This is a genomic window from Flammeovirga pacifica, from assembly GCF_000807855.2.
In the GTDB taxonomy this organism is placed as follows: Bacteria; Bacteroidota; Bacteroidia; order Cytophagales; family Flammeovirgaceae; genus Flammeovirga; species Flammeovirga pacifica.
On sequence record NZ_JRYR02000001.1, the window covers coordinates 2,454,723 to 2,511,990 of the forward strand.

General features: G+C 34.4%; 38 protein-coding genes (1 of these 38 running past the window's edge). 4 read left to right on the forward strand and 34 right to left on the reverse strand.

The window, feature by feature from the left end:
- The 8 genes in view from NH26_RS09690 to NH26_RS09725 are tightly spaced (at most 40 nt apart) and all read right to left on the reverse strand, a layout consistent with a single transcriptional unit that may run on beyond the window.
- Positions 1-372 carry the 5' end (the start) of a tagaturonate reductase gene (locus NH26_RS09690; protein WP_044221282.1) on the reverse strand. It extends 1,071 nt beyond the left edge of the window, so only the first 372 of its 1,443 coding nucleotides appear in the window; the start codon lies at positions 370-372; its stop codon lies off the left edge, out of view.
- A gap of 40 nt (positions 373-412) precedes the next feature.
- Positions 413-2,062, reverse strand: a complete 1,650-nt coding sequence (locus tag NH26_RS09695) for a UxaA family hydrolase (RefSeq protein ID WP_317040977.1) — start codon at positions 2,060-2,062, stop codon at positions 413-415.
- Positions 2,063-2,076: 14 nt separating this feature from the next.
- Positions 2,077-2,763, reverse strand: a complete 687-nt coding sequence (locus tag NH26_RS09700; RefSeq protein WP_044221279.1) for a bifunctional 4-hydroxy-2-oxoglutarate aldolase/2-dehydro-3-deoxy-phosphogluconate aldolase — start codon at positions 2,761-2,763, stop codon at positions 2,077-2,079.
- A 3-nt stretch (positions 2,764-2,766) separates the two neighbouring features.
- Positions 2,767-3,195: an L-rhamnose mutarotase gene (locus tag NH26_RS09705; protein ID WP_044221276.1), complete on the reverse strand. Its 429-nt coding sequence runs from the start codon at positions 3,193-3,195 to the stop codon at positions 2,767-2,769.
- 6 nt (positions 3,196-3,201) lie between these two features.
- Positions 3,202-4,557, reverse strand: coding sequence for an L-fucose:H+ symporter permease (gene fucP / locus NH26_RS09710; protein WP_084812123.1), 1,356 nt, complete (start codon positions 4,555-4,557; stop codon positions 3,202-3,204).
- Positions 4,558-4,572: 15 nt separating this feature from the next.
- Complete coding sequence (locus tag NH26_RS09715; RefSeq protein ID WP_044221273.1) at positions 4,573-5,604, reverse strand: zinc-binding alcohol dehydrogenase family protein; 1,032 nt, start codon at positions 5,602-5,604, stop codon at positions 4,573-4,575.
- A gap of 7 nt (positions 5,605-5,611) precedes the next feature.
- Positions 5,612-6,562 (reverse strand): aldo/keto reductase, encoded by a 951-nt coding sequence (locus tag NH26_RS09720; protein WP_052431909.1) that lies wholly within the window; start codon positions 6,560-6,562, stop codon positions 5,612-5,614.
- Between the two features lie 2 nt (positions 6,563-6,564).
- The gene (locus NH26_RS09725) at positions 6,565-7,410 is read right to left on the reverse strand and encodes an amidohydrolase family protein (RefSeq protein WP_044221271.1); all 846 of its coding nucleotides are present in this window, start codon (positions 7,408-7,410) and stop codon (positions 6,565-6,567) included.
- Positions 7,411-7,667: 257 nt separating this feature from the next.
- Between NH26_RS09725 and NH26_RS09730 the strand changes: the two genes are divergently transcribed.
- Positions 7,668-8,690 carry a LacI family DNA-binding transcriptional regulator gene (locus NH26_RS09730; RefSeq protein WP_071397226.1) on the forward strand — a complete coding sequence of 341 codons (1,023 nt, stop codon included), beginning with the start codon at positions 7,668-7,670 and terminating at the stop codon, positions 8,688-8,690.
- 181 nt (positions 8,691-8,871) lie between these two features.
- Here NH26_RS09730 and NH26_RS09735 read toward each other — a convergent pair whose 3' ends face one another.
- The 10 genes from NH26_RS09735 to NH26_RS09780 all read right to left on the reverse strand — a co-directional run bounded on the left by NH26_RS09735 (position 8,872) and on the right by NH26_RS09780 (position 34,147).
- Complete coding sequence (locus tag NH26_RS09735; protein ID WP_052431908.1) at positions 8,872-11,376, reverse strand: glycoside hydrolase family 2 TIM barrel-domain containing protein; 2,505 nt, start codon at positions 11,374-11,376, stop codon at positions 8,872-8,874.
- 34 nt (positions 11,377-11,410) lie between these two features.
- Positions 11,411-13,087, reverse strand: a complete 1,677-nt coding sequence (locus tag NH26_RS09740) for a sulfatase-like hydrolase/transferase (protein ID WP_044221759.1) — start codon at positions 13,085-13,087, stop codon at positions 11,411-11,413.
- Positions 13,088-13,091: 4 nt separating this feature from the next.
- Complete coding sequence (locus NH26_RS09745; RefSeq protein WP_044221265.1) at positions 13,092-14,867, reverse strand: arylsulfatase; 1,776 nt, start codon at positions 14,865-14,867, stop codon at positions 13,092-13,094.
- Between the two features lie 12 nt (positions 14,868-14,879).
- Positions 14,880-17,072, reverse strand: coding sequence for a glycoside hydrolase family 3 C-terminal domain-containing protein (locus tag NH26_RS09750; RefSeq protein ID WP_044221260.1), 2,193 nt, complete (start codon positions 17,070-17,072; stop codon positions 14,880-14,882).
- Between the two features lie 205 nt (positions 17,073-17,277).
- Positions 17,278-20,184 (reverse strand): glycoside hydrolase family 2 protein, encoded by a 2,907-nt coding sequence (locus NH26_RS09755; protein ID WP_044221258.1) that lies wholly within the window; start codon positions 20,182-20,184, stop codon positions 17,278-17,280.
- A gap of 18 nt (positions 20,185-20,202) precedes the next feature.
- Positions 20,203-23,100: a T9SS type A sorting domain-containing protein gene (locus NH26_RS09760; RefSeq protein WP_052431907.1), complete on the reverse strand. Its 2,898-nt coding sequence runs from the start codon at positions 23,098-23,100 to the stop codon at positions 20,203-20,205.
- Between the two features lie 231 nt (positions 23,101-23,331).
- Positions 23,332-24,849 carry a carbohydrate binding domain-containing protein gene (locus NH26_RS09765; RefSeq protein WP_044221255.1) on the reverse strand — a complete coding sequence of 506 codons (1,518 nt, stop codon included), beginning with the start codon at positions 24,847-24,849 and terminating at the stop codon, positions 23,332-23,334.
- A 29-nt stretch (positions 24,850-24,878) separates the two neighbouring features.
- Entirely contained in the window at positions 24,879-26,525 is a 1,647-nt protein-coding gene (locus NH26_RS09770; protein ID WP_044221252.1) for a RagB/SusD family nutrient uptake outer membrane protein, read from the reverse strand.
- Positions 26,526-26,541: 16 nt separating this feature from the next.
- Positions 26,542-29,643, reverse strand: a complete 3,102-nt coding sequence (locus NH26_RS09775; RefSeq protein ID WP_044221249.1) for a SusC/RagA family TonB-linked outer membrane protein — start codon at positions 29,641-29,643, stop codon at positions 26,542-26,544.
- Between the two features lie 331 nt (positions 29,644-29,974).
- Positions 29,975-34,147: a hybrid sensor histidine kinase/response regulator transcription factor gene (locus NH26_RS09780; protein WP_158021916.1), complete on the reverse strand. Its 4,173-nt coding sequence runs from the start codon at positions 34,145-34,147 to the stop codon at positions 29,975-29,977.
- Between the two features lie 480 nt (positions 34,148-34,627).
- Between NH26_RS09780 and NH26_RS09785 the strand changes: the two genes are divergently transcribed.
- Positions 34,628-36,166, forward strand: a complete 1,539-nt coding sequence (locus NH26_RS09785; RefSeq protein ID WP_044221243.1) for an alpha-L-fucosidase — start codon at positions 34,628-34,630, stop codon at positions 36,164-36,166.
- 71 nt (positions 36,167-36,237) lie between these two features.
- Positions 36,238-38,112: a GH39 family glycosyl hydrolase gene (locus NH26_RS09790; protein ID WP_044221240.1), complete on the forward strand. Its 1,875-nt coding sequence runs from the start codon at positions 36,238-36,240 to the stop codon at positions 38,110-38,112.
- A 76-nt stretch (positions 38,113-38,188) separates the two neighbouring features.
- On the opposite strand, the gene NH26_RS09795 is transcribed toward NH26_RS09790, so the two are convergent.
- From NH26_RS09795 to NH26_RS09870, 16 genes are all read right to left on the reverse strand, one after another.
- Entirely contained in the window at positions 38,189-39,286 is a 1,098-nt protein-coding gene (locus NH26_RS09795) for a BamA/TamA family outer membrane protein (RefSeq protein WP_044221236.1), read from the reverse strand.
- Positions 39,287-39,856 carry a hypothetical protein gene (locus NH26_RS09800; RefSeq protein WP_044221233.1) on the reverse strand — a complete coding sequence of 190 codons (570 nt, stop codon included), beginning with the start codon at positions 39,854-39,856 and terminating at the stop codon, positions 39,287-39,289.
- Positions 39,856-41,322 carry an alginate export family protein gene (locus tag NH26_RS09805; protein ID WP_084812124.1) on the reverse strand — a complete coding sequence of 489 codons (1,467 nt, stop codon included), beginning with the start codon at positions 41,320-41,322 and terminating at the stop codon, positions 39,856-39,858. The genes NH26_RS09800 and NH26_RS09805 overlap by 1 nt, the downstream gene beginning before the upstream one ends.
- Before the next feature lie 6 nt (positions 41,323-41,328).
- Positions 41,329-42,099, reverse strand: a complete 771-nt coding sequence (locus NH26_RS09810; protein WP_044221227.1) for an NAD kinase — start codon at positions 42,097-42,099, stop codon at positions 41,329-41,331.
- Between the two features lie 52 nt (positions 42,100-42,151).
- Complete coding sequence (locus NH26_RS09815) at positions 42,152-42,361, reverse strand: hypothetical protein (RefSeq protein ID WP_044221224.1); 210 nt, start codon at positions 42,359-42,361, stop codon at positions 42,152-42,154.
- A 129-nt stretch (positions 42,362-42,490) separates the two neighbouring features.
- Complete coding sequence (locus NH26_RS09820; protein WP_084812126.1) at positions 42,491-44,098, reverse strand: MFS transporter; 1,608 nt, start codon at positions 44,096-44,098, stop codon at positions 42,491-42,493.
- Between the two features lie 13 nt (positions 44,099-44,111).
- Positions 44,112-46,223, reverse strand: coding sequence for a CehA/McbA family metallohydrolase (locus NH26_RS09825; protein WP_044221219.1), 2,112 nt, complete (start codon positions 46,221-46,223; stop codon positions 44,112-44,114).
- 98 nt (positions 46,224-46,321) lie between these two features.
- Positions 46,322-47,707, reverse strand: coding sequence for a diaminopimelate decarboxylase family protein (locus tag NH26_RS09830; RefSeq protein WP_044221215.1), 1,386 nt, complete (start codon positions 47,705-47,707; stop codon positions 46,322-46,324).
- A gap of 29 nt (positions 47,708-47,736) precedes the next feature.
- Positions 47,737-48,480 carry a hypothetical protein gene (locus NH26_RS09835; RefSeq protein ID WP_044221212.1) on the reverse strand — a complete coding sequence of 248 codons (744 nt, stop codon included), beginning with the start codon at positions 48,478-48,480 and terminating at the stop codon, positions 47,737-47,739.
- An 8-nt stretch (positions 48,481-48,488) separates the two neighbouring features.
- The gene (locus tag NH26_RS09840; RefSeq protein ID WP_044221208.1) at positions 48,489-49,133 is read right to left on the reverse strand and encodes a hypothetical protein; all 645 of its coding nucleotides are present in this window, start codon (positions 49,131-49,133) and stop codon (positions 48,489-48,491) included.
- Position 49,134: 1 nt separating this feature from the next.
- Positions 49,135-49,743 (reverse strand): cytidine/deoxycytidylate deaminase family protein, encoded by a 609-nt coding sequence (locus tag NH26_RS09845; RefSeq protein WP_158021917.1) that lies wholly within the window; start codon positions 49,741-49,743, stop codon positions 49,135-49,137.
- Positions 49,744-49,804: 61 nt separating this feature from the next.
- Complete coding sequence (locus tag NH26_RS09850) at positions 49,805-50,605, reverse strand: SDR family NAD(P)-dependent oxidoreductase (protein WP_044221206.1); 801 nt, start codon at positions 50,603-50,605, stop codon at positions 49,805-49,807.
- 98 nt (positions 50,606-50,703) lie between these two features.
- Positions 50,704-51,849: an Ldh family oxidoreductase gene (locus NH26_RS09855; RefSeq protein WP_044221203.1), complete on the reverse strand. Its 1,146-nt coding sequence runs from the start codon at positions 51,847-51,849 to the stop codon at positions 50,704-50,706.
- A 75-nt stretch (positions 51,850-51,924) separates the two neighbouring features.
- Positions 51,925-52,695 carry an SDR family NAD(P)-dependent oxidoreductase gene (locus tag NH26_RS09860; protein WP_044221200.1) on the reverse strand — a complete coding sequence of 257 codons (771 nt, stop codon included), beginning with the start codon at positions 52,693-52,695 and terminating at the stop codon, positions 51,925-51,927.
- A 31-nt stretch (positions 52,696-52,726) separates the two neighbouring features.
- The gene (locus NH26_RS09865; protein ID WP_044221198.1) at positions 52,727-53,890 is read right to left on the reverse strand and encodes an arginase family protein; all 1,164 of its coding nucleotides are present in this window, start codon (positions 53,888-53,890) and stop codon (positions 52,727-52,729) included.
- 426 nt (positions 53,891-54,316) lie between these two features.
- A complete protein-coding gene (locus tag NH26_RS09870) occupies positions 54,317-55,894 on the reverse strand; it encodes a sigma 54-interacting transcriptional regulator (protein ID WP_158021918.1) in 1,578 nt (525 codons plus the stop codon).
- Positions 55,895-56,516: 622 nt separating this feature from the next.
- Between NH26_RS09870 and NH26_RS09875 the strand changes: the two genes are divergently transcribed.
- Positions 56,517-57,062, forward strand: a complete 546-nt coding sequence (locus NH26_RS09875) for an HNH endonuclease family protein (RefSeq protein WP_044221194.1) — start codon at positions 56,517-56,519, stop codon at positions 57,060-57,062.
- Positions 57,063-57,268: the final 206 nt, after the last annotated feature.

Consider the following 57,268-nt stretch of genomic DNA (forward strand, 5'->3'; position numbering starts at 1 on the left):
AATACCTGCCTCAGTGGTATTTGAAAAAACAAATTGTAATGTATCTACCTCTGATAATTTTAAATATTCGTTATAGTCTGTATAAGGGTTAATCACTTGTTGAATACAATCGACCAACATCTTTTTATTGATAAGCTCCCCTTTTTCAATACCATTTAATAATAAGTGGTATAAACCATCTTGAGCATCTAGGATTTCTCCCAATCCTTGAGGAATAGGTTGTACGACTGCAACACCTGCATTAAAATCAGACTTTTCATTCATCTCATGAATCATCCAATCTACAAATGCTCTTAAAAAATTACCTTCACCAAATTGTATCACTTTTAAGGGGCGTTGTTCTACACTTGCTGTTGTTCTATTTAGTTTCATGTATCTGATGTTTTTATTGAAGTTCTATTGATTTACATTTTTAGAGAGAAATACCCCTTTTCCAAGGAATGAAATCATCCTGTCGCATTCGCATAGAATTTGTTTCATCTTGTCCACTTGCTATTAATAATAGATATTCAAGCATTGTATTCGCACGAGAAGCAATACTATCTTCACCTGTAATTACTGACCCTGTATTAAAATCAATAATATCATTCATCCTTTCTGCAAGTATCGAATTAGAAGCCACCTTTATTACTGGAGTTATTGGATTTCCTGTAGGTGTTCCTAAGCCTGTACTAAATGTAATTAATGTTGCTCCTGAGCCTGCTAATGCTGTAGTAGACTCTACATCATTTCCTGGAGTACACAACAGATTAAGACCCGGTTTTGTGACTTGCTCTGTATAATCTAGTACGGCAACAATTGGAGATGATCCTCCTTTCTTTGCCGCTCCTGCAGATTTCATGGCATCTGTGATTAAACCATCTTTTATATTACCTGGAGATGGATTTGCATCAAACCCAGATCCTACGGCTTCTGCTCTTTGTTTATAAATTGACATAAGGTCAACAAAACGTTGGGCATCTTTCTCATCGATACAACGGTCAGTTAGGCTTTGCTCTACTCCATTAAGCTCAGGAAATTCTGCAAGAATTGGAGAGGCACCTAATGCTACTAACATATCTGATACATAACCGATAACAGGGTTGGCTGATATTCCTGAAAAACCATCAGATCCACCACATTCTAAACCTAATCTTAAGGCCGAAATAGGTGCTGGCTTTCTTTCTACTTTATTAGCTTCTACCAAACCCGACATGGTGTACTTTACTATGTTAGAAATAAACTCAGATTCCGCTACACTTTTTTGCTGCTCCACATAGTAAACAGGCTTATCAAAATTGGGATTCAGTTTATCAATGGCATCTTTTAAAATATCAACCTGAGCATTTTGACAACCTAAGCTCAAAAAGGTGGCTCCAGCTACATTTGGATTATTTAAATAACCGGCTAATAGTTGACATAATGTATCCGAATCTTGACGAATACCTCCACATCCTCCATCGTGAAGAAGGAATTTTATGCCATCAACATTATTAAAAACTCTATTTTTCTTTTGCTCTGCTAAAGGAATAACAATATCATCATTCAATATTGATTGGTTATCAGCACCATTTTCTATTTTTTTTAACAGATTATCTATATCCAGATCATAATCTCGGCCTTTTGAATAACCGAGCTTTTCTTCTAAAATTTCCTTTGCTGCTACAACATTTCTATTTTCACAAAAAACAAGAGGAACAACCAACCACATATTCTGCGTACCCACCTGACCATCTGTTCTATGATAGCCCATAAAAGTTCTATCTTTGAAATTAGAAACATCAGGCTTGTTCCATGAAGTTCTTCGGTCTCTTACGACAACATCACTAGCAGCATGCTTTACATTTTGTATTGTTAATGCCTCTCCTTTTTTAATGAATGTTGTGGCTTTACCAACAAGTACACCATACATAATCACTTCGTCTCCTATTTGGAAATCCTTAAGTGCAAATTTATGTTTACTCTTTACCGGACTAGTTGTTGTTATATGGTGTTGTTCATATTCTATATTTTCAGCAACCTCTAGGTCTTTCAGTGCTACCATCACATTATCAGATGGATGCACCATTAAAACTTTATTCATCATCTCTCTTTTATTTAAACTGTAATACAAGTTTCTTGGTATTCCTCGATAAAGTCCATTAATGACCTTACGCGATTGTAGGTAGCATCTAAATCAAATGTATTATCAGTATCTTTAATCATTAATTTATCTCCTATTCCTACACAGCTGACACCTACATCAAGCCAACTTTTTATGTCCTCTACTGAAGGGGAAATTCCTCCAGTTGGCATCACATCAGTCCAAGGCATTGGTGCTTTTACTCCTTTGATAAAATTCTTAGCATCGAAAGAGTTTGCTGGAAAAATTTTCACAACTTCAGCACCACATTCATGTGCATTTGAAATTTCTGAAACAGTAGAACATCCTGGAAACCAAGCTATTTTCCTACGGTTACAAATCTTTCCAATCGATGCATTAAAGAGTGGTGAAACAATAAAATCTGCTCCATGCTGAATAAAAATCCCTGCTGTTACTTCGTCGACAATAGAGCCTATACCAATAGCTAATTCTGGAAATTCTTTTCTTACAGTTTTTACTAACTGAGTAAAAATTTGATCTGCTTGTTCACCTCGATTAGTAAATTCAAAAACACGAACTCCAGCTTTATAAAGAGTAGATAAAACTAATAAAGTTTCCTCAAGATCATTGTTATAAAAAACAGGAACGATAACAGTAGCTTTCATTTTTGATACTACCTCAATTCTTGAAAATTTTGCCATTATTTATTCTGTTTCTATACTATGTTGAGGATTAGATAATTTTGATAATTCTTTCACTTGCCCATCAAGTGGTTCATGATCTTCTTTTTGATCTAATTCATAAATACGTTCCATCAATTCCCATTTAGAGTCAGCATCTGCATTCTCATCTGCGACTTGAAAACGAGAGACAAATTTCTCCCATTCAGACTGTCTAGGCTTTGTGGCTAATATTTTCATCTGAACCTCATGGTCGAAATCAGCCACAGTATCCATGATCATAAAAAGTTGTGTTTTATGCAGGTATATCTCCATATCCAAAATACCTACATCTTTCATACCCTGAGTTATTTCTTTCCAAGCAAACCCTTTAGCATGCACTTTTTTATAGTCTTCTATCAATGTTTTATTATCTGATAGAGAAAGTGTTTTACAGTATCTTTTGTAGTGCATGGTATTTTATTTTGAGTTTATATAACGTCTGTATCCGAAAAGTGAGATCATACAGAAACATAACAATGGTAATACAAATGATATATTCACTGATGGGTAGCCTAAAATCGTTTCAAGATCTACAATTGCTCCTTGGATAGGTGGCATTAATGCACCACCAACAATGGCCATTACTAAGCCTGCAGCACCAAATTCTGCATCTTGATCTAGCCCTTCAAGTGCGATTCCGTAGATAGTTGGAAACATTAATGACATAAATAATGATGTTCCAATTAATGCATAAAGACCTATATCTCCACCTATAAAAATGGTAACACACATTAGTGCTACTCCTCCAAAAGCAAACACAGATAATAATAGAGTAGCTGATACATAACGCATCATAAATGTTGCAATAAAACGCCCTACTAAGAACAGTACCATTGCTATAATATTGAAAAATTGTGCCTCAGCTTTTGAATAACCTAAGTTCTCAGCATACTGAATAATGAATGTCCAACACATGATTTGTGCTCCTACATAAAAAATCTGAGCAATCACTCCTTCACTATACGTAGTATTATCCAAAAGTCTATTGATGGTATCTTTTAAGCTAAACTGCTCATCTTTATTTCTTTTTGAAGGAATCTTAGTCACTGCGATCACGATACCAATGATTAAAACAACTAAACCTAATAATACATAAGGATCTCTTATGACCATCAAATCGTGAGTTCTAATTAAAGCCTGATCAGCTTCTGGAAGTGATGCAAAAATTGACTTTCCTGAAGTATTTAACTTAGCAGATTCTAATTTTGACAAGATAAATTGCTGTGCCACAAACATACCTGTTAAAGAACCAATTGGATTGAAAGCTTGTGCTAAGTTTAATCTTCTTGTTGATGTTGCTTTAGAACCTAGGGAAAGGATTAATGGGTTAGCTGTAGTTTCTAAAAAAGCTAATCCAAAAGTTAAGATGTAGTATGATGCTAAGAAAAAACCAAACATCTGAAATTGAGCAGCAGGAATGAATAATAAAGTTCCTGTTGCATAAAGCCCCATACCAATAAGGATTACAGACTTATATGAATATTTTTTTACGAGAATAGCAGCAGGTAAGGCCATTGTAAAATACCCTCCATAGAAAGCAAACTGTACAAAAGATGCTTCAAAATTTGAAATATCCATCACCGTTTTAAAGGCGGATACCATGGGGTTAGTTATATCATTTGCAAAACCCCACAATGCAAAAAGACTAGTAATTAATATAAATGGAATAAGGTACTTTTTTTCAACCACCTTTTCATTTTTTGAATCAGGAGCAGTGTTTTGATTCTGCTCCTCTTCATTCAACTCTAATTTATCTAATGTTATATTACTCATTACTTATTTATCTGTTTATGATAATGTCAACATTGCTTTTATCACGCCTGTTTCAGGTTTTAGCCAGCTATCAAAATGATTGGCGATATCTGTAAATAATACCTTATGAGTGATCCATGGAGTAGTATCTATCTGATTATTTTCGATCATATCAATTATCTGATCGAAATCGGCAGGTAATGAATTTCTACTTGCCATAATCGTTAATTCTTTCTTGTGGAAATAAGGGTCATGGAAAGAAAAATCTCCAGGAAATAAACCAACAAAAACAATTCTACCAGCAGATGCCGTGTACTGCAGAGTATTTGCCATAGAATGCTTATTTCCAGTAGCATCTATCACTACTGTTGGCAGGTTTCCATTAAATTGAGCTCTTATTCTTTTTTCTGTTTCAGAGACTTCTTGATGCACCTCTACAGTTCCATCCACCTTTATATTTTTATTACAAAAATTTAAACGCTCTTGATTGATGTCCATCATCACTGTTTTAGCACCAGCTGCCATAGCAAATTGGCAAGCACCCATACCAATTGGTCCAGCACCAATAACCACTACAGTATCTTCTGATGTTACCTTAGCTCTATTCACTGCATGACAGCCAATACTTAATGTTTCAACAAGAGCCAACTGATCATAACTTAACTTCTTAGATCTGTGTAAGTATTGAGAAGGAATTTTAAAGTATTCTCTCATTCCTCCGTCTTCGTGTACCCCAAAAACAGAAATGTTTTCTCCACAATTTGTAAAACCTCTTTCTACTGCGTGGTCTTCCGTTTTGTTGAAATATGGTTCGACTGAGCATTTATCACCCACAGCTACATTATCAACATCCCCTGCCACTTCTATTACTTCCACACCCAATTCATGTCCAAGTATTCTTGGGTAAGTGAAGAAAGGTTGTTTTCCTATATAAGCATGAAGATCTGTTCCACAAATACCTACTCTGTGAACTCTGACTAAAGCCTCTCCTGATTGAAGATTTTCTAATGGCTTTTCTGTTTCGTTCACCTCAAATTCGCCTGGTTTATTAAGAGTAATTGTTTTCATAGTCTGTTTATTTAAAAATGCATTCTGTGATCTTATTATGAACTGTTTCTGTTAATCCTCCTTGTTTCCAATAATCAACTGTAGTTTTTATCTGCTCCGTTTTTCTAGCTCCAATTACAATTCGATCAGCCTCAATTGTACTCATCAGATAACGTAAAGACATACCTGCTAAATCTATATTATTTTCATCGGCAATTGCCTTGACTTTGATAGCCGTATCAACATCTCTATTTGAGATCCATTCGTTATTTGGGCGTTCATCACAAAGTCTGTCAAATCTACTTCCTAATAAACCCATGTGTAATGCTGATGCAGCATAATAGCGAATATCATTTTTTTGGAAATAAGGAATATCAGTATCAAATGCACTCATATTACATGCATCCATTTTCATAAAGCCAGATACTACTTCAAATAAACCTGATTCAAAAAATGGATAAAATTCAGGAACTGGATTACCTCCTACACCTATTTTCTTTGCATAGCCCTTACTTTTTATTAATGATAGTGTCTCAATAATATCATCTTTTTTGTCATAAGGTAACATATGTGGCTCATGCAAAAACAATATATCTACAGCATCTACGCCTAATCTTTCTAAGCTTGTTTCAATGCTTCTTAGCATTGCATCTCTAGAGTAATCTAAATGAAATTCATCTGCTTTTTCGGCAAACAAACGTCCAATTTTAGTACTAATAAATGGTTTTTCTCCTTTCCACTGTTTAAGTGCTTTCCCCACAAACTCTTCTGCCCTGTTGTATGAAGGAGCCGTATCTAGAGATAGAATATTATTTTCTAAGGCATATAAAATGAGATCCACTGATTCCGTTTCATCAACAGGTCCCCAAACACCACCTAAGCCAGAAGTACCTAGTACCATTCTAGTGCCATGAGAAAAAGAATGATGATCTTTATATACATCTGCTAAATAGGTGGGTTTTAATAAAGTGTTTATCATGATTATTTTATTTGTACTTTTTTGGATACTAAACCATAAAATTTAGTGGCATTTTCTCCCAATACTTTTTTCTTATCTTCCTCATTAAAATAGCTTTCCACCACCTGCATCACCGTGCTATATTCACCTGCAAGTTTACATACTGGCCAATCAGAACCGATCATTACTCGGTCTATTCCAAATGCATCAACAACTATTTTAATGTACTTATGTAATTGCTCTACTGACCAATCATTCCAATCAGCTTCCGTTACCATTCCTGAAAGTTTACAATACACATTCTGGAAAGAGGCTATTTTTTTAATGTTCTCTGCCCATTCTGTAGTATCATCATTTTTAATATCTGGTTTGGCGATATGATCAATAACAAAAGGTTGATCCGGAAATTTATCGACCAATTCAATAGCAAAAGGAAGGTGTTTAGGAAAGATCAATATGTCATAAGTCAAATTGAACTCTTTTAAGAATGAGATACCATTCAAAAACTCTTCTCTCAACATAAATTGATCATCAGCTTCATCTTGTAAAACATGTCTGACTCCTTTAAATCCAGAAAATTGAGAAAAATAATTCAAACGCTCTCTTACATTACTATGGCATAAGTTTACCCACCCAACTACACCAAGTATAAAAGGGTTTATAGCAGCTTCGGATAACAAAAATTGTGTTTCTTTTTCCGTTTGACTTGCCTGTACAGCAACACATCCTTCGTAACCGGATTGTGCCATTTCACTCCATAAATCATTTGGTAAAAAATCTTGTTTCAATACTGACATTGAATCATTAATCCAAGAATGTTCTATGGTTGAATATTTCCATAAATGATGGTGAGAGTCTATTTTTTTCATGAATATTTCAGAGTAATGTTGAACACTTGATTGTGATGATTTAAAAAAATATATGATTGTTTTCAAGAGGTATTACAAATGTATAATCAACACATACAAGATGAAAGTTTAACGTTTGTCCTATATTAATTTCGATGATTATATATTTGATTTATGCCTATTTTTAAATAAATTACTACATCAAATAACAACCTATAAAATGATCTGTTTTTAGTTTGAAAACTTCACATCATTGATCAGATTAAAGAATGAACGTTTTGAAAAAAGATCGAGTTACTATAAAGGATATTGCTAAAGAATTAGGGGTTACACCAACAACTGTTTCTAGAGCTCTTAATGGCGGAGAAAGAATCTCTGAAAAAACTAAAAATAAGGTGATTTCATTGGCAAAGAAGTGGAATTACCGTCCCAATATTATTGCTAGAAATTTACAAAATCAAACATCAAAAACTGTCGGTGTAATTATTCCTGAATTTAATCACAACTTTTTTTCAATGATGTTACATGGAGTTGAAGAAAAAATAAGAGAACTGGGTTTTCAATTAATGATAGGTAGTTCTGGAAGAAATTATGATCAAGAAAAAAGCACTTGTTTTAAAATGTCTGATGCTAAAGTTGATGGTTTATTAATTGCACTTTCCAAAGACATGAAAGATTATTCTTATTTACAGCAAATAAGAGATGAAGGAACACCAATTGTTTTGTTAGATCGAATTTGTGAAGATATTGATACATCCGTTGTGATCACCGATGATTTCCAAGGTGCCTCTCAAGCCGTTGATTATTTACTGTCTTTAGGGCATCAGAAAATATTACATGTAAAAGGAGAAAATGGGATTTCTACCACCTTTAATCGATATATGGGATATGTTGAAGCATTGAAAAGAAAAAAAATTCCTATTGATCAAAACTTGATTCTTACATCTGAAGATGAAATAGAATTAAAAAAGCAGCTCATTTCAATTTTCAATCAAAAAGATCATCCAACCGCTATTTTTGCTTTCAGTGATTATTTAGCATTTATCATTATGGAAACACTAAAGAGTATAGGCTTAGAAATACCAAAAGATGTTTCAATTATTGGCTATGCCGATGAACCTATATCCACTTATACAAGTCCAAAACTTTCTACCGTAAAACAACCGTCTTTCGAAATGGGAAAAAAAGCAGTTGAGTTATTATTTGATTATCAAAAAGAAGAAAAATACCAGCATGTTATATTGAAAACTAAATTAATTATTAGAGAAAGTACACTAGAACCAAAAGCCTTGTTTGATTAATTTATTGGTCTTTTTATTGAGTCATCACACATGATAAATTAAGGGGTGAAATTTAGTACTATTACTTAATCTAAACTTGGAAAGGCATCTTCATTTTTATTAATTTTTTCTTGAAATTTAAGATACCCCCCCATGACAATAATGCCACAGGGAGGGTTTTCAAATTTATATATTTATCTTTTTATAGACTTGGTTGAAATGCTACAATAGCTTCAGCAGAACCTAATCCTTCTGCAGTTGCTTTGATTCGAATAGGATTAGAACCATTTTTAGTGCCTTGAATAATAGCTAATGCAATACCATTAAAGACTTCCATATGATCTCCTTTAAGAGTAGTAAGAGAAGTAGCATCACCGTTTCCTACCCCAGCAAGTACGCCGTCACCTTCAATGTCAAACTGAATATCATTTGACGCAGTGTAACAGAAATTACCGTCTTTGTCTACCACCTTTACAGTAACATAAGAAAGGTCTTTACCGTCTGAAGCAATAATGTTTCTATCTGCTTCCAATACTATATGGTGAGGTTTTCCTGCTGTCGAAATTTCTTTTCTTGCCACTTCCTTATTATTGGTATAGGCTATCACTTCGATTTTACCAGGAGTATATGGTACATCCCAACTTAATCTATATTTAGACATTAATGGTTTATCAGATTTCCAATCTCTATGGGTCATTTTGATGGGTGTTAGGTCTTTACCTTTCACTTTCTTACCATAAGATTTTCCATTCACAATAAGCTCAACTTCTTCCGCATTTGTAAAAGCATGAACTGGGATAATTTCACCTTCTTTTCCTTCCCAATTCCAATGAGGAAGTACATGAACCATTGGTTTATCCGTCCATTGACTTTGGTACAAATAGTATCTGTCTTTTGGAAAACCACATAAATCAGCTGCTCCAAAATAAGATGAATGTGAAGGCCAGTCATCATTCCAATATCCTTTTGTCCAATTGTCTTTTCCTCCAAATGGTGTTGGTTCTCCTAAATAATCAAAGCCAGTCCACATGAATTCTCCAAGAATTTTCGGATTTTTTTCTAACATGTCAAACTCTAAATCAGGAGGATATGCCCAAGGAGGCCCAACAAGGTCATAACTTGTTACTTGTTTAGATCCTTCTGCAACTTTAGGCTCAATTGGCATATCATAGTATCCTCTTGAACTTGTACACGATGAAGTTTCAGAACCATAAACTACCCAATCTGGATATTCTTCTAGTATTTTTTCATAGCGAATCGGGAAGTAATTGAATCCAACTACATCAATTTCATGTGCTAATTTATTTATGATTGCTAACGGGTGATAATTAAACCCAGCAGTAACAGGACGAGTAATATCTTCAGATTTAGTAATTTTCGCTAATCGTCTAGCCTCTTTCCAACCATCTTTTTTTGTTTGCTCTAGGATTTCATTACCAATACTCCACATGATTACAGAAGGGTGATTACGATCTCTTCGAATCAACGCTCTTAAATCCTTTTCACTCCATTTGCCCCAATCTTTGTTATATCCGTTTTCAACTTTACCAATTTTCCAATTGTCAAAAGCTTCATCAATTACTACTAATCCCATTTCATCACATAGTTCTAATAAAACCTTAGATGGAGGATTATGACTTGTTCGAATAGCATTTACTCCCATATCCTTCATGATTTGGAGTTGTCTTTCTTTTGCTCTTCGGTTCACTGCAGTGCCTAAAGGTCCTTGATCATGATGTAAACAAACTCCCTTTAATTGGATTCGTTTTCCGTTTAATAGAAAACCTTCTTTTGCTAAAAACTTAATATCTCTTACACCAAAAGAAGACACATATTTATCTAGCAGCGTATCCCCTTGTTTTACAAAGGTTACTGCAAAGTAAAGGTGTGGTTTTTCCATCGACCATAACTCAGGGTTTTCAATTTTTAAAACTTGAGAAATCGTTTTTTCTTCGTTCTTATTTAAATTATAAGATGAATTAACATTGCCCACCTTTTCTCCCTTAGCATTTTGGATGATGGTTTCTACAGTTACTAATTCTTTTTTATCTAAAGTGTTGACTAAATCTATATCGACTACAACATCTGCTTTTTCAGAAGTAATAACAGGAGTTTTAATAAATGTTCCATCAAGAGCTATATGTATAGGATTTTTAAATTCAATCCATACATCTCTATAAATTCCTGCTCCAGGATACCATCTAGCACTTAAGTCTTCAGGGGCACATTTTACTGCTATGATATTTTCTTCACCATATTTCAAATTTGAAGTCATATCAACTTCAAATCCAATATAGCCATAAGGTCGTTCACCAATCTTCTTACCATTAAGAAAAACTTCAGCATTATTCATCACACCTTCAAAATGAACAAAAGCTTTCTTTCCATCCATTTTTGAGGGCACTTCAAATGCTTTTCTATACCATGCTTCTCCATGTACAGGGAGTCCTCCACACCTAGAATTATAAGCAATATCAAAAGGCCCTTCTATGGCCCAATCATGTGGTAAGTTTAATGTTCTCCATGAGGTGTCATCAAAATTATTGTTCATAGCCACAGTAGATTCCCCTTTAGAAAATTTCCACTGTTCATTAAAACTAATTTCTTCTAAACTTTCATATTCCTCTTGTTGAGGGAGTTGTTGAGAACAGGAAATAAGTCCACATACAAGACCTATTCCTAACTTTCTTAATTTATGTTTTATCATTGTCTATTATTTTTTATCAGTACTACCATTGCCTTTAATCGTGGATAAGTACTGGGTGATTTTTTTGGTATTCAAAAGATGATTCTTTCGTAAACCTTTCAACTAGAGGCTGTCCTGTTCCTCTGGCTTTAGTTATCTCTTTCTGCCAAACTGATCTTAATTCTTCGAGCTTATTTTTATATTGATCATCTTCAGCTAGGTTTTTCATTTCAGAAGGATCAACCAAAAGATGGTATAATTCCTCATAAACAGGTTGATCGCCTTTTAATGAACCCTCCGCAAAACTTCTGTAAATAGGAATCTCTTTATCATTCATACCGTATAGCACACTGTTCACATTAATCCCCATAGCTTTGGCATATTCAATTCTTTTTTTAGCAGAGAAATTTTCATTTTTATAATAACGAATATACTTCCACTCTTTATTTTGTACAGCTTCACACCTTGGGTTACCAAACTGTGTAGACCATAAGTTTTCAGTATATAAGAAATCTCTTACACTTTTATCATTGCTTGTTAGTAAACTACTAATGTCTTTTCCCTGATAGGTAGAAGGAATTTCAACATTAGCGTTTGCAAGAATAGTAGGTGCTATATCGATACTTTGTACCAAAGCATCATTCATGTGTTGTACTTTATTCTTTTTTATTCTTGGATCATAAACGATTGTAGATACCTTGGTGCAGTATTCATACAAAAGTGCTTTTCCGCCAAGACCATATTGTCCCATGAGTAAACCATGATCAGAAGAAAATATGATGATCGTATTTTTATCAAGATGAAGCTCTGATAACTTTTTTCGTAAATGTCCCACCATTCTATCAATACCAACCATGGATTGATACTGTCTGATTAAACGTTCTCGTGTTCCTTCAGGAGTATCGACATAATCATAAATATATTGTCGGTCTTCAGCATGCAATAGTTCATTAGATAGTTTAGGTGTTTTTATATCCTTTTTAGCTATATAATGATCCGGCAAAGGAATTTCTTGATTCCTGAATAAACTTTTATAAATATCATCATCACCCTCTTTTTGTTTCATGCTCGATGTACCAGCACCATGAGGAAGATTAAAGCAAATATTTAAAAGAAACGGTTTATCATCAGGTCTACCTTCCATAACTTTAATCGCTTCTTTTAGACGAAACTCATTGTTGTCTAATGCATCAAAGGTAGCTTCTTCGATAATTTCAATTTGTGTATCATTTTTTGCACCTTTAAAAATTTCATGTTTATCTTTTGGATAAAAACCAAGGTGACGGTGTCCTGCATAAAAATAATCAAAGGCATTTTCCATTACCTCAGATTTATATCCATTTTTTCCTAAAGGTGTATGATTTTTCCCGATATAAGCAGTAAAGTATCCTGCTTTTTTCATCAATACAGGGTAGGAGTTTTCCCAAGCTTTTTCTGATAATGCAGTGCCAGAATTAAAATTTACACCATGTTTTCTTTCAAACTGAGACATGAGCATAGATACTCTACTAGGCATACAAATCGGACTTGTAATATGTGCATTTGTAAACAAAGTACCTTGGTCTGCTAGTTTATCTATATTTGGTGTAGTTACTACTTGATTTCCTGTACAACTGAGATAATCATAAGGTTGATCATCCGTTAGAATAAAAATAATGTTAGGTCTTTTATCCTGAGCATTTAATCCCAAGACAAAGAATAATAAACCAATTAATATGATGTTTTTCTTCATTTCATTAAATCTTTTCAATATAAACATAGTATGCACCCACTTCATTTTGATCTTTATCTATTAAAGTAGTACTTAAAGTAGTTTCTCCTTTTGTTACATCAACTTCAAAAGAAATATCCTTTGCAGATGGATTGGAGATGTTTTCGTTCCATTCCTTGCCACCAATATTAAGTTTTGCTTGAACAATATTAAATTGTTTTCCTTTGCTTAAAACATAACTTTTGAATTCACTGCGGTATACTTCTGCTGATGCATTGATTGGTAAATCTGATTCAATAGGATACCTTCTTAGAGAGATTTTATATTTCCCATTTTCCATGAAATTCACTCTCCATTCACCATTACCCTGCACGCCTTTTCTTATCAGTTTTTGATTCCAAGGGATCATTCTTTCTTCTTTCACATGCCAATCATGTGCGGTAAGTGTAGAAGGGTTTTCAAACTCTGTCCCTAATTTTATATAAGGATACTGCTTAAACGTTTTGTATTGTTTTTTCCAATTAGACTCATAACCTTTTCTAAGTTCTTTTGCTATCTCGGGGTATTTATCAATGACATTATTCGATTGAAAAGGATCTGACTTAACGTTGTATAATTCCACATTATTGATGAGTCTCCAGTGCCCTTTCATAGTATAAGAGTTTCTCCATTTTTTAGGGAGTTCCAATCGCTGAGAGTCACCAATTAATATTCTATCAACATCTTTTGTTTCACCATTCAAAACAGAAGAAAGGTCCATTCCGTCAAACTTTACTTTCTTTGGTAATTTTAAATCGCAGAATTTGACAAGTGTAGGTAACAAATCAACGTGAGCAGTTAATGTCTCTATCTCTTTATGTTGAGATAGTTTTCCATCTTTCCAATAGAAATAACAAGGCACTCTATGCCCACCTTCATAGGCACTTCCTTTAGTTCCTTTCATACCTGCATTATAGCCACTTACTAATTTTCCATCATTAAATTTTGCACCAAATGCAGTACCATTATCCGTCATAAAGATTAATAATGTGTTATCAGAAATCTCCCATTCAATAAGCTTCTCCCTCAATACACCAAGGTTCTCATCAATATTTGAGATCATGCCATAAAACTCAGCTCTACCATGAGGTACTCCTTTTTTCAAATAGGGATCGCTGTATTTTTCTGGAACATTTAATGGACCATGTGGTGCATTCGTAGAGATGTAACAGAAGAAAGGTTGTTGTTTATTTTTTTCAATAAAACTAAGGGCATTTTGAAACCATACATCAGTACAATATCCCTCTACTTTTTCTTCTTCACCATTTCTTAGATATACATCATCCTGATAGTCATTATTCCAATAATCTGGCGTTTGACCAACACCACCGCCACCATGAGTCAGTACTTCATCAAACCCTCTGTATTGTGGTGAAAATGGATAATTATCGCCTAAGTGCCATTTACCGTACATGGCTGTTTTGTAATTGTTATGAGCAAACACGTCGGCCATAGTGACTTCATTTTCATAAAGAATAGACCTGCCCATTACGGTATGCCAAACACCAACACTGTTAGCATATTTACCCGTCATGATAGATGACCTAGTGGGTGCACAAGTTGGACTAACATGAAAATTAGTTAAGTACGCACTTTCATTATACAAGTGATCTATGTTAGGTGTCTCAATTTCTGTATTTCCATGAGCAGCAATATCCCCATAACCCTGATCATCTGTAACAATTAAGATGACATTGGGTTGTGCAAAAAGTGGAAGAGTACTCCCCAAAATTAGAAGAAGGAAGATTGATAAGTATCTCATATTGGTTATTATTTATAAGATTTTGATAGATGTAGAAGATAAGTTTGCACCTAATTGATTACTTCTATTCATTGGAGAAGCATTTCCAATTGTAATTTTTAAATTTCCTTTTGGATCAATAGCCTTTCCTTCATCATTAAAAATTTGACGGTCCTCCTGAGAGATAGTAAAGGTCACTTCCTTAGTTTCGCCTGGAGCAAGTTTTACTCTTTCAAAGCCCTTTAATGAATGATTTGGAGCAGTGAATTTCACTTGATATTCTGACAAGTATAATTGCACCACATCTTCAGCGGTATGCTCACCCGTATTTGTGATTTTAACCGAAACTTCGAAATCATCTTTTGATTTAATTTTTTCCTTTGAAACAACCACCTCACCATATTTGAATGAAGTATATGATAAACCGAATCCGAAAGGATACATAGGATCTACATCCATATATCTATATGTTCTTCCTTCCATAGAATAATCATCATAGTCAGGTAATTGATCTACAGATTTAGGGAAAGTTATTGGTAATTTTCCAGAAGGAGAAACATTGCCAAAAACAAGGTCGCCAATAGCTTCACCACCTTCTTGCCCTGGGTACCATGCAAATAGAATTGCATCAGCTATTTCTTCAATTTCTGTTAGGTTGATAGGGCTACCGCCAGTGATAATCACGATAAGCGGATTGGTTGATTTAGAACGAATTTTCTTAAGGTAAGCAATTTGATTTTCAGGAAGCCTCATATTGTTTCTATCACCTTTTGATGAGGAAGCAATTGCTTCACCTTCTTCTCCTTCAATCAGGCCTGAGATTCCAACAACGGCAATGCACGCATCAGCAGCAGCGGCTTCTCCTGTAGACCAATCTATTGGATTATTATTCGGTCTATCAAGTAATATTCCTTGTTTATAATTGATACTCGTACCTAAACTTACTTTACTCACAATTCCCTCTAGAATGTTAGTCATGTGACCACTCACACCAAAGTAATTACCTAGTAATACCTCACTGTTATTGGCATTAGGACCGACAACATATAATCTTTTAATATCCTTTTTTAAAGGAAGAGCTTTATTGTCATTTTTGAGTAAAACCACAGATTTTAAAGCTGCTTCGTAGGCTAACCTTCTATGAGTATCACACTCTACAGTATCTGGTTTTACGTTATTAAAAGGATTAATTTCAGCAGGATCAAATAAGCCTAACTTGAAACGAGTTTCGAGTAAGTTTCTCATTCTATCATCTACCTCATTTTCTGTAATTAAACCTTGTTGCACTGCGGCAACAATATTTCCTTTATAGACTTTACCACAATTTAAGTCAGTTCCCGCTTTTATTGCAGCAGCAGTAGCTTCTACTCCAGAAGGGTACACTTTATGATGAGCATAGAAATCTTCAATAGCTCCACAGTCAGAAACGACATGACCATCAAATCCCCATTCTTTTCTTAAAATATCTTTGAGTAATATATCACTCCCACAGGCTGGATCTCCGAATACTCTATTATAAGCCCCCATAACAGCTTCAACATTCCCTTCTTTTACCAACGTTTTGAAGGCAGGAAGATAAGTTTCTCTGAAATCACGTAGATTAGGGTTTGCATCAAACACATGTCTATCTTCTTCTGGTCCAGAGTGTACAGCAAAGTGCTTAGCACAAGCAGCAGCTTGTAAGTATTTGTCATCATCACCTTGTAAACCACGAACAAAATGTAATCCCATTTGACCTGATAGGTAAGGATCTTCACCATATGTTTCCTGTCCTCTTCCCCAACGAGGGTCTCTAAAAATATTTACATTGGGTGACCAGAATGTTAAACCTGCGTATCTACTTCTATTGTCCATCTCTATAGCCTCCAAAAACTTAGCTCTAGCTTCAGCTCCAATAGCTGTAGAGATATCTTGGATTAACTCTTTATCAAAACTTGCAGCCATACCAATGGCTTGAGGAAAGACCGTTGCACGACCATTTCTCGCTACACCATGAAGACTTTCATTCCACCAACAATATTGAGGAACTTCAAGTCTTGGTATTGCAACACTAATGTCTACTAATTGTGAAGCCTTTTCTTCTAAAGTCATGGCTTTTAATAATGCATCAATACGATCATCAGTGTCTCTGTATGGATCAAGCCAAATAAAATCTTCTTGAGCATGCACTTTTTGAGACAAAGTGAACAAACACAAGCAACTTAAAGCAAGTAATAGAGTTTTCATTTCGATACCTAAAAAATTTGTTGTTGTTTAACTACTACATCAAAAGTATAATATAAATAATAATCTAATGGGTGTAATTTTCACACAAATAAAGGGGGTAGATTTTATAGCCTATTTTAGGGTTTGATAAACAGTAGTTTAAATAAAAAATCCCTTATAAACTAAAAGTCTATAAGGGAAAAATGAAATATAAAATGATTTATTATTACAATGTCTGTTTTGAAATGTTGTCTTTATTTTGTTTTGTAATTTCAAATCCATTTAAAACCACAGGTACATCTTGTGCATGGTTTTTAATAATGACCTTGACTTCCGATTTACCATCAGAAGTGATTAAGTAATCTGCCATTGCCGGGTATAAATTTCCCAACTTTGTACCACTTGTTGGCTCTATAGCAGGTACAGCAATTCTATTTCCTAATGCATCTTGAACACCTATTTGATAAGTATTTAATTTCTTCTCAAGAATGGCATCGCCTTTTACCTTTGCTAAAACCTTAATAGAATGGTGGTATGTTTTTAATGTATAGGTTCCTTTTGGAAGGTCTTTAAAAGTGATATGAATTTCATCATCACCTTCTACCTTTAGAGCATCCATAGCCAAATAAGGTTTGTTACCTAGTAAACCAAATGCAGTGGTCCAAGTTTTATCACCTTTTTTAGAATTGACAGCAACAGTGGCATTGTCATAATCTTTTAAAATGAAAGATGAATTACTTGTACCGTCCCAACGGTACCAATCAAATTGAAGTAATTGATCATCTCCTCCCATATCCACTTTCACGATTGGGTAATCATAAACTTCAGTGATATTTTGTTGACGTAGATCTCTATTGTAAGGAACAGTGCTACCTTCAATTGTGGCCGTTTTAAGACCTTTTGCTTTGGCTGTGATTTTAAAATTACCAGCATTCAATGTTGAAGTCAGAACAGCCGATGCAGTACCCCAGTATGCTTTATTCGGATTGGCTCCAATATCATCTCCCGCAACAATAATTCCTTCTCCTTCAATTTTAAATGATACTAATGATTGATCATTAATTACATGATTTCCATTTTTATCCAACACATATGCACGTACCATTCTCATATCAGAACCGCTAGCTTCTATAGCTTTATTTTGTTCTTCAACAACTAATTTCAATTGGTATGCTTTACCATATTTCTTCAAAGTATATTGTGCAACTTCAGCTCCTCTAATGAATCCTTTGGCAGTTAAATCACCTTTTTCAGTAGGCAACGTAAATGTATAAGAGGGAGAATTACAATAGCTTCTGTTTGGATCTGAATCTGGCTTTTGTGTTGCCACTAACTTTCCATTATTGTATAACTCTACCTGATCACAATTACTAAATACAATGATTTTATCAGTAGAAGCTCTTTCATCAGCAATGTAAACCATTGGGCTTTCTGAAAACTCTGATTTATACCAATAGTTCACAGGGTTCGGTACTCTGTAAATTGAAAATGGTCTTCTTACTTGCATACCCCAATCTCTTTGGAAAGAGAAGTAATCATGAGCTGTCCATAAAGCAACACCAAAACGATTTGCAGAAGCTCGCGATTTAGACACTTCAAACTGATTTGTCAAGGCATCTTTAGACGACCCGTGTTCACATAAAAACGAGAAGTCATTTTCTGTAACAGGTGTATTTTGATAATCCATTGGAGTATAAATATCACAGATACCAGAGTGTACAGGACCTGTCCAAGGTGCTCCATTAGAACCTGTCATCCTAGTAGGATCTTCTTCCTTACAAGCATAATGTAATCTTTCTACTGGACCTCTATGATTTAACCCACCACTCCACATTAATATTGATGGATGATTTCTATGGTTTCTGATCATAATTCTAGTAGCTTCCTCAAGATTATCAAACCATTCACCTTCTACAAAATGAATCCATGAGGGTGCTTCTTCAATTAAAAGAATACCAAGTTCATCACACGCTTCAATAAAAGCATTATCATGTGGATAGTGTGCAAGTCTAACTACGTTGTAACCTGTTTCTTTAAATTGTTCAGCATCTTTTCTATGTAAACTATTGGCCACCGCATCACCAACAAATGGATATTGCTGATGTTTATTTACACCAATTAGTTCAATATTTTTTCCATTTAAAAGAAATCCTTCACCATCAATAAAATCAAACTTTCTAACACCTAATGGATTTTCTACCATATCCATTACTTCTCCATTCTGATAAACGATGGTCTGCACTTTATATAGGTAAGGATCATCAATTGACCAAAGGTGAAGATTTTCTGTTATACCTGTTGTTTGATTAAAAGTATAGTCAGAGTTTTGAGGTATATTTTTCTCCGCTTCAACCTTTGCAATTACATACCCATCTTTATCAATGATTCTTTGTACAACCTTTGATTGTACAGGCATTTTTTGGTTGTTGCGTACAGTAGAGCGAATACTAACAGTAGCATTGTTTTTTGAAATAGTAGGTGTTGTAATATACACACCTGCATATTTATCTTCCCAATCGAATGTGATATGTAGCGGATTTTTTACTACTAAATAGACATCACGATATAAGCCACTATATAAAATATAATCTCTTCTATCTCCATCAGGTGGAATATTGGGGTTTAATCTGTTATCAACACTAAGTACCACAGTATTTTCTTGTCCGTCTTTATGAACATAATCTGTAACGTCAAAATGGAAAGGAGTAAAACCACTCACCATATCTTCACCTACATACTTACCATTTACCCAAAGTCTTGTATGCTGATGTGCACCTTCAAATTCTAGAAAAACCTTCTGATTAGCACTGGCCTCCACTTTAAGTTGTTTTCTATACCAGCCAATGTATCTATGAAAAGTTAACTGCGATGAAGTGTCTGATGAATTATCTAAATCATTAGAAGATAATTGCATACTGTGAGGGACATTGACAACATCCCATTTACTATCGTCAAAATCAGTAGATGTAACAGATTTCTCAGGTAATTCACCTCTGTAGAATGTCCATTGATTGTTGATATCTAGTTTAACTCTAGATTTTTGTAATTGTGTGGTAGTTTGGGCTACCACACTATTTGTTAAAAAGATGCTAACAGTTATAAGTAAACTTTTTATTATCTTATTGATATTCATGTTTGCTAGAAAAATGAGTTATTGAATCATTATTTTCTTAGTATAGCTGCCATTTTCATTATAGATTCTTACTAGGTAAATACCTCTAGAATACTGATTATTTAATGATAGGCTTACTTGTAATGACGGTTGTTGAAATTCGAATGAATCAAATACTTGTCCTTGTGTATTAAGAATATCTATTCTATAAATTTTATTTTCACCTCTAATACCTAATTTTTGATTATTCAGTACTGGATTAGGGAAAACAGTGATTAAGTCTTCATCAAGCAAGTCATCGCTTACCGAAAGAACGGGATCAAATTCGAACTCATTGAAAACAGTTTCGGCAAAACTATTTAAGCTATTGCTATTCACTTTTACCACCTTTGCTACAAGCTCTACATTTTCATAATTTAATGGCTCAGCGTAAACATCCAAAGGCACATTAATACTAGAAGAACCTGCTGCTACATTTACTCTGGTTTGTCCTAATAAGAATGAATCACCCCAAAGTTCCAACACAATATCTCTATCATTAGCTGCTGTATATTCTATTTCGAAATTGTTTGTTTCACCTGTTTTTATTTCTGAGTTGTTGGATGTAAACTTGATATCATCCGTTAAAAGCTCAGCATTAGAAAAGTCTAAAAAGTCGATCTTAACATCGCCATTACCTAATACATGAATAGGGTAAATGCCTTTGGCTAATTCTACTTTTACTTCTTTCAATGCATTGTCAGAATTATTTACTTCTATAGTTTCGCAAATTTTTTCATTATCAACAATAAGATCAATTTGTGATTCTGTAGAGATAGTAGACGTATTTACCGTTACAGTATATATCGCAGATTCAGGAACTTCAACACTGTAAGAAGTCCACTCATTTTGCTTTAAGTTGATTTCAAAGGCATCACCATTTTTATCAATATTGACACCTTCATTAATTCTATACGCACCAATAGAGTTAATATTATCTGTCGAATAATATGCTACACCTTGTCCACCCAAGTCAAAATCTTCTGCTTCAATTTTTTGAGGCAATTCAAATACTTGCCCTTTGAAAGGTAGGCGAGATGATAAATCATAAATGTTATTTACCGATAATATAATTGAGCTTAATGTTCCTCCTTCATCAGGAAATGAAATATCAACCTTGTTATTTACAGTAAGTAATTGATGAGGGATTGGCACTTCAATAACACCAAAGAAATCATCTCTATTGGCTTGGTCATAGCCTTTCCAATTAGAAAGAATATTAACTTTAGTTCCGTTGACTTTGATTGTAGGACGCTTTGTTAAATTATGCGTTCTACCAACAGCCATTCTTAAGCGTGCTTCTCCATGAGCAGTATTTAACTCTACATCGTTAAATTCAAAAGATAATGTCTCATTACTTTCGATGGGCTGCATATAAGTTTTTGAATAATACTCTTTACGGATTGCTTTTTTATGGAAAGTGACATTGTTTTTCAAGTCATACGTTAAGATTACCGTTTCATGTGGTTGAAGGGTAATAGATTCAGGTTGATTATCTAAATCTACATCTTCATAAATCGCTTTTTCGTTTTGGTAAATCTTTAAGCTTCTTTTATTGATTTTTTCAACATCTCCGACAGAAGAAATAAACTGCATAGATACATCCTGATCATCTGTAGCAATATTATTTAAACATACATACGCTTTATCTTCATCTACAAATGCCTGAATAAAAATATCCGGGTTAGAAGAAGAACATCTTACTCTTTTACCACTTACGTTTTTCCATAGATCATAAAACATTACTTTTTCAGTAAAGTCATATTCATGAATGACTCCATTAACTACAGAGCTTTTTACAGGTTTCCATAAATTGGCACCATAAGGTTCGTAATCGTTCGCTTCATAATACCAAGAAGATTTACCTGTAATAAATGGAATAGAAATCATTAATCGATCTTCTCTATCCATTAAACCAAAAATCATATGGTTAATAGAACGAACTGTCTGAATACTCTCAACATCTGTGTATGTATCACCATAGCCTTGCGAAATACCGCCATATTCTGTAATTGCGTGAGGCTTAATTGTTCCCCATTTGATATAACTATATGTCTCGATAAGATCCAGAATTGCATCTGCATTACTGCCAGATCTCTCAGTGTCTTGCCCCGTTACATTAATACCATCATACAAGTGAGTTGAAAAACCATCCATGTAGTCACCAGCAACATCCATGAACATTTTCATACGAGATTCCCAGTGTCCAAAATCCCATAATTCCATAGAAGGCCATGCAGAAGAATATCCAATTACATAAGTATCGATACCTTCTTCATCAAAGGCTTTTCCAATTTCTTTAAAGTATTCAGCAGTTTTACGTCTTACTTCACTCTCTTGGTAATTGTCCCCCATAAACTCTCTTGCATGTACAAAAGGTTCGTTTACTGGTTCATAAAACATTGGTCGTAATTCATCCTCGTAGTTGTATTTGAAATACTTGGCAGCAAACGCTCCTGCTTCCTTAGTGTCTAGATCCATATGGATCATAGATTTAGGGTGATCTGTCACTACAAGTTGTCTTGTAATATGCTTGTAAAAAGCTTGCTTCTTGGTATTATTAATATTTTTGATTCCATCAGATATTATTTTATCATCTGTAGGAAATACTTGATTCGATGATATGTAATCATTGTATCTACCGAAGGCACCCCAAAATGAACGTCCAAATTTAACATCCCAATCTTTTAGGTGAGCCATATCTTGATCAGAATAGTCTTTGCCAGCTGATGCGTGAATAGTAAAAAATTTTGATCGGTCTAACTCAGATACTTGATCGAGATACCTTTGTGTTTGAAAGTCGATAGTCACTGCAGTTTGTGCTGTTGTTTCTTGACTGAATGCAAGTATAGAAACACAAGCCAAAACCTTACTTATAGAGTGATAGATTTTTTTCATACTGACTGCTTATTAGTAATAATTCGTTTAGTTCAAATATAGTTTATTGATCTAGTTGTAGTGGGTATATTATTATAGAAATTAGGGGGGTAATTAATTAAAAAACGTCCCTAATGATTAATTAAAGCCACATTTTTACACTTCGCGATAAATTATAAAACAGGACATTCAATAAAGAATGCCCTGTGTAATCTTCATACTAGAAGAGACTGATTCAAACTATTTTTTTAATTATTCGGTCGGTCCAACCTCATATTCATAGAATCTCAAATTGTCAAATTCAATTTTAGTTTGACCACCAGCTCCACTAAATAATTGGAAGTGTATTTTTGTTTCTGCCCAATCTGCAGGAGGGTTCTTATCCGTTAGCATTGTTACTTTTTGCCAAGTACCAATATTCTCAACTTTTAAAGCCGTTGTACAGCAGCTTCCTAGCCATTGTTTGTAACTATCATTCCAACCATCTCCAGGCATAAATCTTACTGTCATCTCAATTTTCGATGGATTTTCATCTACCTTAACCCAGAATTCGAAAGCATATGTTTTATCTTTTTCAACACTGAAGAAATCAGTAATCATTGCAAATGACATTCTAGTGCTTTCGCCCATTGTAATTCCTAATGAATGATTACCACTTACAGCTGATCCAGTTAACATTTCATAGCTACCAGTACCACCCGCACCAGCATTTTCTACAAACGGATCTCCGAAAGGTGCTAATACTCCTGATTCGAAATCATTATTAGAGTTAAAGATTTCAACAGCATAGATATTTATTGGAAGATCAGTAACCGTTTCCACGTCTACAAAGTCAGATGATCTGATGTTACCATTATCCGCATTATAAGAAACAGTTGCTGTTTGAGAGTTCAAAATATTTTCTTCAACCGTAATTTCTAAAATACTTTGGTCAGCACTATTTAATGCTAAGTTTGTAATTACTGCAGGAGTTGTACCGTTCACCATAACAGTAAAGTTTTCTATTTCATCAAGACCTATATTATCTAGATCTCTACTGAACTGAACTTCAATAACCCCGCTTTCATTTTCATCCACAGATGTAACGACAATTGGCAAAGTAGAAGGAATTACTTCAATGAAGTCTTCCAATAATAATGTATCAGGACGACCGTATGGCTTCACTCTAGAAGAGATCAACTGTACATCATAGAGACCTAATTTCTTATAAAGTATTTCTACCGTTTTAGTAGAATAACTTTGATCTTCAAAACCTTCTAGAATCCACTCATAAGTATCAGGGTTTCCAGAACTTGTATCTGTCATTGTTACGATAGATCCAGCCTCTATGACCAATTTGTTCTCTTCTTCAGTATAATTTCCAGCAATACTTACCACATCTAAATCTGTAGTGATTGAATCAAGTACAGTCACCATGATTGTAGAATCGTAGTTTGCTGTCGTATCAGTAAATTCTAAATGTAAATTGACAGGTACACTACCTACTTCCATAAAACGGATATGAGCAATTTCTTCTGTTAATTCTGAAGTGTCATTATTAATGAAATATGAAGGATTAGGAATCGTCCATAATCTAGAAGTAGTTCCTCTTGAACCATCTGCAAAAGACATTAAGCCCTCTACTTGAACTACTGCTTCCCCAGTTGCGGGAGAAAAGATAGCAATATCAGTAAAGTCACCATATGGTATCACATCTTCTTTTTGTTGACAGGCCGTAACAAACGTAATCCCTGCCAGGATGCATAAAAATATATATTTATAAAATTTCATTTCTCAAAAAGTTTAGATCTTTCCAAAAATTAGTTGTTTGCATTTTCACCAATATTAGGATTGGTTAATGCTTCATCAACAGGAATAGGGAAGTAATTATGTACATCAGGAGTATAAGCATCAGCTCCCTCTACATATTCTCTTAAAGTAGGTTCTCCGATATCATCAATTGTAGCATAACGAAGTACTTTTTCTTGAATTATGAACTCAAGATCTGATAAACGATCATACTGTTCTTTAATTTTATCCCATCTTCTAAGGTCAACCCATCTTGTATCGTGACCTTCAAACATCAACTCTAATGGTCTTTCTGTCCACATAATATGATCCATTAATGAACGAGCACTATAATCGATAGGATCTAATTGTACAACTCCTGAACGAGCTCTTACTAAGTTAATCAATCTAGTTGCTTCGTTTACGCCACCATCACCGTTTAATTCAAGTAAACACTCAGCATACAATAAATAAACGTCGGCTAACCTAATCACTCTTTCATTAATACCTGAGTTAGCAATATCACCTAAACCGTCGTTATCACTCCAGTGGTTTTGATACTTTCTCACATAAGAAGCTTCATTATTATTGAAACCTGCCAATGCTACTTCTTTTTGATAAAAAGTAGTACCGTCATCTGCCATTGCAATAGAGGCCTCTGCTCTTAAAGAAAAATTACGATCAACATTTCTAATATCGTTAGGGTCAAGTTCTTCTTCTCTAAATTGCATTGTCACCCAGTAAGATGGCATTACAACTCTCCAACCACCAGCTGGTCCCGGAGCTAAAGTTCTAGCTCTAGTAGTACCTTCTGAACCTGTTGGACCATCAGAAACATATCCTGTCGAACCTGCTTTTTGAACTGCTGAGAAAACAACTTCAAAAATTGATTCTGAATTGAATTCATGCTCTAAGTCAAAGTTCCAAGAAATCTCAGGAGTTAATTGGTATAAATCTTCTCTATCAACGATTTTTTTGAATTCATCATGAGCCATTAAATATTCATGCTCATTAATGTATACCTGACCTAAGATAGCTGTTGCTGCACCCCAAGTTGCTCTTCCAAGCATTTCATCTTCCCAAGTTTCAGGAAGGTTTTCTTGAGCAAATTTCAAGTCTTCTAAAATAACAGCTAAAACTTCTTCTCTATCTGATAAAGGTTTAGCAAAGTCTTCTTTAGTGCTAGGTACATTAAGGTGGATGATGATATTACCGTGATTATACGTACTGAATAACCAGTAGTAATAGACTCCTCTTAGGAATCTAGCTTCAGCAATAAATAATTGCTTTTGATCTTCATCCATCGCAATTTCTGGCACTCTACTGATCACTTGATTTGCTCTAAGTATACCAGTATACAAATCAGACCACTTTGACTTTACTACACTTGTATTATCATTAAAAGATAATTTTTGTAAAGCTTGTGCACCTGCATTCCAGTTGTTAGGTCTACCTGTGTCAGAACGAACTGGCAAGTTTGTTGAAGAAGTACCGCCCATAGAGCCCGCATGTTGTAAACCACTATAAGTGGCAATTAACCCTTTGAATGCATCTTCTTCATTTTGCCAGAATGACTCTTCTGTAATTGTATTTGGGTTCTCTACATCGAAATAATTACTACAACTGAAAAAAGCCGTTGTAAAGAATAACCCAAGAATAACTTTTGATATATATTTCATAATGTCAATTACTATTTTAGAATTCTAAAGAAAGACCACCTCTATAGATTGCTGAGATAGGGTAATTACCTCTGTCAACACCTCTTAAGAAGATATTTTGTGAACCAACTTCAGGATCAAATCCATTATAATTAGTAAATGTGAATGGATTTTGAGCACTACCATAAATACGTAGATTTCTTACTTTCACTTTGTCCATCCAACGTTTAGGGAAGGTATATCCAAGTGAGATATTTTGAATTCTTAAGTATGAACCGTCTTCTAAGAAATAATCTGAGAATGTTCTTGTGTTATAGTGTTCAATTTCATCTCTTGGAGTAGGTATTTCAGAGGTAGGATTAGCAGGTTGCCATGCATTTGTAAGCTCTTTACTTCTTTTTACTAGATAAGCATATGCTCTAGATCCATTGTATACTTTTGAGCCATAAGCACCAAATAGTTGAACACCAAGATCAACACCTTTATAACTTATATTTACGCTTAATCCAGCCTCCCATTGAGGTGTACCACTACCCATATATTGTCTGTCATCTTGATCAATTGCACCATTCTCATTAACATCAATATATTTTAAGTCACCTAATCTTGCAGACGGTACTAATTCTTGATATGCAATTAGATCTTCATTAGTTTTGATTGTTCCATCAGTAGGAATTAAGAAGAAAGAACCTGCAGTATAATTTGGTCTTAAGAATGTAGTCGCTTCACTACCTCTTACCATGATAGGTTCACCACCTGAGATAGACTCAACAGTTGGAGCTAATGAGATTACTTTGTTATTGTTCTTAGTGAACGTACCGTTCACTTGGAAATGAACTTTACCAATGTGATTATTATAACCTAAAGCTAACTCGACACCTTCATTTGATAGGTTACCAACATTTTGCCATACTTGGTCATAGTTATTATAAGAAGTTGCTCCAGTTGAAGGAGGAATTTTTACAGCTAATAACATATCTCTTTTTTCAGCTTTGTAAAAATCTGCTGAGAAAGTTAATCTACCATCAAAAAACTCAGTATCTATACCAATATTTTGAGAAATGTTGGTTTCCCATGTAATATTCTTATCCACAAATGTAGGTGCTGTAGAACCATAGTATAAAATGTCGCTCCCTTCTCTACCTAGAGTATAATCTACCTGAGGAGTTACAATAGACTGGTAAGGAAGATCTGCCATTAGGTTTTGTAAACCTTGTCCTGCTTTGTCACTACCCGTTTCACCATAACCATATCTAACTTTGAAGTTAGAAACTGTTCTTTTAATTGGCTCCCAGAATTTCTCTTCAGAAATATTCCATCCTGCAGAAATTGAAGGGAAAAGTCCCCAATTGTTACTAGAATGGAATCTAGAAGAACCATCTCTACGAATAGATGCACTTAATAGATATCTATTATCATAGTTGTATTGTAGTCTACCTAGCATACCAATATTTTTAGATATCGAATAACGTTCATCTGAAGCTCTAATTTCATTGGCAGCACCCATAGATTGAGCTGCATTACTAGGAAAATCAGCACCATAAATAAATATTTTACTGGCTTGAGATGTTTCAAAAGTAACACCACCAACTAAACCAATTTTATGCTTACCGAATTTCTTATTGTAAGTGGCCGTATATTCTTGAATAGTTCTAGTATACTCATAGTCTGTATACTTTAATTCTGATATCGGGTTAGAAGCATTTAATATATACTCACCATCCTGATCATACACAGAATATGTTGGTTTGAACCACTTATTTTCATTTCTAGAGACCGATCCACCAATATTCGCATTCAATTTAAACCCATCAAAAAACTCATATGATAGGATTGCGTTACCGTTGTATCCATTTACATTGGTTTGATTTACTTCATTTAATTTACCAATAAAACGTCCCATATTTTCTGGGTTTGCACCAGGTACAACATAATCCGATCCTCCAACTGAAATACCTTGACGGTATGGAGCTTGTTTGATTGCATCATATTGTAAAGCCCAAGGTTCATTATCCTTTAGACTGTTATTTAAGCCCATGTTTACTTGGAGCTTAAACTTGTTTTTCTTGAAAGTTGTATTTGCTCTTAATGTTTGTCTTCCATATGAAGATCCAATCAATACACCTTTTTGGTCAAACATAGTACCCGTAATATTGTAAGTTAAATATTCAGAACCACCAGATAATCTTATGCTATAATTTTGAATAGGAGCATTATCTTGTTGTAATTCTTTCATCCAATCAGTGTTGTAATATAAACCATTAGGTGCTTGCTCTAAAGGATTAAAAATACCTGACTCTTTACCTAAATTCGATATTTTATTGATATATAACGATTCAACGGTACTTGCTAGTGGAATACTAGAAGTAATATTTTGTACACCATAATAAGCATCAAAATTTACTTTTAATGATCCTTTTTCACCTCTTTTAGTAGTGATTAAGATTACACCTGCAGATGCTCTAGAACCATAGATTGCGGCAGACGCTCCATCTTTAAGAACTTCAATTGATTGAATTTCTTGTGGAGAAATATTGGGATTTGATGTGTAAGTGACACCATCCACAACATATAAAGGCTCAGAACCTCCATCTTGGAAAGACGTTACCCCTCTAATTGTAATAGTTGATGTTGCACCAGGAGATCCAGAAGCAGCTCGTACACTAACACCGGCCATTTGTCCTTGTAAGGCTGTACCGATATCTGATGTAGCTAATTTGTCTAAATCTTCTGATTTGACTTTTGCAATAGCACCAGTTACTTCTCGTTTTTCTTGCTCACCATAACCGACAACAACCACTTCATCAAGTGCCTCGGTGTCGTATGGAAGAACAATGTCAAAATTTGTGCGTTCTCCAACGGCTAACTCCACAGTTTGATAACCTATAGAAGTAACAACTAGGATCGATTCCTTGTCTGGAACCTTCATTTCAAAGGTACCATCTAAATTGGTTACTGTACCAATTGTAGTGCCTTTTACTATTACATATGCACCTATAAGAGGTGTCTGTTCTTCATCTACAATATTTCCTCGAACAATTAAGTCTTGTGCAAATAGTTTTGAAGAAGAAACTAATACTAGAAGGAAGAAAACCCTTAAGTATTTAGATAGCTTTGATTTGGTAAAATAGAAACTCATACTTTACATACTAAGTTTGTTAAAAATTCAATTCATTCATTATTGATGTTTCAAAACTAGAATGTTAACTTCTATTAAGTGTTGAAAAAACTATTATAAAATAGGGGGGAAAAAAATTAATAAATGCGTGGTGAATTATTTAAAAAGGCTAAAAAATTAGCACCCCTTACAGGTATAGAGTTTTTTCAGGTGAATTATTTTAATAGAAATAATATGATGTTATGGAATAATAGTAGTGTTTGCAATCATATTTTATTGATGTGAATAGTTAAAAAAAATAGAATAGTGTGTGTAGATATGTAATGAACATCACACTATTCCACGTAGAAGTTTACATTTCAAAATCCTCCATAGGGTGAGTAACTTTTTCTTCACTAGCCTCTTTCAAATAAGCCGATGGAGGAATGCCGAACTCTTTCTTGAAGCAATTTCTGAAATACTTTAAATCATTGAATCCTACTTCATAAGTGACATCACTTACGCTATATCTGCCAAGTTTAAGCATTTGAGCAGCTCTTTTTAATCGAATATTTCTGATAAATCCTTTTGCTGTTTGCCCAGTGAGAGCTTTAAGTTTTTGATTTAATCGAATTGGTGTAGCGCCGTATTCAGTAGCCAATTTGTCAACAGTAAATTCTGAATCTGAAATATTTTCCTCTACAATACTTACTAGTTTATTAAGGAACTTCTCATCTATAGAAGTAAAAGTAATTTCACTTGGAGTAACATCTACTTTTGTTCTAAATTTTTTCTGCTGATTTTTTCTATTTTCTAATAAAGAATTTATTCTAGCTAATAAAACATCAGAATTGAATGGTTTGGTTACGTAGGCATCCACACCATACTCATATCCTTTTAGTTTACTATCTTCAGAATTTTTTGCTGTTAATAGAATGATTGGAAGATGACATAATTGATCATCATCACGAATATTTTTAGTGAGCTCATATCCATCCATAATTGGCATCATAATATCTGATAAAACAAGATTAGGCATTACTTCTTTTGCTTTCTGTAATCCTTTCTGTCCATCTTCTGCCATATGCACTTCATATTCTTCATCTAATAGCCCTTTTAATAGATTTCGAATAGAATAATTATCGTCAATAACTAAAATTTTAGGTTTTGATGATACTTCTAATTCATCCTCCTCAGATATATACTCTTCATTTTCTATTGTAATAGAAGAAGGTTCGATGATTTCTTCTGGAGTAAAATCGGTGTTTTGTAATGGAAATTCAAGTGTAAAAGTGGTACCAACATTTACCTCACTTTCTACATTAATAGTGCCATGATGAAGATCAATTAAACTTTTAGTAAAGGCTAAACCTATTCCTGTACCTCTATTTTTAGCTGATTTCAAATTAGAAACTTGATAAAAACGATTAAATAAATAATCTAGTTTCTCTTCAGAAATACCAATACCCGTATCTTTCAATTTGATGATCACATTATCATCATTTTGCTGAATAGATAATCTTATTTCTCCATTATTTGTAAACTTAAAGGCATTAGACAATAAATTATATAGAATCTTTTCAAGCTTATCATGATCCATTAATCCATGAATATCATTACTTGGCCTTTCTATGATAAAAGAGATATTCTCATGTTCTGCAAATTCTTTAAAAGAATAATAAACTTGTTCAATAAATGTAGACCAATTTCCTCTTGAAAGTTGGAGTTTCATTTGTCCTTGTTCAACTTTTCTAAAATCAAGCAGTTGATTAACCAAACGCATCAGGTGCTCAACATTTTTGAATATTAGTTGATAGCTTTTTTCTCTTTCTGAAGCAGATAATAAACTTCCTTTTTTAATTAATTGCTCAATAGGAGTATGGATCAATGTTAGAGGCGTTCTTAATTCATGAGAAATGTTGGTGAAAAATTGAAGTTTCAATTGACTTAAATCTTCTAATTTTTCACGCTCAAACTTTTCCATTTCAAGCTGACTTTTCTTTCTCGCCGTGATGATTGAATAACGCGAGAAGAAGAAAATAGCGGCCACGATAATACCAAAATAGAATATTTTTGCCCACCAACTTAACCACCAAGGAGGAAGTACTTTTACTTTTAACTCAATAGGGTTAGGGTTCCAAATATTGTCTCCATTTGATGCTTTCACCAATAATGTATAATTACCAGGAGAAAGGTTAGTATATTTTGCTTCTCTTTGTTCTACATCGGTAACGATCCAGTTATCATCAAAACCTACTAATTTGTATTTGTAATGATTGTTTTCTGAAGCACCGTAATGTAACGAAGCAAATTTTACAGAAAAGCTATTTTGATCGTGATTCAGTTCAATTTCATCCGTATTCTGTAAAGAAGATTTTAATATTTGATTTCCATCAAAGACATCATAAGTATTAATTTCTTTATTTAAGACTTTTAATTGAGTGAAAATCACATTGGCAATCGTGTTATCATCAATGATTTCATGAGGCTTAAATATGTTTATGCCGTTAACTCCACCAAACAGTAATTCACCATTTTTTAGCTTACAAGCAGCCAATTCCCCAAATTCATCATCTTGAAGTCCATCAGAAATATCGAAGTTTTTAATATTTAAACTCTCTAGGTTTATTTTACTCAACCCCTTGTTACTAGCCACCCATAAATTACCATAATCATCTTCTAATATGGATTTAATTACATTGCTTGGTAAACCATTTGAAGTAGATAAACTGTTAAAAGTAATGTGTTTAATGTCTGATTTTGATGGGTCATAAATATTAAGACCACCACCCATAGTACCTACCCATATTTGTCCGTTTGAGGACTCAAAAATTGGTAGTACATAATTATAACTTAAGCTTGTTTGGTCATCATCTATATGTTGTATTACCTTGAAACGAGGTTGTTTTTTTAGCTTTTCTTCTTGAGCAAGAAAAACAAGACCTTGGTTTGTACCTATCCATAGATTACCTTTTTTATCTACCATTAAACTCCTGATGATTTCAATTCTGTCATCATCATTATCCAGAATTTCAGGATAAGACCAATTAATTTTATCCTTTTCGGGGACACCTCTTATTAGACCTCCTCCATAAGTAGCTAACCACAAAATTGAATCGCCGTCATTTTTAACGTCAAATGTAGTATTACTATGATCATCAGGATGTAAAACATATTTTTCAGATTTTACATTTAGAGATAAAGCGTTTTTACTATCTATATATAATGTTTTTAATGGATAACCGATTCCGAAAATAAGGTGATCACGAAACTCATCAATAGCATACACTACATTCTGAGATTTTTTATTGGGAGCAACATTAATTTCTTTTACTTTTCCATCTGTATCAATCACATTAATACCTGCACCTTCAGTACCGACCCAAATACGACCATTACTGTCCTGATAAACTTCTCTTACTTTATTATAAGTAAGGTCTGTATCTTTATCACCTTTTTGAATATGATGGAATTTCTTTCTTCGTGGGTTGTATTTATTAATACCACTTCCGTTAGTCCCAATCCAGATAACACCAAGTTTATCTTTGAACAGATCAATGATGATATTTGAATGCATGAATTGATTATTATCGCTATTTTGATAGCCTAAAACCTTTAAAGAATTCGATACATCATCAAATCTTAGTTGATATAAACCATCACTTGTACCTGCCCATATCACACCGTTATCACCACTTAATAAGCATTCTGATTTGATATCACTCACCTTTGTAAATTCACCTCTACTGTCACCAATTCCTTTGACTTTTAATTGATAAATACCATCAAAATAAGAGATCAATAAACAACCATCACCCTCAATTATAGACAAAACACTGTTTTCTGTATTTTTATGGAATCGCTTGAAGATACTATACTGTCCTTTTTCTTCCGGATTAATTAGAAGTTGAATCCCTCTTTTACTTCCTACCCATAAATTACCAATATGGTCTACAAAAAGAGTCGTGATATAATTAGATAAGATACTTTCATGATTATGTGGATTGTGATAATATTTATCCACCTTGATTTTATCCTTATTTAATTCGGAATCCAAAAGTCTATTTAGACCTTTAGCATTTCCAAACCATAAGTTACCGTGTAAATCTTGTACAAGATTGGTAATACTGTTGTCCGTAAGTAATTTTGGAGATGTCTTAGTATTTGCAAAAAAGCTAAATTTCTCTGTTTTCAGGTTGAATCTAAATAAACCTGCATCTGTTGAACCTATCCACAAATTCCCATAATTATCTTCACAAAATGAGCTGATAAGATTTGAAGGTAATCCATGAGTATCCATTCGATAATTCTTAAACTCATACCCATCAAATCTACTAAAACCATCATTAGTTCCTATCCACATTACACCTGACTTATCTTGATAGATGGAGTTAACATCATTCTGTGATAATCCTTGTTTAGTTGTGTAATGTGAAAAAACGATGTCTTTATTTAATGCATAAGAAATAGTTCCTTGAACAAAGGCGCTAAAAACTAAGAAAAAAGAGAGTAAGCGTGTCTTTGTCTTTTGTGATAGTAAATTCATCATTTTGTGATCAAGTAATAATTCAATTTCATAAAAGTGTTTAAAGTCCAATGGACTAGTTCAAAAAATTCTAGATCAAATTACATAAATTTAACATCAACGACTACTTAATCGGGGGAAAAATAAATATACACCCCTTATTCTCTTAAAATTACACCCTCCTACTTAATATTATAATAATCCAATATTTGGAGCAAATGATGTAAGTAATCTTTAATAACAAAGTGAAGAACACGCTATTAGAACTGTATAAGTATTCGACAAGGGCGTGAAGATTGTTAGGGGGTATAAAATTATTTTTTATAAAAAAATGTGAACTAAACACACCCTTTTTTTTAAAGCGTAATTATAACCCCTCTATTTGAAATTATAATTTCCATCTAATTTAAACGCATTAGAATAAATTTGGGTATTGGGTTGATAAAGATATTATCATCGAAAATAACTTAGGTTGATATTACTATATATAAAGAAAGAAGTATGAGAAATGTAATTTTTGTAATTATTGCTGCCTTTCTCGGATCTTGTTCTATTCAAAAGGATAACAAGGTTTCTAATAGAGAAGTGTTCGAGCCAAATTGGGAATCACTACAACAGTATGAAGTTCCGGAATGGTTTCAAGATGCAAAACTTGGTATTTTTATCCATTGGGGAGCTTACTCTGTACCTGAATATGGTTCAGAATGGTATCCTAGATTAATGTATATGGATAGTGTTGAATGGGGACCAAATGGAGATGTGAAGAAAGTGGGTGCAACAGGTATGAATAAGTACCATGAGGAACACTTTGGCTCATTGGATAAATTTGGATACAAAGATTTTATCCCAATGTTTAAAGGACAAAATTTCAACGCTTCTGAATGGATTGATATTTTTGAAAAATCTGGAGCAAAATATATAGTCCCTGTAGCAGAACATCATGATGGATTTGCGATGTATAAATCAAACCATACGAGATGGAATGCAGTTAATATGGGACCTAAGAAAGATATATTAGGAGAACTAACAAAAGAAGCAAGAAAGAGAGATATCAAAATTGGTGCATCATCTCATTATGCATTTAACTGGAACTATTTCACTTATAAGAAAGGCTTTGATACGATGGATCCTAAGTATAGTGATTTGTATAGTAAGCCACATGATCATTATGCACCTGCAGATCAAGAATTCTTATCATTATGGTGGGATAGAACTACAGACATTATCGATAACTATCAACCCGATATTTTATGGTTTGATTTTTATATTGATAGAGAAGAATTTATGCCATATCATCCAAAATTAGCTGCCTACTACTACAATAAAGGTATTGAGTGGAAAAAAGACGTAGTGTTACAGACTAAGAATTTTAAAATGGTGACTTTCCCTGAGGGAACACATGTTTTAGATATTGAAAGAGGAAAAATGTCTGATATTAGTCCTAGAGTGTGGCAAACGGATACTTCAATTGGTAAAAACTCTTGGGGATATGTAAAAAATTGGGAGTCAAAAGATGCCAATACATTAATTGATGATCTAGTAGATATTGTTAGTAAAAACGGATGCATGTTGTTAAATGTAGGCCCTAAAGCAGATGGAACAATTCCTGAAGACCAAGTAGCTATTTTAATGGAAATAGGAAAATGGCTTTCTGTAAATGGTAAAGCAATTTATGGTTCAAGACCTTGGGAAATTTATGGTGATGGTCCTACAAAAGTAGCTACAGGTCATCATACAGAAGGAAAAAATAAAGAATTAACAGCAAATGATTTTCGCTTTACTACAAATAATGGAAAGTTATATGCGATCTCTATGGATTGGGCTACTAATGGGAAAGTGAAAATTCCTGTATTGAAAACTGAGTCAGAATATATTTCTTCAGGCATCAAAAATATTAAATTATTGGGCCATAAGAAATCACTTGATTTTACTCAGAACAAAAAGCATCTAGAGGTAATCTTACCAGAAGAAAAACCATGTGATCATGCGTTTGTATTCGAAATTGAATTTGAAGATAAAAGCCAAATAGCATTACAGTAAAAATAGTAAAAAACACCTCAACAGAAAGCTGTTCTCTAATAGATGAACAGCTTTTTTTAATAGAAAAAATCATGAAAAAACTATTATTCATTCACTTAATATTCTCCTCTTTTCTATCACTTCAAGCACAAGAAGTTGATCAAGCTAAGGCAAAAGTTTCTGTCAGAATGCTCACAAGCTTATCGTATGATGGAGTATCTAATTTTCAGAGAAAAAATTTCATTAATATTCATTCTAATTATGAACACATTCCGGCTGAATATAGAGATTATTTGTATGATAGCCTTAATGTGCATGATGGAAGGCGGTTTGGTATTGGTACACCTTCTAATAAATTAAGTGGTACCAACCATATGCACCCTGGTTCATTTTCAAAAAAAGCATTTGAAAAAGAAATGGGTAACAAGAATCTTCATAAGAAAACCTATAAATATGAAGACGAGATGATTGTTACTTCTCACCCAGGTTCTTATTTTCCAGTAGGAAATTTCAATATAACTTCCAAGAAGCACAATTTGAGTGGTATAGAGGCTATAAATGCGTACTATGTAGGAAGAATGAAAGAAAGAAATATTAGAAAAGGATACGTTGAGTTATTAAATGAGCCTTTTGTACATGATCGCTCAATGCACACTTCTGTTGATACAATCATTGAAATGTTCGCTTCTACTGCCAAAGCAATTCATGAAAAATATCCTAATGTAAAAGTGGGAGGACCTGGCCATGCTTGGCCTGCTTATGAACTAAATGAGTTTCAGATATGGAAGGAGAGAATGGGAAGCTTTATTGAAAAAGCAGGGAAAGAAATGGATTTTTTATCTGTTCACCTTTACTCTACTTATTATGATGATAAAGCTAGTTATAGAGCGGGGGCTAATGTAGAAGCAATTCTTGACCTTATTGAGGCCAAATCAATGGAACAAACGGCCTCTTTTAAACCAATCGTTATTTCAGAATATGGAGCAGGGTTTAAAAAGGGAACAAAGATTAGTGAAGATTATTTTGATTTACGTGATTGGTACATTATCCATGCTGTGAATTCTAAAATGTTTCAGTTTATTCAACGACCCAATGTGATACAAAAAGCGGTACCTTTTATTTGTGGTACGGCTACATGGTATGATTCTCCTTATCCATATCCCTTTGTACTTTTTCATGAAAAACAAGGAGGAGGTTATAGTACAACACACCTACTTAAATTTTATGAATTTTGGAAAGGTATAGAAGGTGATTACATATTCTCAAAATCAGACAACCAAGATCTTCAAGTTTTTGCATTGAAGAATAAGGAAGCTACCTATTTATGTCTTGACAATTTGGAAGACAAAGAGCTAACCGTTGATTTGTCGGTATTAAACGTAAAGAAAGACCATCTAAAATCAGTAAGAATTAGAAGAATATATTCAGATGGTGCTGCGCCTGTTTTAGAAGAATTACCATTGGAGGATTTCTCTCAAATTACAATGCACCCAGATGAGACTGCCATTATTTTATTTGAAGACAATGAAATTGAGAGACTAACATCTGAAATTAACATCACACAAAAGTACCATGATGCCTTAATCACAAAAATTGACAATAAAGGTGAGAAGTTTCATTTTAATATGAAGGAGGAGAATTTGATTTACGCACAATTAAATTTAGGTTTCTCAAAACCAATTCAGCATACTGAAATACCCGTAATCACACTGAATGGCACAAAAATATTTATTGATCCTAATGAAATGGGAAGAAATCAAGACTTTAAGGAATTAACTTTTGAAGGAGCTGAAGAGCCGAAAGTAAAGCGTCCAATGCAACAAAACTTTTTTGGTGTTTATAAAATAGATCTTCCTAAAAACTTATTACAAAAGAGTAATGAAATAACAATTTCATACAGTAATACTTCTGGATTTGTATCTACTTTTAAGATAATATCAGCTCATGAACAGGAATTGCAGAACTAAATAATAAGTAAAAAAAACTCTCATGCTCAATGTTAAGATTTGATCATGAGAGTTTTTTATAAAATTATTCAGGTCCTTAAAATGCTTCTCCTAATGTGATGTAAATACCTTTATTATTATCAGCTATTCCCCAACCAAAATCTACTCTTACATTAGCAGGATCTTTTCTATTAATATTAAACCTTAATCCACCACCGAGTGCTGCCTTCAAATATTGGAAATCACTTATTTCATCGTACACTACCCCTAAACCAATAAAAGCAGTTGCTCCAAACCGTCCGATAAGATGTTTCCTATACTCCGCTTGAGATTGTATAGAATGAAAATCTCTAAATCGTCCTAATTCATACCCTCTCAACATTTTATTCCCTCCCATTAAAGCAAATTCATGAAAAGGTACATCACCAAAAGTATTTTTAATGAGGAGCTGTATCGCCAATACATTTTTAGTGTCCGCTGTTAAATCATAGTATTTTCGTCCATCTACCTCAATAGTAAAAAACGATTCACTAGATACATCAATTAAATAATACATTGTAGAAACATCGAAATAAAAATCTTTGGTGGGTGTCATGATACTGTTACGTTTATCCCACATAAACATAGGGCCAATACCTAAATACTGTCCACCATCAGCACCCGGAAGAGATATCTGATCCAACGGTTTACCTTCTGGAGAAGTATATTTTAAATCATATATAGAAATGAACCTAAATCGTCCACCTACAAATACATTATTTCTGAGCTTATTTAATATTCTTTCCTTTATTTCTAAAGATTGATATTCTGCATTTACATAGTCATTATTGTTACTATTTCCACCAATAGGATATAATTTCTCAGGGTAAGTTTTATACTCTATCAACCCCTTGAAATAAAACTTTTCTTGATTGGTCAAAAGTGTATGTTCAGAAGATAAATAGTTTTGTCCTTTGTACGATGATCCTACATAAAAATTGATGTTTGAAGGACGAGTGTCATAATCTTTTTTATCGAACTTAAATTGATATAAAAAATAAAGTCCTAAGACTACATCAGTCTTTGGACTATAGGACAATGCCGGAGAAGGAAGAATATTGTTTTTATAAGGACGTAATGAAGTCGAATCAGTTTGTGCTATCGACTGATTAATACATAATACAAGAATGATGATATGCGCCCAAAACGATTTCATTTACTTCTTTTCATCTAACAATTCTTCATATTTTTTAATAAGTTGCTTTTCTGTGGTTATAGAACTTTGAATAAAGTAACCCATTTGAATCAACTTTTCCTTCTCACTTAATAACTGCATTCCAGTAAAAGAGTGTTCCATAAACTTCTCCATGTTATTCATATAAATAGTTTGGAGTTTATGTAAGGAATTGAATTTTGATAATTCTTCCAATTTCATATAGGTTACTGCTCCAGATATTTTTGCGGTCTCCCAAGCTGTATCTTCAATAAGTTCAAACTTCAAAGTAACTTCTCCTTCTGCATCAATTGTATCTCTTTTTTTATCTAAAACCTCTAAATACTGATCAATTAACTCTTTTGTGTTTTTGTGTTCAATAATTATAGAGTCAATTTGATTGCGGTTATCCTGTACTTCAAAAAGGATATCACGCTTCGCTTTTTCAGCTAATTCTTGATGTTCATGATCACTCCACAGCGTATCAATAAACAAGGCGAACATCACCCCAAACAATACTGAGAAAAATTCTTTTAAATACTTTGAATTTATGTTAGATGATTTCTTTTTCATTAAAAAGTAAACTGTGTTGTAATCATGAAAAAATGCTGTGTATGCGTAGAAGTCTGACTACTTGGTTGTGTATCCCAAAAATATTGACCAGGCACCCAAAAATTATAGGTAGCACAAATCTCCCAATGTCTATTTAAAGTGATCACAGAAGATAATTGCATCGAGTCGCCTAAATCTCTAGAATTACTTTCTCCAGCTCTTAAAATACCATTTGATGTATTATAAACAGCATCATGAATACTAGATCTCTGAAAATTCCAATAGGTTAATCTTGACTTTACTACTTTGAAAATAGTAAAATCAACATTAGCAGACAAAGAAGTTAAGTTCTTTCTGTCCATTGCACCATGTTCTCCAAAAAACTGAGCTACTTGGGGAAACAAAGGATTAAATGTTCCTAACGTTCCATCTCCTTTATTTTGATCACCTGAAGAATAATCAAACCCTAACCAAACATGTGGTTGTGTTGGAACTTCTGGAAAAGAAACCCCAAATTCTGTTGTGATAGAATAAGCACGAATATCTTTGTCTCCAAACTTACCAAACTGATACATGGCTTCTACCTCATAATTAAAGATACGCTTGATGGGGCCAGCCAATAAGAAACCTGCTGTATATCGTTGTTCGTTGGCTACACCATCTTCATACACCGCATTTTCACGATGTAGGCCATAGAAATAGGGTTCAAAATAGGTTTTATTAAAAGACGACCAACTAGGAACACCAAATCCAGCAGTGGTATTGTATGCTACATCAAAAGATTCATAACGTACTCCCCAGAAGGTAGTGTTCTCATCTCTAGTGGTATAGCCATCTGGAACAGGAATAACGGGTTTACTAACAAATGCGACAAGCTTGTTATTATCATTCCCCACATAAAAACCGGCACCATCAAAAGATCGACGAGTAATGAGCCAATTGCCAGGTGACAATAAACGTTCGTGCCCTGCCTGTAATTCTCTTCGACCTGCCCAAATTCCCATGTAGGTATTGTTATATAGGTCGAATTTATATTCTCCAAAAAGGTTAAGAAAAGCACCGTTAGTTACCGGAGTTCCTGCTCCAAGTCTATCCGAATTATCTTTGGTCGTATTCGAATAAATTCCCTCAGCAAATACTCTAAAGTTTTTACCGAAATGAATATCCGCATGTGTTCTCAAACGAAGAGTAAATAAACCAGAATTAGGCGATTGGAACTCCTCGTTTACCGTTGGCATATACCTCACCCTCGCTTGTCCACCAAACGAAGCCCAAATCTTTTTATTTTTTGATAATGGAACAGCTTTAATCTTATCGGACCAATCTCTGGATTGAGTATCACGAATTGACCAATCTTCTAGTTTCCAATTTTCTTTGTAACGTCTATCTTGATAGCTATCCAATGGCCACGACAAAGAGTCTTGACCCCATGAAAAAACAGGAATCAATATCAAAAAAATCACGCTTGAACACTGCAGAAATCTCATGATAAATTAAATACTAAATTGCTCTTTTAGAATTCGATCTTCCAACGATTGATCTTTATCAAACAATAAGTGCCTCGTATCTCTATTGTCTTGCCACACCTTTACATGTACTGCATTCTTTACTTCTTTAGCATCTGCCGCTGCACCAATTGGTCTTTTTTGTGGATCTAAGTTTTTAATCTCAATCACTACATCATTGGGTAATAATGCGCCTTTCCAACGTCTTGGACGGAATGGTGATACTGGTGTTAAAGCCAATAAATTTGCATTTAAAGGGATGATAGGACCATGGGCAGAAAAGTTATAAGCTGTTGACCCTGCTGGTGTTGCCACTAAAACTCCATCAGCATTTAACATGTCTAAAGCTACCTTTCCATTGACAGAAATCTCAAGATTTGCACTCTGCCCAGAATATCTGATGACCGACACTTCATTATAGGCTTTGTAATGAAAATGCTCTCCTTTATCATCCTCAATATCCACAGAAATAGGGCATAAATGCACATCTTGAGAATTATTGATTCGTTCTAATAAATCTACATCATCCTTGTATTCATTCAATAAAAAGCCTAGTGTACCTCTGTTCATACCAAATACAGGTTTATCTAAATCAGGATACGTATGAAGTACTTGTAAAAGGAAGCCGTCACCACCTAAAGCAACTACTACATCGGCCTCATCGACTGCATAGTTTTTATGTACTGACGTCAATAACTGAAAAGCTTCGTCTGATTTTGGGCTACCTGATTTTAAAAAGGCTAATTTTTGATATTTCATAATAAGTTTTGAATGCTTGGATTGAGTGGATTGTATGATTTATAATTTACTGTTATTCTTCGTACAACATTTCATATTCAACATCAGCAAAATGTTGTTCTCCTAAGCTTGTTTTTACAATAACAAGAGGATACTGATGCCAATCTTCTACATAGACCTCCTCAATCTCTCTTGCTTCATCGCCTAAGAAAGGAGCACCAATAATAAATTCTTTTTTCTTGCCGTCTGTATCGATGATCGATACACCTTTAAATTGTTTCATTTGCTTTTATGTTTAGGATAAATGTACCACTACTCGAAGAGGCGTTTTTTTCAAACTTTACTAAAAGTAGTATTTTAGAATAGAGGTTTACTCATCAGGTGATGAGCCAACCTCTATGGTTTATTAAATTTATTTTTCCTTACCAGGAAGGAAGAAACTTAATATCAACGAGATCACCGTAAAGATGCTGATGATCATAAATGTATCTGTGAATGCTTTCTCTGCAGAATTATTCACTATCTCTTGATACGCATCTTTTGTTTTTTCTGGTAACTCCTCCTGTATCCAAGCTTTCTCTTCCTCAGGAGTAATTTCCATAAATGTATCTTCCAATTCGATGACAATTTCCTCTTTGGCTGTTTCCGATAACTGAAGTTCTTCAGTCGTTTCGTAACCATCTACCATATTTGAATACACCGAACCGAATAAGATGGATCCTGCGAAGGCAATGGCAAAACCTTGCCCTACAATTTCTTTCATTGTTTCTGATAATCCAGAAGCTTCTCCATCTTGAGATGAAGGTACTTTTATCATCGTTAATGTAGCAATTTGTGCCATCACTAAACCACAACCAACACCGAATACTAACGCTCCTGATATCGTTGACATCCAAGTCATCTCAACAGAAGTTTGTTGTGTCAATAAGAAAGATCCTCCTAGAATAATCGCAAAGCCAACAATCACGATAAGTTTCGGAGAAATCTTCTCTCCTAAACTTGCTGTACCGAAAGCTGTGAAGGCAACACCAATAGAAATTGGTAATGTTGTTAATGCCGTATCAAACGAATCTAATCCAGCAGCCGATTGTACGAAGACTGAAACGGTAAATAATACTGCAGCAATCAAGAAGTACAATAAAGCTTGAATTGTCATCCCGATAGAGAAAGGAATGTTTTTCAAAATTGAAGCACTCAATAATGGTGTTTCTCCTTTGGCTGTCAACGCTGCTCCTCTCTTAAAGAAAACAATCAATAAAACCACGGCAATAGCATACATAATAGGTACGATAGATAATCCACCTAAAGGAATGACCGTCCCTCCGACATCAAATGGTCTTTTTTCCATTAACCAACCAAACTCTGATGCCATTGTTGTTGCAATCAAGAAAGTACCGAAAGCCAAAACTGATAATACTACTGATAGGATATCAATTTTAATGGATGAATCTTTTTCTGTTTCTGGTAAGGTGAATGCAGCTAAAATCGTCAATACACCAAATGCAGGTGATAAACCTAAAGCGATTCTCCATGACACGACAGAAGCTAAATAACCAACAATTACTGGTGCTAAAGCAGAGATAATAGATAATACTGCTCCATAAATGGCAAAAGCTGAAGCTCTTTGAGATCCATCGTAGAAATACATAATTAATGCGATAGATGTCGGAATGACTAATACCATTCCGAAAGGCCATATCAATGCCCATGCAATACTAAATATCGTAGAGTTAGGAGCTAAAACCACTATCGTAAGACCAACTGTGTAAATGATCGATCCGATAATAAATACTTTTTTCTTCCCTATTTTATCGCCTAAACGTCCTGCGGTAACCATCAAAGTACCAGCAATTAAAGACGCTGACACGATCACCATTTGTAGACCCGATACCGACCAATTGAGATCTTGTACAATAGGTGCAATCAAAACGTTAATACTAAAGGATGTAATGTACATCATCACCATCGAGAGGATGATTACGATTAACGGTTTCCAGTTCATTTTTTCTTGTGTGCTCATTTGTTTAGTTCATTTATGGTCTCACAATTTCTTTTTTTCTATTGATGTAATACTCTTTCGTCTGGTCAATCCATGTTCTTAAATAAGAACGAAAAGCATCTAACATTTCTTCTGTACGATCAGGACTTTCCCAAGCCTCATTATCATGTCTCTCGTACTTCATTTCTTTCACTTGCTCCATTCTGTCTAAAAGCATATCAATAATCTGAGGTGCTTTTTCTTTAGACCAAGTGGGTTGCCCATCTACCTCAATATAAATCGGAGAAGTATGTGCTTGGATACGTTTAGTGAAGTCACTTTGGAACACAATATCATGTGCTTTTTCTCCATGTACTTTCACTGCTACCCAACAACTTTTATCGGCAGGAATTTCCAATTCAATGTCAATTTCCTTTTGCCCTTTTTCTAACTCGATTTCTTTAACCACATCTCCATTTACAATGATGCTTGCATATTTCAATAAATCCCAACTTGGAACGATGTAGCCTTTTCCCTTGATTGTTAACGTCTCTCCTTTCTTCACTTTTAAAGTTGAACCGATATCATTTCCATTGATTTTAAAGTCAATCATTGGACCATTAGAAACAAAAGATTTTCCTTCTTGAAGTGCTTTATTCCAAGCATCAGGAGTAAATTCTCCATCTACTTTTACAAATGTTCTAACTGATCCTGGTAATGACATATAAGGCCAATCTGAACCGGCTGCCGCACTTAATTTAAACCCTAAGTTTAAGAAAGCATACCAGTCATTTAAGTTTAAAGAATGGTATTGGAATATTTCGACGAAGTCAATTTCATTTTCAGGAGCCAACATAGCCAAAGCAATATTTTGTTGGAACTGAGCAAAATCCATATGTGCTACACCAAAAACTCCACCTTGTTTGTGTACTTCTTTAGATACTTTATCATAGTGGAAGTATTCATCAGGATAACGAACAAATTCATCCTGCCCCATGGCTAAAACGTGACCTAAAAAGTCTGTTCTAGGGTCTTCTTGCCCTGAGGCGATGTAGTAATCTTTTTCCTTGTATTGCCCTTCTTTACCCCAAGCATATTGATCAAAGTGAGTCGTCACTGAGTTTCCTAAAGCATAGAGCCAGTGCATGTGTAAATCTGCAGCTCTTGCATGTGCAATCTGATTAGGATTTGCTGTAGCATTTTGTCTAGAGAAGTGGTTATGAACATCACCAGAGTACCATCCTTTAGAAGGCATATCCAATAGGTGTTCTATATGAATATTGATCGCATTATCTTTTCCTTCTTTAATTTCAATTTCTTTCTGAAGAATGGGATACTCGGGGCCTTTCATTACTACCAAAGTATATTTTCCTGCAGGGATATTTGCTTGATAAAAACCATCAATATACATCGTATAGTGATTCTTATTTGGCCAATTGATTTGATCTAGTTCTTCTCTGATCTCTACAGATCTCACTTTTGTTTCAAAGAATTGTAACTCAATAGCACTTTCTGTTGGAAGAGGCATTCTGCCAGTGGCATCATACAAACCAATTTGTGCTGCTACTCTTTCTTTAGATTTCTTTTCAAATAGGTTTAACTGAAGGTTACCTTTAGCATTTCTTTTCGTAGCATCTCCTATCAATTCAAACTGAATATCACGAATAAAAAGAAGCTTATTAGACATATCCAAACCTGCTGAAATAGCAAAATCTGTTTGGCCATACCCTCTATTAGCAAATCGAGCTCTGTCTAATACAAACTCATACTTTTGCCATCCTTTTGTTCCTTCCGGAATTTCAATTCTATGCACAGATTCAACAACGCCGTTTCTATCATAAGCATAGAAAAACTCATTCAAATTACTTGCATTCAACTCCACAGTTACTTTCACTTGTTGATCTATATCAAAAGCAAACTGATCTGAAATACTAAAGCCCAAGGCAATACCGTAAAGTATTTTTTCTCCTCCGTCTTCTTTCACCCCTGCTCTTGATGGATCATTATCCACTCTCAATCCCATCGTTTGGAAAACGCCTGTTGCAATGGTTTTATCAATCTGACTAGTATGCCAATCTAACTCAAAAGTACCTGATGCATTATCAGGATGGTGAGCTAATACAGGAATGGTTAGTAGCCAACATAAACATAGTAGTATATTTTTCATTCTCTTCTTAGTAATCAAATAGAGAGGTTATTTTTAGGCATCAAAAGCCCAGGACTTAAGTCCTGGGTTGATGATGTTATTATATTTATATCAAATGACTAAATGTCTTTCAATCTTTCTGGAACAACGTGTCTAGAGAATACCTCGTCTTGTGTTTCTGGTGTTTTCACCCACTCTACTGTATCTCCTTTTACCATCACCATACCAGGACGTGGTAAAGCATTAAAGTTACAAGTATAAGGTTCGATGTATGAACCTGTATTTAAAAACGCAAGCGTATCACCTTTTTCTAATTGAGGCATTTTGTACTGCTCTGCTAAACAATCGTAGTTACAAGTGATACCCACAACATCCACAGGAGTATCATATGTTTTATCTGCTTTGTTACAAGCTACCAAATCAAATGGAGGAATTACATTTAAACCACCTACACTTAAGAAAGTCTCCGAGGTATCTGTTTCAGCCCATTGGTAATCCATACCATTAGCCGTTTCATGCTTCATGTTATGTACTTTAAATAAGTGGATACCACTTTCATTATACATTGCACGACCTGGCTCAATTTCTAAGATTACACCGTCTGAAGAAAGACCGATTGCTTTCATTCCATTTCTGAAAGTTTCCGTAATTACTTTCGCGAAATCTTCCATATGAGGTGTTTCATAATCTGTTACTGCTACACGAGATTCTTTATCCATGTCTGAAGGGAAACCACCACCAACAGAAACAATAGATGGAGACCAGTTATTACCTACACCATCATGAATTTCCTTGATCATGTCTACAATAGATTGAACTAAAGATTGCCAGAAAATAGGCTTCTTAGAGTGACGGCCAGCATGTGTATGCACACCTACCAATTTCACATTAGGACAATCAGCAAATTGAGGTAACATTTCTCTTACCTCAGAAGTAGGAATACCATATTTTACTGTTTGTGTCATCTCACGAATCAAACGAGCAGGGAAAAAGTCTGAAGGCTCATCCAAGTCTTTCATATAAGGCTTGATACGCAACATCACATGTGCTTCTTTCCCTAATTCTTTGGCGATTCTTTGACAAACACCAAGTTCATCTTTGTTATCTAAAACAATATGGATACCTAGATCAATTGCTTTACGGATAATATCATCAGATTTAATTGAACCGTTTACAGCGATATCTTCGTAAGGTACTCCACCTCTGATAGCTGTTTCTAATTCACCAGCTCCAAAAGTATCACAACCACAACCCGCTTGAGTTAATACTCTTCTTACTGCTACTGTTGGATTAGCTTTTACCGCAGCCATCACACGAATTCTTCCCTCAGGATAGAACTTTTGGAAAGTATTTTGGAAAGCAAGGTAATTTTTAACCAAGATATTTTCAGATACTACAAATAAAGGAGTACCAAATTTTTCTGCAATTTCTACAGTGTTTACGTCCTCGATGTATAAATCTCCATCTTTAACGCTTAACAACGGATTCATTTTGATATCGCTCATGATTCTATCTATTTAATGTTTTTTGATTCTTAAAGAAAGACTACAAGGGCCAAACGAGCAGTGTGATTATCATCTTTAAATACTCCTCTGTAAAAACCACTAAGTTGTAGCTTATCTGATAATGCGTATTGTGCAATAAATTCTTGTATGTAACGGTCGTTTCTTTCCATTCCTATGTTACTTGCCGTGTAAATTGGTGTAACTTGAAGGAACATCTTCTCACTCAAAATAATTGGAGTGATGATCTGAAACGACATTCCGTGTTGAGAATCTTGAAATAAACCTGGTCTTTCTAATACCGGTGAAGAAGTGTACTGATAAGAAAGAATTGGGAACATTTGTATCCAATCTGCTATCATTAAACCTACTGTAACACCAGGTTGTATTAACCAAGTTCCAGATCCTAAACCATGATCGTAATTCCCTGTAGGAGCAAAAATGTCTACCGATGGACCAAATGCTCCGAAGAACTTATCATAGTTTTTATAGGGGAGATAAAAATATCTCGCTCTAAAATCTCCAATGCCTGTTTTACCGGTCTCTGTATTATGCAATAAAGGCATCTCTGCTAAGATCAAGTGTGCTTCACTTGGTGCAAACATAAACTCGGCTCTATACCCATATGTATCTGCTCCATTTTTAGAATAGTTGTATTCTAAGTGGTTGTACAGCTGCGTATAAAAGTTCGTGGGCTTTGAAGCGTCTATTTCTTCTTGTGCGAAAATGAAGTTTGATAAAAGAAGAAGAGTGAATAGTGAAATAAAATGTTTCATAGTAATATTTAATGACCAGCTCTGATGCTAGTTCTTGCTAATAAATAATTGGCTATTGGTACTAAAGCAACCATGCCTGCTAACCAAGCGAGGAAACTGATATATGATAAACCTATACAAGCTAACGCTACTACCGGGTCAGCTAAAATTTCATTGGATAACACCTTGATTCTTTCATTGGTCATATCCTCTTTAAGCATATCATTTTTCTTTGCATGATGCAGTTTCCAATACGAAAAGATGCCTAATAATCCCCATACACCACTAAAAATGGCTCTTGAATGAGGTTGATCTGAAGTGAACTCAATGTTCATTTCAAAATAAGGATAGAGACACAGGAGAAAGAAGTAACCAAAGGTGATTAATATCTGATTGAGGTTGGTAGATCTCATCGAATGATGTACTTCGACGAATTTAAACCAATGGATGACTAATATTAAGAAACCAGCTACATATGGAAGAAATGGTTTATCCCAAATCAATTGAGAATCAATCACTTTTTCTCCTTCTACAATTTCTGTTTCCACATCAAAAACAATCAATCCCAAAACTGGGGTGGTCATACTAATTGTAAAAAGTAGCATACCTAAATGTTTTACATAATCCAGAAAGTAGGTGTAATCTCTAGGTTGTTGTATTTCTTGTAATGCCATATTAATATCTTTCTAACCATTCATCCACGCAATGATCTATGGAATTAAGCCATACCTGACGTGCAATTTCTTTCAACTTCGGTGAACAATCTGCTTCTTCTACAACCAATCTTGATCCTAATATTTGAAAGCCTTCTGGCATTCTTTCATAGTTGGTTTGAGCTCCTGCTTCAATACTATTACCATCTCTGTAGACATAGTAAGTTTTTCCTACTTGACTAAAACAAATTCTTGCTAAACACATTGGACAAGGTTCTTGAGAAGTGAACAGCGTATAGTCTCTCATTCTCGGTGTTTTGTCATCACACAATCTGTCTTCTAATTCATTTAGAAGGACCATTTCTGCATGAAGATCTAAACGGTGATAAGGTGCATTGGCTTTTGACATATTTTCTGCGATCACTTCATTATGATGAAGCAAACAACCACCAACTGCAACACTCCCTCCTCTTCCGGCACGGATCCCTTGACGAACAGAAATAATTGAAGGCCCATCATGTTTATATCCTTCTGGATTTGCTTCATAATCTTTAAGTTGCTGTTCCAATTCATCATAATTGAATTTTGGAGTCTCGAACTTTAAAACGGGTTTTTCTGTATTGTTACACATAGTTGAATGATTTTTTGAGAACATCATCAACTCCTAAGAGTCGATGATGCTAAATAAGATCTTATAAACCTGGCGCCATACCACCGTGAACTGGCAATACAATACCTGTAATGTAACTCGCTGCAGGAGATGCTAAGTATACAATTGCTTCTGCAATTTCACTTGGCTCTGCAGGACGACCTAATGGAATACCTGCATTTTCTTTCGCTGCAGCCTCTTCTACCGAACAACCTTCAGCTTCTGCAATCGCCTTATAAGCTTCTTGCAACATGTCTGTATTGATTGCACCTGGAGCCACAACATTTGCACGGATACCTTTTGCCGCTTGCTCAATAGCCAAAACTTTTGTCGCTCCAACTAATGCGTGTTTTGTAGCTACATAAGGATAAGGCATACCCATACCTGCTGCAATACCCGCTGTAGAAGCAACGTTTACAATCGCTCCACCACCAGATTTTTCCATGGCAGGAATAGCACCTTTACAAACTGCTAAAGCACCTTTTACGTTTACAGCGTAGTTTGCATCCCAATCTTTGTCAGTGTTTTCGTCCAATAAAGCAGAACCAAAACCCACACCTGCATTGTTCACTACGATATCAAGAGAACCATATGCATCCAAAACCTGTTGGATTGCTGAATCTACTTGAGCTGCATCTGAAACATCTACTAAAACACCCATTGCTTCACCACCATTTGCTTTGATTGCTGCAACGTTTGCTTCCATCCCCTCTTTAGAGCTTTTACGGCCAGTTAAAACTACTTTAGCCCCTAATTCTGCCAATTTCTCAGCAATTGCTCTACCTAAACCTTTTGTTTTTGTTGCTCCTGTTACTAGAGCAACTTTGTTTTCAAGAAGTTTCATTTTCTATATTTTTATCCGATGGTTGTAGGGACGTAGCACTGCTACGTCCTTACGAAAGGAATACTTCATCCCTACAACCTCTAGAATATTCTATTTAATTATTTATTTCTTTGCGCTTCCCACTCTGCTCTTAAGCTCTCTTCAGTGAAACCGTAACGGCCTGCTTGTGTCTTAAAAAATGGTTCCCAGTGAGAATCTAATACTTCAACGATTTCCTCGTCTTTAATGATTGATTCATAACCTCTAGCACCTGGCATACCTGGCTTTCTTTGACCTGGACGAGCTGGAGAATCTTCGATTGCCTGAGCAAATCGATCTGATTTCGCCAATACATCACCCAATGGACCAAATACTGAAGGATCGATACATAAGAAGTAAGAACCTCCTACTGAAGTACCATCTGCTTTACCATCTACAATATCACCTAAAGATGGAACTTCAGGGGTGATGATACCGCCCGGGTTAATAATACCTGAAAGTAATTCGTTGAATAAGTTCATCATGTATACCCTTGGGTTTGACAACTGTTGGAAAGCCGATTGGTTATATACACGACCATAACCTTCGATTGGCTGAGCATATGGGGCTAAATCATTTGATAAACCACCTGTTTCAGGATCAATTACATAATCACCTTTCAGCTTAGTACCTTGAAGAACCGCTTGTGCAGTATCCGCATCGTACCACTCACAAAGTTTAGTTGACATCCATACTGGAGGCTTCTCACCTGCTGGTCCGATACCATCTAGAGGAGGTACTGAAATTGTATTTGACATACCACCTAGAGGTGAACACATTGGTACAGAGTTGTTTGAAGTTAATGCTACACAACCTGCTTTTGAAGCCATCCATGCATAAGCACCGAATGAACCCGCATCATTGTGATTATGACCGAATACAATAGCAATACCATGCTTTTTTGCTTTTTCGATCGCCATGTTCGCCATCTTAGTCAATGTCCAGTATCCTGAAGAACGCTTACCGTCAATTGATGCCCAAGTATCTCCCTCACCAACAACTTCTGGCTCTGCTTTAATATCCAACAAACCTCTTTGGTTCATGATATCAATAGCTTCATAAACACCTAACCCTTGGTTTAATTTACCTTGACGGATACCTAACATTAAGGCATCTGCTACAGCATCGCCGTGCTCTTCTGATGCACCTGCAGCCATCCAAGTCTTTTTTAATGCAAAATGTAAGAAGTCTGCATTTGTCGATTTTGTTTTCCCTTGTGCTCCCATAGTAGTAATTTTTTAATTTGTAAGATTATGTTTTGATGGGACGTGGCAGTACCACGCCCACTTATATTTTTTAAATTATTCAGCAGCTAATGTATTGTAAGCATCGATGCTCATACCAGCAGTAAATCCACCGTCAACACCAATTACTTGACCGTTTACGAAATCACAGTCTTTAGCTGATAAGAAGTGAATCAATGAAGCTACTTCTTCCGGCTCTGCAATACGTCCTAGAGGTACTGCTTTGTGCTCCATTCTCAATTGTGGTTGACCTTCTGGAGTGTTTGCCATTGGTGTATTCACCGAAGTTGGTGCAATTACGTTGGCTCTGATACCACGGCTACCCAATTCTACAGCAGCTGTTTTTGTGATACCTACTACAGCCCATTTCGATGCTACATAAGGTGCTAAATAAGCCACACCTTGAACTGCAGCAGCAGAGGCTACATTGACGATACGGCCACCATCATTCATTTGAGGTACACCGAACTTGATGCCGTGAACAACACCTTTAGTATTGATAGCAAAGTTTTTATCGAAGTTTTCGATATCTGTTTCCATCATTGTGTCGTAACCGAAGTTCGCACCAGCATTATTTACTAGGATGTCAATTTTTCCGTATGTTTCAACAGCTTTATTGACCATCGCTTCTACTGATTCCGCACTAGAAACATCACATTGAACGAAGGTAGCGCCGATTTTCTCCGCGATCTCTGTTCCGTCTTTACGACCTGAGATCACTACTTTAGCGCCTGCAGCGATAAAACGCTCAGCAGTTTTTAAACCGATACCTGAAGTACCGCCTGTTACGATTGCAACTTGTCCTTCTAATGAAAAGAAATTTGCCATGATATATTTAATGTTTTAAAATTCTAGATGATTAAAGTGTAACGTTACCAAACGCTTGTGGCCAGTTTGTAGGATGATTTTCTCCACCATTTCTACGTTTCACATCTGCTGCTAACCAGCAAAGGATTTTCCAGCTAAGACCAGCAGCGATATAACCGAATGTTTTCGCAGGGTCATTTTGTGGAGCGTATTCTACAACATCTGCACCTACTAGGTTTACTTTACCCGACATTCTAACTAGTTTAAGAACATCGTGCACCCAGTTGGCATCTAAACCGAATGGCTCAACAGCAGAAGAAGCTGAATTGTATACTGGATCTAATGAATCCAAGTCCAACGAGATATAAGTAGGACCATCTCCCACTACCTCAATAATCTTGTCAGCCATTTCTCTTGGAGACATTACTCTTGCTTCATCAGCGAAGTATACATTCGTACCAAAGTTTTTCGCGTGACCACCCACAAGACCTGTCATTCTACCTCTAATACCAATTTGAATCATTCTCTCAGGGTCTACATTACCTTTCGCAAAGTTCTGAGTAAACATGTTACCTGAGTGGTATGGATAAGGGAAGTCAGCTTCCGTTACCAAATCATAATGTGCATCAAAGTGAATTACTGAAAGTGGACCGTAAGTTTCCCCTAATGTCATCAAAGGAGCTACTGATACCGTGTGATCACCACCCCACATGAAAGGAATGATATGATTATCACAAACAATTTTTCTGTAATGCTCAATGGCATGCTCCATCTCACCTGATAAATCAAACTGACCATAAGTATCTATTGTACCGTAGTCAATGATGTTGGCGAAATCGAAAGGAATATCGAACTCTCCGTTAATCCATGGCTCTGTTGTACCCATGAAGTTCTTCGATAATTCTCTTAATGCTTTTGGACCATATTTATGAGAAGCATTCATAGGAGCAGACTTTTCGAATGGCATACCAATAATTGCGATATCTGCTTCTTCCAAGTCTCTAGAGAATGGAGCCATAAAAGCACCTAGGTAATCTTTGTTGATGTTACTCAAGAATTCGATACCTTGACCGCCACCCATTGTCTTTACTCTTTCCAAGTGCGCCTTCACGTCTGGATGAACACCATCTCTACTTGTTGAGTTTTTCCAAAGATCCTGGTATTTTTCCAATCTCTCTTGTGGGATAGCAGGGTACTTTTTGATTTCCTTTTTCATAGTAATATTTATGTTTAGTAATAAATTTGTTCTAGCGAATTTTAATCTTCCATAAAAACTATTCAATCGTTTGAATAATTTTTCTTTCGTTTAAAAAACCGCTCGTTTCCGGCGATTTCATTTTCATTAACGGCCTAGGATGAATTTGGTTTCAAAAGTAGGGGTAGAAAAATTATTAATAACATTGAATAGGTATATAGGTTAAAATTAGTTTTTGCCCATATATATAAATGGGCTTTAGTTTGAGTCAATTATTTTTTGACCTGTGCAATATTAATAAACAATATTTGTAAATAAATTATTTTGATTTTTTTGACTTAAAAAAAATACAATAAACTGTTATACAGTAATTTAACTTTTTTACAAATATTTAAAAAGTTGACTTTTTTTCGTGAAAAATCACTTATTATTTTTTTAAAGGAGCATTTAAACCTTTTTGATATCCAATTTTTTCATTTTCGATCGAAGTGTTGCTTCGTTTATTTTTAATAGTTCGGAAGCACTATTTTTTCCACTGACTTTCCAGTTACAATACTTTAAAACTTTAAGGATATATTTCTTTTCTTGATCATCTAAAGATAAAAATTGAGACTCACCTTCTTTATGCTCTTCTATATATTCATCAAACTGATATAACTTTAAAGTTTTTCCTTTTGAGTTATTAATTGCTCTATGAATGATATACTTTAATTCTTTAATATTTTCTGGCCAATGATATGCTTGTAGTTTTTTAATCGTTGCTATAGATACTTTAAATTGTGGGATGTTATTTTTCTTACAATAACTATCCACAAATACTTCAACTAAATATGGAATATCGCTCAATCTTCTTTTTAAGTCAGGCAAATGAATTCTATATATACTCAAGAAATGATAAAGTTCAAAATTGAATTTACCTTCCGTAGCAAGTTTTCTCAGATTTTGGTTTGTTGTGGCAATAAATCGCACATCATATTTTTGGTCATCACTTTCGTCCAATTGTTTTAAAAGGTCCAATAGATATATTTGATCATCATCAGAGAGATAATGTATATTTTCTAAAACTAAACTACCTCCATTCGCTACATCAAGAATACTTTTATTATAACCTTGTGTAAATACTGAATCTTCGTAATATTTTGTATTAAATACCGATTTTAAGGTTGAGTGACAATTATAGACTATTTGAGGTTTCTCAGATCGATCTCCATATTTGATAATCTGATTAGCAATATAAGTTTTACCGGCTCCTTCGTTACCGTGAATTAGCACCGTACTTTTATAGTTTGCTATTCTTTTTATCTCACTTTCTACTGACATAGAAAAGTTATGATCTACCACAAGGACACTTGGTTTATTCTTCCCTTTAAACTTTGTTTCTTTAAGAAATGTATTTTCTTCTTCTAATTGCTTAGTTACTTTTTGTAGTTGATCTAAAGTTTCGGTAAGTTTTTTTTGATGGGTAAGACGTTGTGTAATTTCATAGCCAATAATGTAACTTTCTTTATTTTTTGGTGATAAATATACCGAAACCCTTGTTCCCTCAATTACTTTATAAGTTTTACTTTTTACTGTTAGCCTAAAATTTAGATCATCTCCCTCTTTTTCTTCTATGGTAAAAAACTCTTCTAGTGGACGATGTAGATTATTATCATCAAATGATAATTCTTTCTCTGAAAATTTATTGAAGAAAGTGATATTACCATTCTCATCATATCGAAAAACATACAAATCAATATTCTGAATCATCTCTTCAAAACTTTTAGTAATAACACTAAGGGCAGTTTGTTTTTGATACCCTAAGTAAAAATTTAATAAAAGATCGATACTCAAAAGCAACACAATAGCTGTAACTGCATATTCTGTTAGAAAAATACTTTGTATAATACCAATATCAATAAATACATCATATATATTACTAAAGATAAATAGTATACTTACTGAAGATGAAATGACTATTTTTCTAGGTGATTTTGATTGAATTGAACGTATAACTAACCTTGAGAAATAATAAATACAGCTCAAATAAAATATAGTGGTAAGGAAAAAAAATAAATTTTGTGGTTCTCCTTTGAGATAATAATATTTTTCGGATGCTAACTGTATTGATTTTACTAGTATTTTATCGGTGTACATGAAATAGTCTCCGAAAAAGAACATAAATAGTATTATTAGAATTGATAGTGATTCTAGAAACAAATACGTCTTTTTAAATATTTTTTCTGAAAGTTCGTAAGCAGCCCAAAAAATTATCATCATCAAAAACATATAAGTTACCAACATATATGTGGAAAACTGTTGATATTCATCGAGATCAATTAATGAGTGTGTATAAGTAGATAATATTATATACGCTGCACTACTTCCACTCATCAATCCATAAATGAGTTTTTGAATATTTCTATCAGTTATCAGATAAATACAGAGATACAATATGCTCAAAGTGAAAAATATTCCTGCTAGGATAAAATTGATATCGGAAAGATCTAACATTTCGGTTATTGGGAAAATAAAAAGCTTCTAAAGATCCCTTAAATTAAGTTTTACAACTTATAATTACCATTAAATTAAACTAAAAAATACTAAAATCGTAACATTCTACTATTAATCAATCGTTCAATAAACTAACATCAACAATCAAAATATCATGCTATGTAAGTTAAAACTAAAAAACAGTAAGAAGACCGTAATCATTTCTCACCGAGCATTAGATCTTTTAGAAAACAATGCTTATTTGAAAGAACTCGACGTATTAAACAACTTAAGAATCCATACAAGTGGATATGTTTTTTTCCAAAGAAACTTTCCTAAACCAGATGGTAAATACAAAAATGTGACTATCTATTTGCACAAACTTATTGCAGAGCAATTTCTTGAAAAACGTGAATCAGATAAACGACTTTTTGTCCATAACCTTAATGGTGATCGCTTAGATTTAAGAGAAGAAAATCTTGAATGGAAAACCATGGAAGAACTTCGAAGATTACAGGATCATCGAAATAAGCATGGTTACAGAGGTGTTATCAAAGTAGGAAAGAAGTTTAAAGCCATCATTTATGAAGATGGTAAACGAACTGATTTAGGTAACTATCCAACGATTGAAGAGGCTCATGAAGCCTATGAAAAAAGAAATCAAGAGTTATATGGAGACCTAAAAAAACCCGTTGTCAAAAAGAGAAATTACATTAAATAATTTAATGTTGGTCTGTGGATAACTTGATGGTTTGTCTTGATAAATCAGAGAGTTATCCACTTTTTGTTGATAAAGAAAAGAACTTGTTAAGTAATAGGTAATAACTAATAAGTAATAAGGAAATACGAGCTAGAAGCTAGAAGCTAGAAGCTAGAAGCTAGAAGCTAGAAGCTAGAAGCTAGAAGCTAGAAGCTAGAAGCTAGAAG

What these genes read in the sequence shown, in the direction of transcription:
- NH26_RS09695 (WP_317040977.1), bottom strand. Translation starts at nt 2,062, where the DNA reads ATGAATAAAGTTTTAATGGTGCATCCATCTGATAATGTGATGGTAGCA.
- NH26_RS09700 (WP_044221279.1), bottom strand. Translation starts at nt 2,763, where the DNA reads ATGGCAAAATTTTCAAGAATTGAGGTAGTATCAAAAATGAAAGCTACT.
- NH26_RS09705 (WP_044221276.1), bottom strand. Translation starts at nt 3,195, where the DNA reads ATGCACTACAAAAGATACTGTAAAACACTTTCTCTATCAGATAATAAA.
- fucP (WP_084812123.1), bottom strand. Translation starts at nt 4,557, where the DNA reads ATGAGTAATATAACATTAGATAAATTAGAGTTGAATGAAGAGGAGCAG.
- NH26_RS09715 (WP_044221273.1), bottom strand. Translation starts at nt 5,604, where the DNA reads ATGAAAACAATTACTCTTAATAAACCAGGCGAATTTGAGGTGAACGAA.
- NH26_RS09720 (WP_052431909.1), bottom strand. Translation starts at nt 6,562, where the DNA reads ATGATAAACACTTTATTAAAACCCACCTATTTAGCAGATGTATATAAA.
- NH26_RS09725 (WP_044221271.1), bottom strand. Translation starts at nt 7,410, where the DNA reads ATGAAAAAAATAGACTCTCACCATCATTTATGGAAATATTCAACCATA.
- NH26_RS09735 (WP_052431908.1), bottom strand. Translation starts at nt 11,376, where the DNA reads ATGATAAAACATAAATTAAGAAAGTTAGGAATAGGTCTTGTATGTGGA.
- NH26_RS09740 (WP_044221759.1), bottom strand. Translation starts at nt 13,087, where the DNA reads ATGAAGAAAAACATCATATTAATTGGTTTATTATTCTTTGTCTTGGGA.
- NH26_RS09745 (WP_044221265.1), bottom strand. Translation starts at nt 14,867, where the DNA reads ATGAGATACTTATCAATCTTCCTTCTTCTAATTTTGGGGAGTACTCTT.
- NH26_RS09750 (WP_044221260.1), bottom strand. Translation starts at nt 17,072, where the DNA reads ATGAAAACTCTATTACTTGCTTTAAGTTGCTTGTGTTTGTTCACTTTG.
- NH26_RS09755 (WP_044221258.1), bottom strand. Translation starts at nt 20,184, where the DNA reads ATGAATATCAATAAGATAATAAAAAGTTTACTTATAACTGTTAGCATC.
- NH26_RS09760 (WP_052431907.1), bottom strand. Translation starts at nt 23,100, where the DNA reads ATGAAAAAAATCTATCACTCTATAAGTAAGGTTTTGGCTTGTGTTTCT.
- NH26_RS09765 (WP_044221255.1), bottom strand. Translation starts at nt 24,849, where the DNA reads ATGAAATTTTATAAATATATATTTTTATGCATCCTGGCAGGGATTACG.
- NH26_RS09770 (WP_044221252.1), bottom strand. Translation starts at nt 26,525, where the DNA reads ATGAAATATATATCAAAAGTTATTCTTGGGTTATTCTTTACAACGGCT.
- NH26_RS09775 (WP_044221249.1), bottom strand. Translation starts at nt 29,643, where the DNA reads ATGAGTTTCTATTTTACCAAATCAAAGCTATCTAAATACTTAAGGGTT.
- NH26_RS09780 (WP_158021916.1), bottom strand. Translation starts at nt 34,147, where the DNA reads ATGAATTTACTATCACAAAAGACAAAGACACGCTTACTCTCTTTTTTC.
- NH26_RS09785 (WP_044221243.1), top strand. Translation starts at nt 34,628, where the DNA reads ATGAGAAATGTAATTTTTGTAATTATTGCTGCCTTTCTCGGATCTTGT.
- NH26_RS09790 (WP_044221240.1), top strand. Translation starts at nt 36,238, where the DNA reads ATGAAAAAACTATTATTCATTCACTTAATATTCTCCTCTTTTCTATCA.
- NH26_RS09795 (WP_044221236.1), bottom strand. Translation starts at nt 39,286, where the DNA reads ATGAAATCGTTTTGGGCGCATATCATCATTCTTGTATTATGTATTAAT.
- NH26_RS09800 (WP_044221233.1), bottom strand. Translation starts at nt 39,856, where the DNA reads ATGAAAAAGAAATCATCTAACATAAATTCAAAGTATTTAAAAGAATTT.
- NH26_RS09805 (WP_084812124.1), bottom strand. Translation starts at nt 41,322, where the DNA reads ATGAGATTTCTGCAGTGTTCAAGCGTGATTTTTTTGATATTGATTCCT.
- NH26_RS09810 (WP_044221227.1), bottom strand. Translation starts at nt 42,099, where the DNA reads ATGAAATATCAAAAATTAGCCTTTTTAAAATCAGGTAGCCCAAAATCA.
- NH26_RS09815 (WP_044221224.1), bottom strand. Translation starts at nt 42,361, where the DNA reads ATGAAACAATTTAAAGGTGTATCGATCATCGATACAGACGGCAAGAAA.
- NH26_RS09820 (WP_084812126.1), bottom strand. Translation starts at nt 44,098, where the DNA reads ATGAGCACACAAGAAAAAATGAACTGGAAACCGTTAATCGTAATCATC.
- NH26_RS09825 (WP_044221219.1), bottom strand. Translation starts at nt 46,223, where the DNA reads ATGAAAAATATACTACTATGTTTATGTTGGCTACTAACCATTCCTGTA.
- NH26_RS09830 (WP_044221215.1), bottom strand. Translation starts at nt 47,707, where the DNA reads ATGAGCGATATCAAAATGAATCCGTTGTTAAGCGTTAAAGATGGAGAT.
- NH26_RS09835 (WP_044221212.1), bottom strand. Translation starts at nt 48,480, where the DNA reads ATGAAACATTTTATTTCACTATTCACTCTTCTTCTTTTATCAAACTTC.
- NH26_RS09840 (WP_044221208.1), bottom strand. Translation starts at nt 49,133, where the DNA reads ATGGCATTACAAGAAATACAACAACCTAGAGATTACACCTACTTTCTG.
- NH26_RS09845 (WP_158021917.1), bottom strand. Translation starts at nt 49,743, where the DNA reads ATGTGTAACAATACAGAAAAACCCGTTTTAAAGTTCGAGACTCCAAAA.
- NH26_RS09850 (WP_044221206.1), bottom strand. Translation starts at nt 50,605, where the DNA reads ATGAAACTTCTTGAAAACAAAGTTGCTCTAGTAACAGGAGCAACAAAA.
- NH26_RS09855 (WP_044221203.1), bottom strand. Translation starts at nt 51,849, where the DNA reads ATGGGAGCACAAGGGAAAACAAAATCGACAAATGCAGACTTCTTACAT.
- NH26_RS09860 (WP_044221200.1), bottom strand. Translation starts at nt 52,695, where the DNA reads ATGGCAAATTTCTTTTCATTAGAAGGACAAGTTGCAATCGTAACAGGC.
- NH26_RS09865 (WP_044221198.1), bottom strand. Translation starts at nt 53,890, where the DNA reads ATGAAAAAGGAAATCAAAAAGTACCCTGCTATCCCACAAGAGAGATTG.
- NH26_RS09875 (WP_044221194.1), top strand. Translation starts at nt 56,517, where the DNA reads ATGCTATGTAAGTTAAAACTAAAAAACAGTAAGAAGACCGTAATCATT.